We start from the raw sequence: 57671 nt of genomic DNA, 5'->3' as shown, positions 1-57671 counted from the left end.
GAGGTGACAGTTTCTGGTAATCCTGTCATTGACCAGTTTATCAGAACTGATGGGCTGCAAAAATTCACCGCCTATCAAGATTTTCAAGCGGCCATTCACACATATCAACGAGAAAATCAGGTATCTGGTATTGTTTGGCAAAAAATCACAGTCAAAGGTAAAACCTTACACTATCCAGAAGTTGACCCAGAGTTAATTTCCCTCAGCAGCGACTTAGAAATTATTAAAGCAGGGAAAAATTCCATATTAGAATTTTGGCATGAAGTCACTGTAGGGATGGATTTATACTTGAGTTTTAACAACAATAAACAACACCAAAAAATTTACCAGTATGATGTCAAGAGAATTGCTCAAACCACAGAATGGGCAAGTTTATGGAAGTGGGAAAATTCTAACTTTCTAGAAATGATTTTGCAACTAGGATGGGGTAACCCAGAAGCAGCGCGCTACAAACGAGGTAGACCCCAATCCGGTAGTGAACAAATTCACGCTGTCAACCCCGGCAATCATCCCATTGGTTAGGCTTGCCAATCTACCACCAATGTGATATAATCTCAGAAGTTATGGGTGACTAGCTCAACGGTAGAGCATCGGACTCTTAATCCGCTGGTTCTGAGTTCGAATCTCAGGTCACCCATTCTGAAAGAACTTTCATCAGATACCCAGTCAAGGTAAAAGCATCGACACCCATTTCTGTGCGCTCTTGGGCGGCTAAAATCCCCGCTTGAGCGTGCCACCAAACCCCAGTAGCCACAATATCCTCCACGGGAGTTTCCTTACTTCCAGTTTGCGCCCACAGTCCCCCTATCAACCCCGTCAAGACATCCCCACTACCACCCCGAGCTAAAGCCGGGGTACTTTCAGGATTAATCCAAATCCCACCCTGGGGGTTGGATATGGCAGTTCTCGCTCCTTTTAATAAGACTATAGCCCCAGTTTGGGCTGCTGCTGCTTGCACTGCTTTAACTCTATCTCCCTTGGGGTCGGGAAGAAGGGGGAATAAACGCCGAAATTCCCCAGCGTGGGGTGTCAGAACTGTCGCCCCTTGACGTTTTTGTAATGTGGGGATGGTTCCCATCTGTGCTAGAATGTTTAAAGCGTCTGCATCTAAAACTAAGGGGCGATCGCTAGCAATCACCTCCTGGACAATGGGAATCGCATCTAAAGTTAAACCAGGACCACAGGCGATCGCACTAAAGGAACTAAAATCAGTATTTTCCGGTAATTGCAGATAGTCTATGGCTCCGGTTTGTGTCTCTGGACAGCCAATAATTAAAGCCTCCGGTAAATGGGACACCAACAGCGGCTTTAAAGACTCCGGTACAGCCACCGAAAGCATACCCACACCACTAGCACGCCCACCCAGAGCCGTTAAAATTGCTCCCCCCCCATAGCGACGGGAACCACAGATCAGCAGTAAATGACCAGCTTGATACTTGTGGGTAACTGGTGGACGGGGTAAGGGTAAACCTGACAAAGCCTGAGTTGGGGTAATGCGTTTAATTGCGGGTACATTCCCTAAAACAGCTTGCACATCCACCCCAGGGATATGAAAATCAATTAACTCCGCCTTGCCAATATATTCTAAAGCTTGGTCTTGGAAAAAAGCCAACTTCCACAAACCCAGACAAAATGTCTGACTCGCCCGAATAGCAGCGCCTAAAACCTCACCCGTATCAGTATGTATACCCGAAGGAATATCAATACTCAAAATCGGCTGCTCCCATTCATTAAAGCGATTAATCGCCCAGGCCAGGGAATCAGTAATTGGTTTTTCTAACCCAAAGCCAAACAACCCATCAATCAAAAAATCACAATGTGGTAATTCCTCAATTTCTTGATAACAGGGGATACCTAGACTCTGAGCATATTGTAAATGTTGACCAGTTAACTCCTTGAACCGAGAAAAAGGCGAATATATCCACACATCATACCCGCACCAGTGCAACTCCCGCGCCACAACCAAAGCATCACCGCCATTATGACCCGGACCGACTAACACCCCCACACGGGAACCCGCAACTTTCTGCACCCGCGCAGCAATTAACCCCCCTACCTTTTCCATTAAAGCCGCTACCGGCATACCAGCTGCAAATATCCGCCCTTCAATTTCCCGCATTTCCCTAGCAGTGACGACAACCTGTGCAAGTTCTTGTCTATCTTCCATGGCTTTGAAATCCTCAGTGGTGATTACAGCTTTTTATATTCTTTGTCTGGTAACGGTTTCAAGATATGTGCTACAATGATATAATTGCCAAATTCATCTCTGCCAAATCACCCATAATAAACAATATATAAATTTTGCTCACTGTTAGTGAAACCCATGATTAACAACATTTAACTAATATGCAAAAAGTCGTCGTAGGTCTTTCTGGTGGTGTGGACAGTTCCACCGCCGCCGCTATTCTACATCATCAAGGTTATGAAGTCATCGGTTTGACCCTGTGGCTGATGAAGGGTAAGGGTCAATGTTGCTCCGAAGGAATGATCGACGCGGCTGATATATGTGAACAATTGGGGATCCGCCATGAGGTGGTTGATATTCGTGATGTCTTTGAAACTAATATCATTGATTACTTGGTTAATGGTTACAGCGGCGGAATTACACCTCTACCTTGTTCTGAGTGTAATAAAACAGTCAAGTTTGGTCCGATGGTGCAGTATGCACGGGAGAAGTTAGAATGCGATCGCATCGCTACCGGTCACTATGCCCAAATTAACTATGATCCGGATACCCGTCGCTACCAACTATTCAGAGCCGCAGACCGCAACAAAGACCAGTCATACTTCCTCTATGATTTATCTCAAGAGTTACTAGCTGCAGCAGTATTTCCCCTAGGAGAACTACAAAAAACAGATACCCGCCGCATCGCCGCAGAATACGGACTCACCACCGCCCACAAGCCAGAAAGTCAAGATTTATGCTTGGTGGAAAGTAACGGCTCTATGCGGGAATTTCTAGATAAATACCTAGCACCAAAACCAGGGGACATTGTCGATACCAACGGCAAAGTATTAGGACAACATGAAGGTATCCATCATTACACCATCGGACAGCGCAAAGGGCTGGGAATCGCCGCACCAGAACCACTGTATGTGATTTCATTAGATGCCGTCAATAATAAAGTTATCGTAGGCGATCGCACCCAAGTAACGCAACCAGAATGCACAGTCAATCGGGTAAATTGGGTTTCCATTACCGAACCATCCACACCCATTCGCGCCCAGGTACAAATTCGTTATCGTTCTACACCCACCCCCGTCACGGTAATTCCCCTGGAAAACTCCCGTGTGCGTTTAGTCTTTGATGAACCGCAATTCAGTATCACCCCCGGACAAGCCGCAGTGTGGTACGAGGGCGATAAACTCCTAGGTGGAGGAATTATTCACCAATAATTTACTATTCCTCAACTAAGCTGTTGTGCGCGGATGGTCACACAGAAAACTACATCACGCCAAACCATCACGAACTTTTTGTAAACTCAGTACCAGCATTTTGATAAGTTAGTACATAGTTTGAAGCATATGGCTGACGCCACGCTATGCTATCGCAGTTAAAAGAAAAAGGGGATGACGTTGACTCAACAGCCAGATACCATTGCACCCCACGGTGGACAATTGGTTAACCGTATCGCTACACCAGAACAAAAGGCAGAATTTCTCTCGAAAGCCGACTTTTTACCGCGAGTACAACTTGATGCGCGGGCGGTTTCTGACTTAGAGATGATTGCTATCGGCGGGTTTAGTCCCCTCACAGGTTTTATGAACCAAGAAGACTACACCCGCGTCGTCCAAGAAATGCGGCTCGCGAATGGACTGGTATGGTCAATACCCATTACACTATCAGTAACAGCAGAAATTGCTGCCCCATTATCAGAAGGTAGCCTCATCCGTTTGGATAACCCCAACGGTGAATTTATCGGAGTTTTGCAACTGACGCAAAAGTATCTCTATGATAAAACCCAAGAGGCTATTCATGTTTACCGCACCGATGACCCTAAACATCCAGGGGTGCAGGTAGTCTACAACCAAGGTTCTGTAAATCTCGCGGGTGACATTTGGCTATTAGAACGCCATCCCCATAGCCAATTTCCCGCCTACCAAATCGACCCAGCAGCTTCGCGACAGATGTTTAAGGATAAAGGTTGGAAAACTATCGTCGGTTTTCAAACCCGCAACCCCATCCACCGCGCTCACGAATATATCCAAAAGTGTGCTTTAGAAACCGTTGACGGTTTATTTTTGCACCCCTTGGTAGGAGCAACAAAAGAAGATGATATCCCCGCCGATGTGCGGATGCGCTGCTATGAAATCTTGCTAGAACATTATTATCCCCAAGATAGGGTGATTTTAGCAATTAATCCGGCAGCCATGCGTTATGCTGGGCCACGGGAGGCAATTTTCCATGCTTTAGTCCGCAAAAACTACGGTTGTACTCACTTTATTGTCGGACGAGACCACGCTGGTGTGGGTGATTATTACGGCACTTACGATGCTCAGTATATCTTTGATGAGTTTGAGCCGAATGAACTAGGTATAGTACCTATGAAGTTTGAACACGCTTTCTACTGCACACGCACCAAGCAAATGGCTACAACTAAAACTAGTCCCAGTAAACCAGAGGAGCGCGTTCACCTCTCAGGAACTAAAGTTAGAGAAATGCTGCGCCGGGGTGAATTACCACCACCAGAATTTTCTCGTCCTGAAGTTGCAGCAGAGTTGGCGCGGACAATGCAAGCACAAGCATCTTCTTAATATCTGGGTGAATCGCAAAACTGTATAAAGCTTAACTTTACAGTCAACCCCACAGGCCTATAAACTCTTATTTGAGGACTGACGGCTGATTGTAATTTTTCATCTGTGTGTCTTTGTTTTTGTGCCTCAGCGGCACAAAAACACTAAGTCATAGTGAAGTAGTCAGGGTAGCTGGGAGTGTCCTGGGAGGTTTTCATGAAGCGGCGGTTTTTTTTACAACGGATTGGTTCTATACTAGCGGTCTTGGGTATAACTGAAGCTCAGTTGTTGACTTTCAGCGATCGCTACTCCCAAGCTTTGGCACAGTCTGGTAAACGTAAATTAGCATTATTGGTTGGCATTAATCAATACCAAAAGGGTCTGTGTTTAACCGGTTGTCTCACCGATGTGGAACTGCAAAAAGAACTATTAATTCATCGGTTCGGCTTTCAAAGCTCAGACATCCTGACTTTAACTGATGAAGATGCTACCAGGAAATCCATTGAGACGGCTTTTACAGAACACCTCGCCGGGGTCAAAGCCGATGATGTGGCCCTGTTCCACTTTAGTGGCTATGGAACTCGGATTAAATCCGGTAACTTTATAGATACCACCCAAAATGCTCTAGTTCCAGCTTATGATCCTCTCTTACCACAAAAAAACGAAATAGTCAACTATATATTAGCAGAAACAGTAGAATTATTATTGCGATCGCTACCCACAAACAGAGTGGCTGCAGTATTAGATACCAGCTTCCACAGTCCTACCAGCATCCCGCCCATAGGTTGGCGAATTCGCGTCCGTCCCGAATCAACACAAGCACAACTAGCAACCGCAGAACTAGAGTTGTTACGACAACTCAAAACTCAAAACTCTAACCCCAGTTATCCAGTTGTCTTGTCTGCTACTGCTGACCCTCAACAACTAGCCAGGGAAATACTATTTTCCGGGTTCAGCGCCGGGTTATTTACCTACGCACTTACCCAATACCTATGGGAAACTACACCACCACTGACAATTAACTTCACTCTTTCCCATGTGGGTAGCTATATGCATAAACTCGGAAGTAATCAGCAGCCAGGATTATTAAATGATCCCAAAAATCCCCTCAAACCATTAACCGTCGATAATTTACTCCTCCCAGACAGCACAGTGGGCGGCGAGGGAGTAATTAAAGCCCTAGAAGATGATGGGAAAACAGCCCAAATATTTTTAACCGGACTACCGCCACAAGTCTTAGAACACTACGGCGCTAATTCCCGATTCAACCTATTAACAGGAGAACAGTTAATCCTGCGATCGCGCAACGGCTTAACAGCCAAAGCTCAGATATCTAAAATATTACCACAAACTCCCCCACTTGTAGGACAAGTATTTCAAGAAGCTGTGCGGGTGTTACCACGAAATGTTAATTTAATAGTGGGTTTAGATACACGATTAGAAAGAATTGAACGGGTAGATGCCACAAGTGCCTTCGCGGGAAGTGACCATGTTTCTACCGTAGTCGCCGGAGAACAACCCGCAGATTGTGTATTTAGTAAACTCTCAGAAACTCCCAGTCGCTATGGTTTATTTACTACAGGGGGTAAACTCATAGCTAACACATCTGGAGAACCAGGGGAAGCGGTAAAATTAGTGGTGCAAAGGTTAATCCCGAAATTACCAACTCTGCTAGCAACAAAGTTATGGCGACTCACAGAAAATGAAGGTTCTTCGCGCTTACCAGTCAAAGCTACTCTGGAAATTATTCACAACTTATCACCCCGCGTTGTCATGCAACGTCAAACTACACGCTCTCTGACTTCAGCACAAAGCTTACCGCTGACAGCCCTGAGTAATCCCATTGTACCCATTGGCAGCCGCATGCAGTACCGATTACAAAATCAGAGCGAGCAACCCATCTACTTAATGGTGCTGGGATTAAAAAACAACATCAATGCGATCGCCTTTTATCCTTGGCAATCCCCCGAAGAATCTACATACTTAAACTCTAAACCCCTATTCCAACAAGTAGTTATTCCCCCTGGTGAAACCATGTTATTACCCAAAGGTGTCACAGATTCTGAATGGATGATCCCAGCCCCAGCTTACGAATGCGAACACCAAATGATGTTTAGCAGCGCCCCCTTTAGGGAAACACTAGGATATTTAGAAAAAGCCAAGTATCCCATCACAGACCAAAGACCCTTTGGCGCATTATTGAAACCTTTAGAAATTGCTCAACTATTATTGCAGGATTTGCATAACGCCAGTGCAGTCACATCCGAAACTAACATCACATCTACAGACTCCTATGTATTGGATGTGAAAAATTGGGCTAGTTTTAACTTTGATTTTCAAGTCGCGTAAACTACCGATATTCCTTGGGGTTGACTCCCATAACGCGCTTGAAATTCCGGGTTAAGTGACTATGACTATAAAATCCACAGCATACAGCAATCTCAGCTAAAAACATTTGAGATGAGCGCAACAGGCCTGCTGCTCGTTTTACCCGCTGCTGAATAATATATTGATGCAATGGGATTCCCATTGATTCCCTAAACATACTGCATAGATATGACTGACTGTAACCTGCCAGTGCCGCTAGGTCAGCCAACCTGATATTTTGGTCAAGATAGGCCTCAATATAATCAATGAGCAGTTTTAAGGTAGATAAACCTAAACCCCCAGGATGATTTCGCCCTCGAATACCGGCGCTAGAATGGTGCTTTACCAAGCGCATCACTAGGGCGTTGATCAATGTATCTTGATAAACAGACCCCATTTGACAATCTGGTGGCGCTGCTAGTTCAGCCTTTAAAGCCATCCCTAAATGATAAACCCCTCCATCCTGTACACCAGAGCGCGGAATCATTCCCACATCACCATTGGTAATCCTATCCTGCACCAGGTCATTCACCAACTCCGTTTTCAGAAAAAACAAAGTAATCCCCATCATCTCTTGATTCCATGTAGCATAGTGAGAGGCTCCATCAGGAAAAATACCTGTACTCCCATAACCCAGTAGTTGACGGGGGTATAGCTTACCATCTAACCGACATTCTAATTCAGTTTTGCAATTGATATCAGACACGGACAAAGACTGGTATCCATTAACACAGTGTTCTGGGATTTCATGGGGAGGTAGTTGATCATAGTGCAGCATAATCACTTGATCTGGTTCCAGGGAGTGGGAAACAGTGGGCTGATAGGGTAAAACCCTCATCAGGGTATTAAACTCCTGGGGATATACCTTTAACTGGGAATTAACACTGGGATGATGATCTAATTGTGGTTTGTGCAAATCTTGGTTGAGTATATTTACCATTGAGTGAGATTTAAATTGTAATTGCATTAAATGTCAAAAATTGGGCTAGTTTCAACTTTGATTTTCAAGTCGCCTAAACTACCGATATTCCTTGGGGTTGACTCCCATAACGCGCTTGAAATTCCGGGTTAAGTGACTATGACTATAAAATCCACAGCATACAGCAATCTCAGCTAAAAACATTTGAGATGAGCGCAACAGGCTGTGCTGCTCGTTTTACCCGCTGCTGAATAATATATTGATGCAATGGGATTCCCATTGATTCCCTAAACATACTGCATAGATATGACTGACTGTAACCTGCCAGTGCCGCTAGGTCAGCCAACCTGATATTTTGGTCAAGATAGGCCTCAATATAATCAATGAGCAGTTTTAAGGTAGATAAACCTAAACCCCCAGGATGATTTCGCCCTCGAATACCGGCGCTAGAATGGTGCTTTACCAAGCGCATCACTAGGGCGTTGATCAATGTATCTTGATAAACAGACCCCGTTTGACAATCTGGTGGCGCTGCTAGTTCAGCCTTTAAAGCCATCCCTAAATGATAAACCCCTCCATCCTCCACACCAGAGCGCGGAATCATTACCACATCACCATTGGTAATCCTATCCCGGGCCAGGTCATTCACCAACTCCGTTTTCAGAAAAAACAAAGTAATCCCCATCATCTCTTGATTCCATGTAGCCCAGTGAGAGGAACCATCGGGAAAAATACCTATACCCCCATAACCCACTGGTTTACGGGGGTATAGCTTACCATCTAACCGACATTCTAATTCAGTTTTGCAATTGATATCAAATACGGCCAAAAACTGATATCCCTTAACACAGTGTTCTGGGACTTCATGGGGAGGTAGTTGATCATGGTGCAGCATAATCACTTGATCTGGTTCCAGGGAGTGGGAAACAGTGGGCTGATAGGGTAAAACCCTCATCAGGGTATTAAACTCCTGGGGATATACCTTTAACTGGGAATTAACACTGGGATGATATAATTCTGGTTTGTGCAAATCTTGGTTGAGTAGATTTACCATGGGGTGAGATTTAAATTGTAATTGCTAAATTAAAATAATTTATTTCACAATCGTCTCACAGTTTAAAGCTCAATGGTATTAATAATACTTATGTAATAACAATTCCAGCTTTTGTTTAGTTGCCTCCGGTGCTTGATCTAACTGAGTTAAAATCGCATATTTCAACGCCGAATGAGCATCACTCACCGGGGGATTGGCGCTTAAACGCCTGACAGTTTCTTGAATAACCTTTTGTGCATTCACCGCATTACGCTGTAAATTAGCAATTACCATTTCTACCGTCACACTATCATGATCCGGGTGCCAGCAATCGTAATCTGTCACCAGGGCTAAAGTTGCATAGGCAATTTCCGCCTCCCTCGCTAACTTCGCCTCCGGTAAATTAGTCATCCCAATCACTGTTGCGCCCCAACTGCGGTAAAGATGGGATTCCGCCTTCGTGGAAAATGCGGGGCCTTCCATGCAGACATAGGTACCACCGCGATGCAGTGTCACATCTGGTAAATTTAAAGATGCGATCGCCGAGGCTAACACCCCAGCTAAATTGCCACAAATCGGGTCACCAAAGGCAATATGAGCCACAATTCCCTCCCCAAAGAATGTAGAAACCCGATTTTTAGTTCTGTCAATAAACTGATCTGGGATCACCATATCCAGGGGTTTGGCTTCTGCTTTCAAGGAACCCACCGCACTGGCTGAAATTAAATACTCTACCCCCAGCTGCTTCATCCCATAGATATTGGCGCGAAAAGGCAACTCAGAAGGTAGTAAAGTATGATTACGACCATGACGCGCTAAAAATGCAACTCTTTCTGTACCTAGCGTACCCAAAATTATCGCATCAGATGGGGAACCAAAAGGGGTTTTAATCTCTAATTCTTCTACATCCTTTAAGTCTGCCATTTTATACAGACCACTACCGCCAATAATCCCAATCCGAGCTAGTGCCATATTCTCTCATCCTTAATTTAGTATAATTAGTATAACTGGTATTAATCTTGTATTCGTAATCCCACTGAGAATAGATCAAAATGATCAGGAAAATGAGTATTGCGATCGCAATCTGCTTTTGCTAACTTCGTCCCCGTGAGATTAGCTTGACGCAAATCCGCCGCAAACAACAAAGCACCCCGCAGGTCAGCATTTTGCAAATCAGCTTGAGCTAGGTTAGCAAAACTCAGGTCACAACCTCTGAGATTAGCACCATTCAGATTAGCTTCACTCAGGTCAGCATAACTCAAGTCACATCCTTTGAGATCAACACCTGGCAAATCAGCCTTACCTAAGTTAACCCCAGCAAAATCCCGTTTTCCCGCCGCATATCTTTCTAAAACAGTCAAGGTAGTATTAATATTATTCTCTTGAGAATTTGTTTCCGCCATAGAAGCACCTCACAGATCATCTCATAAATTTACCATGTCCCATCTGCTAGCCAATCTCACCCACAAACTCCTGCGGCGGATCACTACGGTGATTCTCTGCACCGTCATGACTGGTATACTCTTTACCGGCAATACCTGGGCTGATACTTCCACCTTAGGAGTTAAAAATGGTCAACTTAGTCCTTGTCCCCCCAGCAATAACTGTGTTGTCAGCCAAAAGGCCGATGCTAAACACGCCATTGACCCCATCACCTATCATGTAGACCGAGACACAGCCAGAAAAACCTTACTTAAAGTCCTCAGTGTTGTTCCCAGGACAGAAGTGATAGAACAGACAGATAATTACATTCATGCTCTTTCCAAAAGCCGGATTTTTAAATTTGTGGATGATGTAGAATTTTATTTACCCAGTGATGAACCAGTGATTCATACCCGTTCCGCATCTCGTGTGGGAGAATCGGATTTAGGTGTCAACCGCAGACGTATAGAGCAAATTCGTTTAGCTTTGCAAGATTTAAACATTTAATCTCAGGTCATCCCACAGCTTAAAGCCGTGGGAGTATCTCAATCAGCCCGAGTCAGAATTTCTACCCCCGTTTCTGTCACCACCAGAGTATGTTCACATTGGGCGGAAAGTTGGCGATCGCGAGTCACAGCAGTCCAACCATCACTAAGCACCTCAACCTCCCAAGTACCGACATTAATCATCGGCTCAATAGTAAACACCATACCTGGTCGCAGACGTTTACCCTTCCCCCTAGTCCCATAGTGGGGAATATCTGGCGCTGTGTGGAAAATATTACTAATCCCGTGTCCCACAAAGTCCCGCACCACAGAAAACCCTTGCGATTCAGCATACTCTTGAATAGCAGCCCCAATATCCCCAATTTTTGCCCCCGGTTTAACCTCAGCAATACCCAGACGGCGACATTCTTCCGTCACCTCCACTAAATGCTGCGCCTTGGGGGAAGGAGTACCCACAAAGAAAGTTTTAGACGTATCACCATGGTAACCATCAACAATCAGTGTGACATCAATATTAATAATGTCCCCGTTTTTCAGGACTTGCTTGGCGTTAGGAATACCATGACAGACCACCTCATTCACACTAGTACAAATTGACTTAGGATAACCTTTATAACCCAGAGGTGCGCTTTTGGCTCCGTGGGCTTGTGTCCAGCGTTCAGCTTCATCATTCAATTGCAGAGTACTTACCCCCGGCTTAACCATGGGTTCCAGGTGCTGTAATAATTGGGCCGCCAAGCGTCCAGCTTGACGCATTTTTTCAATTTCCCGTGTAGATAAAATCACAATTGGTTGAGTTTTCATAAATTTTCGTCGGCTGAATCTTTGATAAAGATAGTTAAACCCGTCTGTGCAGCTCTTTGGATAGCATCAGCCACCTGAAGGACATATAAACTTTCTTCTGGGGTGACGTACAAAGGGGTGCCATAAAAAAGATGATCTAACACCATAGTTGTATCTTTAGCAAATAAACCCCGACGAGTGCCAACTTCTATAGGTGTTTGTCCTCCAGACTTAATCAACACTCCCCCATCACCATCAAAAATTAAACCACCCTTTTCGCCGTGAACTTCTAGTTTCCGTTCTGCTTCCCAAAGGGTTTCACCTTTACCATAAACAACTTGTGCTAACAGTCCATTTTCAAAGCACAGTTGACTGATACAGAAACAAGTTTGATAGTAGTCCGCTTCTGTTTGCCAATATCGCTGATGACAGTTGACTGCCAAGACCTTACCAAATAAATTGGTGAGACGATGTAATCGAGATAAAGCGCCAATTAAAGGAAAACCAAACAATTCATGGTTATAAGTCCATCTGCGGGGTGCAGGATGCTGAGGGTTAATGGTGCTGTAGCGCACATAAAAAATATCGCCGACTTCACCTAAGTTCTGCTGCACAGCTTGATGTAAGCCACCTAAAAGTTCTATGTGTTCAACGTGTAAGAGTCTATTTTGGGACTTGGCTAGGGTGATTAACTCCTGAGCTTCCGTCACATCTACAGACAAAGGATATTCGACAATTACGTGTTTACCTTGTAAAAGTGCCTCACGAGCGATCGCACCATGATCGCGGTTAATTGTCGCAATCACCACCAAATCAATATCTTCACGTTCTACTAATTTTCCCCAGTCACTTAACACTTCTGCCTGATATTTTTGGGCAAAGGCGGCTGTATTTTCTGGCTGATGACCTGCGATCGCTACTAGATTGCTTCGCTGATCACCAATCAATGCTTCAGCCCGTAATTTTGCTGCATATCCCGTACCAACTAAGCCTACACGCACTTTTGCTGTTTCCAAAGCTGCCTTATGAATTATACATGATCCTTACAGTTGTGTTTTTGCTCCTGGGCTGAAGGTACGATATTTGCACCCCAGACCGGGAAATACATAAAATAAACTTATATTTATTTAATAACTAAACTTCATTACTAATCGGGGTTGATTTTGAGTTCAAACCGGCAATTTTTCCCGTAGTATCAGAATTGAAGCAGTGGAGAATCGGCGGCTCATCCCATAAAGATAGCCTTATGGTTTATTTCAGGATAACTTATACTGCCGTTCAAATTAAGAGAGGATAACTCAATGGCTACTTACAAAGTCACATTAATTAATGAAGAAGAAGGCTTAAACCAAACAATTGAGTGTGACGACGATACCTATATTCTCGATGCAGCCGAAGAAGCCGGTATTGACTTGCCCTACTCCTGCCGTGCTGGTGCTTGCTCCACCTGTGGTGGTAAAATTGTCAGCGGTACTGTTTACCAAGCTGACCAATCATTCTTAGACGACGACGTGATTGAAGCCGGATATGTCTTGACCTGTGTTGCTTACCCAACTTCTGACTGCACAATTGAAACTCACAAAGAAGAAGAATTACAATCTGCTATGTCTTGATCTGTGTTGCTGACACAGCCTCAGACTGCACAATTGAAACTCACAAAAAACAAGAATTACAATCTGCTTAGTACGCGCTATCAACAAGAGAGGATAACTCAATGGCTACTTACAAAGTCACATTAATTAATGCAGCCGAAGGCTTAAACCAAACAATTAACTGCGACGACGATACCTTTATTCTTGACGCGGCCGAAGAAGCTGGTCTTGACTTGCCCTTTTCTTGCCGTGCTGGTGCTTGCTCCACCTGTGCTGGTAAAATTGTCAGCGGTACTGTTGACCAATCTGATCAGTCATTCCTAGACGATGAGCAGATTGAAGCCGGATATGTGCTCACCTGCGTTGCTAAACCAAGTTCTGACTGTACCGTCGAAACCCACAGAGAAGAAGACCTATACTAAGGGTTCACCGTGTGACATACTCCTGCAACAGCAGGAGTATGCAGGAGTAAAGCTAAAATTGGATGTTAGTATTAAGAGTTTGAATTTGAGTACCGGGGTAATAAAATTGTAAAATTTGCGAATTTGACCAACCTAATTTAGCTAAATTTTGCGCCCCGGTCTGACTTAAACCAACCCCATGGCCCAGTCCACCACCAATAAAAGCATATCCCCATAAATCTGCTGTACCTTTATTGAGGGGTTGTATATAAAACAGGGTACTTCTGGGAGCAGCAAAAGCGCTACGAATCTCGTCTTTCTCCAGGGTAAAAGTGCCGATATCTGTCTTCACCCTCAGTTCCAGAATCCTCCCACTGCGACTACGCTTGACTATAGACATAGCCTCAACGGTGTTAAATTTGGCATAGGGACTATTTTTGATTTCCAGGAATCTTTGTAAGAGTCGGTTAATATCATCAATGGGAGTCTCTTTGTGCCAACGAAAGGTATTCCAGGTACTTTCGTTAAATCCTTCCCGGCGATTAATAAACTCACGAAAGTTGGTTTCATCAGCTAAACTCTTTAAAGATAAATCCCACAAGTTGGTCGCAGCATCTACTACCGGGCGCAAATAAGGACGATCTTCACCATTCCAAACATCACTAAAGTAGCCAGTAACGCCCCCGGTAGTGGAAGAATACAGGGCATCCACTAGCTGATTATTGTAAGTTAAAACCATCCCCCTGGTGGCGGCGATCGCTTGATCGGTACTGGGGGCGGTTCCACTCCAACCATAATAAACTTGGCAGTGAGTATCCGCACACAATTGATAGTTATCAGTGACAAACCTCCGCAAATTCCTTAAAGCATAAGTGCGGGCGAGAATTGCTTGGGCTTCTACCGCTGCAGTGGGCGCATTTATACCAATTTCGTGAGGTACAACCCCACGCAAATAGCTTTCTAAAGCTACTTCATTCACTAAAGTATATGTACCATAGGCGTTGGGCTGTAAAGTCAGTCTTCCTGGATATAAACGATTATTTTCCAGTTTCTCCCCTCTTCTGACTCGAATTAATTGTTTATTTGTGCTAATTTCTAAATGATTTGGGCTGTAACGCTTGCCGTTGACTTCCCAAGTAACTCTGGGTACTTCTGGTAAAATCTTAGTGTCGATATATGCCATCTCCTTTCCAGCAGTCCGCACACTCTGGAATAGTAAACGTCGCAGTAAGGGAGTATTATAAACATCCCGTTTCGCCCAAACTTGCCACCTTTCCGGTTGGGCTATTTCCACCTCTATTCCCCGGGAACGCCAACTTTTGGCACTGTCTTCTGCAGTTTCAAAGGTGCGGTACGTGCCTAAAACTACTACCTCCTCCACCTCAAGCTTCGGTAAGGACTCCATGACTGTTTCTAGCTTGACTGGGTTTTGGGTAACTAGGGTTTTTTCCTGATTACCTGCTGTAAATCTTAGCTGTAAGCGATCGCCAGGTGTTGGTTCCAGTTGCAACTTAACTTGAGGATCCTCCCCAAATCGTTGCACAATGCCAATTCTCAGTTCTAAATCCTGATTTTTGCTCTCAACAGCTGAAGCACCAGTCAAGAAAACCAAGGAAACTGTTGTCAATGCAGTGCCGGAAAAACGCCATAACCTAGACTTCATAGTAGTCATCTGATTCTTACCAATGCCAAAATACTAACCATTACTCAGATTTTCGTCATGTTTCCACCTTAATCAAGTCAAAAAACACCTTCATGCCCAGAAAAGTGTGAGGTCAAAATAATTAAGGTATTTGTCCCACCATTTAAACTAGCTGAAATCTTTATGAATGTTCGCGAAAGTGATGCCAAACCAGCTACTACCTCATCAAAAGGATGGAGCAGTTGGCAAGAAAATTTAACTCTCATAGCCATCGCCCTATGTTTAGCAGTGATCATTAGAATATTTATCGCCGAACCCCGCTATATACCATCAGACTCCATGGTACCTACCTTACATACAGGCGATCGCTTAGTGGTAGAAAAACTCTCATACCGTTTTCACCCTCCCACCAGGGGAGATATTATCGTTTTTCAGCCCCCAGCAGAACTACAACGCCGGGGATATCCCCAAGACCAAGCCTTTATTAAGCGCATCATTGGTATCCCTGGTAAAATCCTCAAAGTCAGTAACGGTCAAGTTTACCTCGACAGTCAACCCTTAAAAGAAGACTACATTGCCGAACCCGCAAATCAACCATTTCCCCCCGTACAAATTCCACAAGATCAATATTTTGTCATGGGAGATAACCGTAACGATAGTAACGACTCTCGCTACTGGGGTTTTTTACCCAGACAAAATATCATCGGTCGCGCAGCATTTCGCTTTTGGCCCCTTGATCGCATAGGCTTAATTTGACTCAAAACCTGAGAAAATACATCAGCTTGGCGATGTCCTCACCCGGTAGCTCCAAGCGCCGCTGAAAATCCGCCAAGTTCGGGTAACTCCCAGCTGATAGACGATTTTGGACTATCGCCTCCGCCAGAGACACATCCATCCAGGGAATTTGCAATAATTGCTCAACGGTGGCAGTATTCAGATTAACTAACTGGTGAGGATAATCTAGAGATTCATTATCATAGTAAATAAAACTCAGTAGCGGCGCTAATGGTTCTAATCGCTGTATTGGCATAGCTAAAGCCGCCGCCACATCTTCAATACAATAAAATTTAACACCAGAGCGCGAAAGTTCCACAAGCGATCGCGCTTGGTGAATGGACAGACCAGGTAAGCGTAACCAATCGTCTACAGTTGCTTGATTAGCATCAATGCGAATTCCCAATTTTACCGCCAGACCAATTTCCTCCCCGGACTGTAATCGATAATAAGGGTCATTGAGGAGTTTAGCGCGGAGTTTTTGTAACTTAGGGTTTAAAGGTAGCCAGTTCATATTTGTTGCTGACATCAAGAAATTTGTTCTAGCAGCTGGCGGCGCTTTTGCTCAAATTCGTACTCAGAAATCAATCCATCTTGGCGCAGAGTATCCAACTCCCGCATAGCCTTAGCCATATCTTGTACCTGATTACCTGTAGAAATGGGATTATTCACTGCTGACCTACCCAAATTAAAATGACGATCAAAAGCCCCTTCATCCTGTGCCAAATACCACACCGCCTCAATAGCACTTGCTATCTTAGGGATAGGTGTCCAGGAAAGCAAAACATACAACACACCCCAAAAAGGTTGTCCCAAATAAAACTTATGTAACCCTGAAATAGTCAGCGTACCGGATAAAGCCAAAATAGCGGCAATGCTGCGACTTTTGCGTTTAGTTAACATATCTCCCATCCACCTAGCACTAGCACTTTCTACAGTCAAGTTTAAACCCAAATAAGTGGTTTCCAGAGAACTTTACCAGCTATATCTCAAAATTACGTCTGATAAATCATGGGTTTTACCCGGACAAATATCAACAGCCTCACCTAAGCGCAAAAAACCATAATTTTCGTAAAACGAGATAGCTGCAAAATTATCATAATTGGTAAAAACCCACAGTTCTTGAAATTTAAAACTCCCTGCATACTCGATTAACCTATCCATCATCATTGTTCCCCGTCCTTGTCTGCAAAACTGTGGACGCAAGCCAAACCATCCCATCCACACAACATGAGAGGGGCTATCACTTAATTGATAAAGACCCATAACACCGATTGATTCAGCCGCCAACTTAGCAATATATACCTCCCAGAAACTAATAGTGGCATCATGCTGGCCAATACCACACCACCTCAACATAGCTAAACTAAATTGATCCCCAAACTCCAACTCTTTTAAAAGCGGAATAAAATCTACAATATCTGTCGTTTGAATAATATTCAGACATTGATTATTAGACATACAAATTATCAGGTACAGTCATATTAATCACAATTCATGGAGAAAATACCACGCGAAAACCGCAGATCCTCAAACCACCATCAGACTCATTCCAGCTACGACTAGCGCTGCGACAAAGTTCGGCTGCAAAATTCCAAGAACCCCCACGCAATAGGCGACGATGAAAGTCACCACCAGCCTCCCACACACTACCATCCCCAGGCGCGCCACAATAGTTATTATGCCAAGTATCACCACACCACTCCCACACCTGCCCATGCATATCATACAATCCGAAGGCGTTGGCGATGCCAAAACTGCCCACATCGGTTGTTTCCTTGCGGTATTTGCTTTTTACATCCATACCATAACTATCCCCACTACAATTAACTAAATCAGTGGTAATCATTTCGCCAAAGTGGTAAGATGTAGTAGTTCCAGCGCGACAAGCGTATTCCCATTCAGATTCACTAGGTAACCGATATTTACGTCCGGTTTTTTCTGAGAGTCTAGCGCAGAATTCTACAGCCTCGTACCAAGATACGTTTTCTACAGGCCGATTAGCTCCTTTAAATTTCGAGGGATGTGGGTTTAAGCTTTGTTTGACTTCAGGTAAACCCGTTACAGCTTTCCATTGACCTTGAGTTATGGGAAATTTCCCCATAAAGAATGGTTTGAGAGTAACTTTGTGTTGAGGGCGTTCGTCAGCATCTCCTTCAAATTCAGGGGAACCCATCATAAAACTACCACCGGGAATTAAAACCATTTCCAGTGTGACTATTTCGTTTAATTTTTCGGTAAAAAATTTAGCCGTGGGTAAATCGCGGTTGACTTCTCTACCTGCTGTATCTACCGTCACTACTTCAAATTTAAAAGTTTGCAAAGGCGGTAATGAGGGTTTTATTTGTTTTGCTAGGGATGGTAATCGAATTAATTGAGGTAAAATAATTTCGCTAATTTTTGGTTCAACAACAGATTTTTTACTATCCTGTAAATCTTTTAGCACTTCCGAAGCCGATTGATATCTTTCACTAGCTAGATGTTTCAACAATTTATTTAAAATACGGCTTAAGTCATCGTTGATATACATCCCTTTTTTCTGTAATTCTTTTTGCCATAACCAATTACCATTCATGGCATCATAAAGAGGATCATGGATCTGTCCATAGGTATTTTGTATTGGTAAACATTGGGTTAACAGACGCACGCAAGTTACACCCAAAGCATATAAATCACTCCCATGACAAGGAAATCCAGCCATTTGTTCAGAAGGAGCATAACCAATGGTATAAATAACCGTCGCCTGTCGAGCTAAGGTTGTTTGTGTTACCTGCTTCGCACCACCAAAATCAATTAATACGGGTTTACCGTCACTTTCGCGGCGGATAATGTTGTCTGGTTTGATATCTCTATGAATAACGTTAGCACCATGAATAAATTGGATAACTGGTAATAAATCAGTTAAGAGTTGGTAAATTTGCTGTTCACTAAAAGGTTTTTGCTGAACCTCTTCTAACAGAGTCTTACCTTGTATAAATTCTTGCACAAGGTACAAACTAGAACCTTGTTCAAAATAAGCTAATAATCTCGGTATTTGAGTATGATTTTCTCCGAGTTCATACAACCGAAATGCCTCTTCTTTGAAGAATTGTGCTGCTTTATTACGTTGGATTGTTCCTTGAAATTGAGGAAAAAATTGTTTGATGACGCAAGGAGCATTTAGTCTATCTACGTCTTCAGTTTCATAAGTTCTGCTAAATCCACCTTCTCCTAAAAGCCTCAATACGCGATAGCGATTCCTCAGAAGTTTGCCAAAGTTACTGTGTCCGCAACTCATGCAAAATCTATTGTCTTCAGGGTTGAATGGATTAGAGCAATTGGGATTTTGGCAAATTTGCATAATGAGGAGGGAATAGCATCTTATCCAAACTTAGCCCCAATAATATCAAATTCAGAATACGTATTTAGAACAGTAACCTTGAATAAAATTGCCTATGCATATATACTTTTATGGCAAGATAGAAATGCATAAATTTTATAATTTTATTCTGTTTTCTGTTATAGTTCCTATTTAAATAGGCTTAGTCTTGAGATGAGATATTTTGATCACAACAGCAATGATATTGTAAAGGGCTTGAATTTGTCAAGGGTGCTTTATTTTGTTAATTCTGTACATAATGCCGGTTATTTTTTGTTATCAAAAGCAGAATACTCACACCATTGATATCAGCCTGCAATTATTTTCTGCAGCGACAAAAAATTCTCTAAGTAGGTTGTTATAATCGCTACAAATACTCTTGATAACCGAGCGGTTCCAGTCTAACTGTTTTTTTTGCGCTCAATATAGTCATCCTATTTGACTTGAAAAATTATCAGTGAGGAAAGGGAACACACCGAACAGGGAACAGGGAACAGAAATTGTTCATGAATCATTTAGGATTGCTATATCCACAATGTGTTTTTAATACCATTAAACCTTAACATTGTCAATGGCATAATTTCATACTTTTGGGGGATGACAACTGGAATTGTACCCCTACCTATGGGAGAAGGATAGATAAACTCTCTATTACTATAGGCTGGTGTGAAGAAAAATAACAGCATAAAAAAAATATCAATAAGTTATCTAAATAAATTGAATTTTGCCGAAAAAATCTCTGTTTTGAGCAACATTTTCCAGAAAATTATCAAAATTTGATTCCTGATATTTTAATCATCTATAACTTAGTTCCTCTTCTGAATAAAGCAATATTTCCCTACTAAGGTAGAAAGCAAATATAGGATATGAAACATACAATCTAAATTAATGTGCTTATTAAAAAGTACTAATGAAAGCCTTTATAGGCACTTATGAAACAGCACACAGATATGTCATTTTCATCTGATTTTGCAGGAGTTATGTAATGCGAATTGCTCAAGTTGCGCCATTAGTCGAGAGAGTACCACCTCTAGCATATGGGGGTATAGAGTTAGTCGTAGGACTACTAACCGATGAATTAGTTAGACGGGGACATGAAGTGACGCTATTTGCTTCGGGAGATTCTATTACCTTGGCGAAACTAGTATCAGTTCATCCCCGTGCTTTACGTCTCGACCCGGAGGTCAAGGAACCTAATATATACCAAATGTTACAACTAGGCTTTGTCTATGAGCGAGCTAAGGAGTTTGATATTATTCATTCCCATGTGTGCTGTTCAGCATTACCCTATGCCAATCTGATTAAAACACCCACGGTTCACACCTTGCACGGGATTTTTACCCCTGATAATCAAAAAATGTTTCAATATGGTAAACATCAACCTTTTGTGAGTATTTCCCATTCCCAGAGGGAACTCAGATTAGGGTTAAATTATGTAGCAACGGTTTACAATGGGATTGATGTTAATAGTTATAAGTTTCATCCCCAACCGGATAATCCGCCATACTTGGCGTTTCTAGGTCGGATATCTCCAGAAAAGGGTACACACCTAGCGATCGCCATTGCTCAAAAAACCGGTTGGCATTTGAAAATTGCTGGTAAAATAGATGCAGTTGATCGAGAATACTTTGAGCAAGAAGTCAAGCCACACATAGATGGTCAACAAATTGAGTATCTCGGTGAAGCGAACCATATCCAGAAAAATGCTCTCATGGGGGGTGCGGTAGCAACTCTTTTCCCCATCACTTGGCGAGAACCTTTTGGGTTAGTTATGGTAGAGTCAATGGCAGCAGGTACACCGGTGATTGCCATGAAACTAGGGTCAACTGTGGAGATCATTAAACACGGAAAAACAGGTTTCCTTTGCAATAACGTTGCAGATTTTCTTGAGGCCATTGATCAGGTAAAGCAGTTAGACCGCTATGTTTGCCGAGAGTATGTTAATCAGCACTTTAGCCTACAACATATGACCGATGGTTATGAAGCAGTTTATCAGCAAATTCTGGCAGGACAATCTGCTAAACATGGTCAAATCCCAGATGTAGTTAGTCTGGGTATGAGCAGTAATTGCTAGGATGGTTAATTTTTAGGTAGTTGAGCATGGGTATGTATTTGAACTCATGACCAATTACCTACCATTAAAGAAGAATCTTACGGACCAGAAAACACAGCTTGTTCTATATCTTCGCGGCTGAGAGAATATTTAAACGAGCGTTGGATATCTTGCTCATTTTCGCCAGATTTGATATACCTGACTGTAATTTGCTCAATATCAAGCCAGAGTTCAGCTTGCCAACCAGGGCGTTGTACACGCCAACAATGTAACTGGCTTTCATCCTGTTGACAGCCTTGGTTTTTGAGCCACTCTTCAATTTGTGGTAGCGGATGACTATATAAAGGTGTATCGGCACTAAGCATAGGAAAATTAGAAAAACAACTAAAAATTTACAAGTTTATATTCATCCTCATTTCTGCGGGAGTCGGGAGTTGAGAAATGTGGGTAATCTGTGGTTGGCTAAGTTGGGTAGGTATGCTGGTTTCACCACGAATAACAGCAACAGCGATCGCGACTAACACACAACCCACAAGGGTTAAGACCAAGAAAAATAATACAAAAATTTCTCCTGCTGATAGGGGGCGATCGCTAGCATCGAGATACATGGACTTTGAGAAATCATAGGGTTTACGCACCGGATGGTTTAAATCCGTTGGTGCTTGAATTACCCCAAACCGGGAATAGCCGATTTTCACATCATAACTTAAACGCCGTTCAGGATTACTGAGAGTAGCGTAAGCTTCGTTAATTTGCTGAAATTTAGCAGTAGCAACTGTAGCAGGTAATACTGTAGTATCTGGATGATACTGTTTACTCAGTTGCAAATAAGCCCGCCGAATATCAATGACCGATGCCGAGGGATGCAATCCTAACAGGGCATAATAGGTTATATTCTTGCTGATTTGTCGGTGTTTCCCGTTTTGACTCACGGCTGTGATTCACTCTGGTCAAATTCAGTTTTTTATATTCTAAAACTTTTCTGGGCTTTGCTGAATCCGCATAGTTCATCCATATAGCCAAAAACAAGGTTAATTCTTGGCATATGGCTATATTTGAACCCCTCCTGAGTCAGGAGGGAATAAATTACAGAGCATCCAGACACTGCTGGATCTTTTTCAACAGTGGCTCAGAGGCGATCGCATGGGCTAAATCCTGAGCATTGTGATAGTAACTGAGGGCTAACTTTTTGCGTTTAGTCCTAGCGTAAAATTGACCCATACTCAGCAGCGCGGAAATTTCTCCGAGAGAATCGCCAACTTCTTGATAAATGCCGATCGCCTGCTGATAGTATTTCATAGCTTGACGGTGATTCCGCAAGATACCGTAGGTAAAACCAATATTATGTAGGGTTGTCCCCTCCCCTGCGCGGTCATTCATAACCCGACGAGCCAACAAAACCTGATAGTAGAGTAACAGAGCCTTTTTAGGTTCTCCCAAATCACCATAGACAGAAGCAATATTATTTAAAGTAGTAGCTTCGGCCACCACATTTTTCACAGCGCGTTGAATCGGGAGTGCTGCTTGGAGAAATTCTAAAGCTTGCTCATACCGTCCTAATGTGCTGTAAGCATAACCAATACCATTGAGGGTAGTTGCTTCCCCAGAAAAATCTCCCAGTGAGCGACGCATAGCCAAAATTTGGTACTGTAGTAACAGGGAGCGCTTAGGTTCTCCCAACTTAGTGTAAATCAGTGCCACATCATTGAGAGTAGAAACCTCGGCGGGAATATCTTGTAAATCTCGAAAGATGTCTAACCCCTGGTGAAAATACTCTAGCGCTCGTGACAATCGCCCCAGACGGCTGTAAGTAGAACCCAGATTACTCAGTGCGATCGCTTCAGATCGCCTGTTCCCGATTTCCTCAGCCACTAAACGCGCTTGCTCAAAACACTCTAAAGCTTGTAGAGGTTGACAACAACTCAGATAAGCCAAACCGACATCATTCAACGTATGGCCTTCCCTAGCTCTGTCTGGGATAGATCGAGCTAACTGTAAATTCTCCGTGGCAAAATTGAGATATTCTTGAAACTGGCCTTGCTGGTAGTAGCGGTTAGCTTGGTTACGGCGTTGTTCCCATTCTTGGACTCGATTAAAAGCTTGCGTCATCTGACCCCGGTTACACTCTGCGATGAATTGGCAAGGGTTGGGAATGCACCCTCAAGAGGTTTCCCAATATTGAGTTAGTGGTTATTTTCTCCCTTTAGAGATAAAAAGTAAATAGAATTGCAATAAAAAAATATATCCTGAGAGGATGTTTTAAAAGGTATGATTAGTGTATCAAATATTGTTTTACCCCCACCCTCCCCATTCCCTTCACAAGGGAATGGGACTTGATTTTGTTTCTTCCGGTGTGTTCTCTGTTCCCTGTTCTCTAATCCCTGTTCCCTGTTCCCTGTTCCCTGTTCTCTAATCCCTGTTCCGGTGTTCCCTGTTCCGGTGTTCCCTGTTCCCTGTTCCCTAATCCCTGTTCCGGTGTTCCCTGTTCCCTGTTCCCTAAGATAAAAATTACCTGTTGAAAACTTATAAAACATCCTCTGAGAAATAACACTGATGACTGGGGAATCAGGTGACAAAAAAGAGTATAAAGAATACAAGTATGGGTTTACCCGTGGTTATCTGTCGTTAATTACTGCTGACGAATCCACAGAGCCAACCCACCCCCACGACCGCGAGCTGCAATCAAATCAGGTGTAACCAAAAAGAAAGCAAAAAAAGGCTAGCCAATAGCTAGTTATTTGCTAATAATAGATTATATATGCTGATAAATGCTAAGATAGTGGTATGGCTTATGTACCACTACGAGAAGCAGTCAAACAACTGGGACTGCACCCACACACTTTAAGGAAGTACGCAGACAATGGCAAGATTGAAAGCATCAAAAACGAAGCAGGACAAAGACTTTTTAACGTTGAATCCTACCTCCGTGGTGCCACTAGAACTTCCATTGTCTGCTACTGCCGAGTTAGTTCAACCAAGCAACGAGACGACCTTGGTAGACAAATCGCCTATATGCAATCACTCTACCCAGATGCCGAAATCATCAAAGATATCGGCAGTGGAATCAACTTTAAAAGAAAAGGACTGCAAGCCCTACTGGACAGACTTATGCGGGGAGATCAGCTCACGCTTGTTGTTACCTGTCGTGACCGACTCGCGAGGTTTGGATTCGAGCTTATTGAGTACATGGTCGAGCAAAACGGTGGACGAATCGTGGTTCTCGACAACACTGTACATTGCCCAGAGTCAGAACTTACCTCGGATCTTCTCTCCATCCTCCACCTCTTCTCTCGTCGGATGCACGGACTCAGGAAGTACAGTAAAAAAATCAAGGAAGATCCGGATCTTCCTCACAACCGAGCAGAAGCAGATCGTTAAACAGTGGTTTGGTGTGTCCAGGTTTGTTTACAACACCACCGTCAAACTGCTGCAAGACTCTAGCATTAAGGCTAACTGGAAAGCGATTAAGACTGACATATTGAACGGACTACCAGAATGGAGTAAATCAGTCCCTTATCTTAAATCAATCGCCATCAAAGATGCTTGTAAGTCTGTCAGCAATGCCAAGAAAAAGTTTAAAACCGGTGGTGGTATTAGCAAGATTAAATTTAGGTCAAGAAAAGACGCTGTACAATCTTGCTACATTCCCAAATCCGCAGTAAAAGATGTGGGAATTTACCACACTATATTAGGTAAGGCAACCTTGAAAGAAGCCTTACCACAAAGCTTTGGCGACTGTCGTTTAGTATTTGCATACGGTGATTACTATTTGACAGTTCCAGAGGATGTGCTGCAACAGAAGTCTGATAACCAAGGACGTGTTGTAGCACTTGACCCCGGTATCAGAACGTTTATCACCTTCTTTTCTGAATGTAGTTTTGGGGAAATTGGCACATCTGCTAATTTACAAATCCAGAAGCTGTGTTTTCGCTTGGATAAGTTAATTTCTAAATTCACTCAAGCCAAGTGCAAACAAAGAAGAAGAATGAAACTTGCTGCTAGTAGACTGCGAGGTAAAATCAAAAACCTTGTAGACGAATTGCACAAGAAAACTACTCGATTTTTGGTTGATAACTTTGACATGATTTTACTGCCCACCTTTGAAACATCCCAAATGTCTCAGAAGGCGAAACGACGAATTAGGTCAAAGTCAGTGCGCCAAATGTTGACACTCTCTCACTACCGATTTAAGTGTTTTCTCAAGCATAAGGCTTTTGAGACTAATAAAGTAGTGATGGATGTGAACGAAGCGTACACATCAAAAACAGTCAGTTGGACTGGTGAAATCATCCCCAACCTTAGTGGTGCTAAATTCGTTAAGTCTCCATCTGATGGGCGGGTAATGAGCCGGGACATAAATGGTGCGCGAGGGATTTTCCTCCGTGCATTGGTTGATACGCCCTCTCTTAAAGAGTGTATTTGTTAGTGAATGTTAGCAAAAAAGTATCGGTAACTTAGCGATAGGCTGATCATAGAAATCCTGAGCTTCACCCCGACCAGAGCTAAACCGCCCACTGTAGACCTTACCACCAAACAGGTAAAAAAGCAGACAATTAAAGTCAAAGGCTAGCAAATTTTGCTTACCAAAATAACGTGCTAGTCCGGTCAGTTGTAATAAAACTGGGCCTAACTGTACCTGATTACCAATTTCACCCTTACCGGAATCTGGCTCTACAGTCGCACTAAAAGAAATCTGAATAGTCACAAACTTCGGCACATACAAACCCTTCCCTAAGACAATTCCACCTCGTTTTTGAGCCTTCTTGGTTCCAGTAGCAAAACAAAGTTGCCATTTACCTAGTAGAGATGTAAAAGGATAACTCAGCCGTTGCTGTTTAGCAGACTTTTCAGCTTGTAACAACGCATTGACAACGGTTTCAGCAGTGGGACGCACCCCGCCGCCGCCATATGCAGCCACACATTGACATAGCGTAGATGTAAAATCAGCCATGGAGTTTAGTATATTTCTGTTAAGGAATTGGTAAAACAGCCTGCGATTATAGCATAATAGGAGGACAAGTTTACCTAAAACTCGCGGTTGCTGTTAGTGTGGTTTGAGTAGAGTGTCAAGAATAACTCAACTGACCTGTAGAGCTTGCGAGGTGAGAAAATGGACGCTAAAAGAATCCGAAACCTTTATGCAGCAGGAGAGCGCACATTTAATAGAGCCAGTTTACATCAAATAAATCTTAGTGCTGCTAACTTGAGTGGTGCTAATTTTATGGAAGCTGACTTGAGTGGAGCTAACCTGACACAGGCGAATTTGACTGAATGTGACTTTACTCGAGCAAATCTCACAGATGCTGATTTAAGTGGAGCCGAATTGAACGGTGCAAACTTGACTGAAGTCAACTTAATTGGCGCTGAACTAATTAGGGTTAACCTGCAACATTCTAACTTAACTCGTGCAGATTTGCGCAGTGCAAATTTAGAAATTGCCAACTTAGGATATGCTGACCTGAGTGAAGCCCAAATGAGTGGAGCCAACTTAAGAAACGCTAATCTGAGGAAAGCCAACTTAAGCGGGTGTAATATCAATGAAGCAGAACTAAACGGTGCAGACTTAACAGGGACACAACTAAGTCAGCAAGAGAAAGCTGAAGAAATAGCCCATATAGGAATATCTCATAAATGGGTGACTTGGGCTGGTAGTTATTGCTATTCTTAGAACTCTCAAGAGTTTTCCTCATCCTCAATTACCCAACCCCTCTCCTTAGCAAGGAAAGGGGAGAGTTTTTCAACAGATGTCTAATAAACTAAGGGTGACATACCGCGCATTTGACGCAAAGCATTAATACACTGTGGACAGTCACAGTTAAATAAGTCAACCGCCATATCACTTTCTTCAATATTAAACCCTAGCAAGGGAACTTCATTTTCATCGCTAGAAAACTCTAATCCGGGTTGATATTCAGGGATTTTAGCCAATACAGAAGCTCTCACACACACAGGACGCCATATATGGTCATTTTGTATGCAGCTGAGTTTGTCTGTGTTGTCTGGTTCTGTTTCTGCGGCCTGGGCTTGATTTGCCATTGCTCCCATAGCGAGAATTGAGCTAACTAGCATGGGAGTAGAAAGTAAACTCAGTATAGTCTTTTTATTCATCGGGGTTCCTTGTAAAACAATCTAAAACGATCCTGACTGCTGAGATTATCCGATTAAATCTTACGATTTAAGTAAATCTTAATCAGGAATGCCAACGAGTCGTACCATCTGGTTGATCGATTAATGTAACGCCGAGTTCCTGTAATTTTTGACGAATGCGATCGCCCTCCGCAAAATTCTTAGATTTACGGGCTGTTTGTCGCTGTTGGATTAAAACTTCAATTTCCCCATCAGTTAACCTGCTAGGGGCGACAGTGGGGGCTTCTGGTGCTGCTTCCAGTCCTAATACCCCAGCTAAGGTGACTAAAGTTTGCCATTGCTGCTGAATTTCTCCTGGGGTCAGGTCTGTTTTTCCTTGGTGAGTTAACAGATTGCTTTGACGGCGTAACTCCTTAGCCAGTTCAAATAAAACCGCCAATCCTCCCGGTGTATTAAAGTCATCATCCATAGACCCTTGAAAACTCTCGATATAGGGATTAGGGATTAACTCTTTCCCGGTTTCCAGTCCCAGCTTGTCACCGTACTGATAGCCAAATAGTAACCCTTCCTTGAGGGTTTTCCAGGCATTTTCCGCCGAGGCGATCGCCTCTTTAGTAAAATCCAAAGGGCGGCGATAGTGTCCCTGTAGGATAAACAATCTTACCACCATCGGGTCAACACCTTGATCCAGCAACTCTCGAATTGTGGTAAAATTCCCCAAAGACTTAGACATTTTCTCACCATTCACCGTTACCATACCATTGTGTATCCAGTAACGCGCCAACGGTTTACCAGTCACCACTTCCGATTGGGCGATTTCATTTTCATGGTGGGGGAATACTAAATCACCACCACCGCCGTGAATATCAATAGTATCCCCTAGTAATGACCTGACCATAGCCGAACATTCAATGTGCCATCCTGGACGACCTGAACCCCAAGGTGAACTCCATGCTGGCTCCCCCGGTTTAGCCCCTTTCCACAGAGCAAAATCCGCCGAGTTTTGTTTTTTCTGTCCTGATGGGTCTTCTACATCTACCCGCCCACTAGCCCCGGCTTGCATATCTGACACATCCCGCCCTGACAGTTTACCATATTCACAGAATTTATGCACATTGTAATAAACATCACCATTGGTGGCGTAGGCATAACCTTTTTTTTCTAATTCCTGAATTAATTGGTGAATACTGCTGATATTTTCCGTTACACGGGGATATGCTGAAGCATCCATCACATTTAACCGTCTGATATCCTCAAAGTAAGCATCTATGTAGCGTTGGGAAACTTCCTCCATGGAAGTTCCCTCTAAATTAGCGCGGTTAAGAATTTTATCATCAATGTCGGTAAAGTTTTGCACATATTCAACCTCGTAACCGCGCCATTGAAAATACCGGCGTACTACGTCCCAACCTATATAAGAGCGTGCATGACCCAGATGACAGTAATCGTATACCGTGACACCACAGCAATACATTTTCACCTTACCAGGTTCTTGGGGTTGGAATGGTTCTTTTTTATGGGTGAGGGTATTGTAGATGGTCAGGGTCATAATTAATTAGTAATTAGTCATTTGTACAGAATTAAAGAAACAGCTTCTCGCCCCTGTGTGACAAGCAATGTCACCGATTTGCTCAACTTTGATCAAGATAGTGTGCCGTCACAGTCATACAAAAATTCTTTGACTTTTTGAATGTGCCCAGATGTAGCCCCTTTGTGCCACAATTGGGAACGCGAGCGACTCCAGTAATGTGCTTCACCTGTGGCGAGGGTTTTTTCTAGGGATTCCTGATTCATCCACGCCATCATTAACACCGTACCATCTTTATAGTCTTGGGCGATCGCCGGAATTAATCCTTGACTATTAAATTGTAATTCTGAAATTACCATAGTTTCTCTCCTCACTGAATTTTCACATTAGAGTATTTAATCAATTTATTTAATACTTAAGCAAAAATAGTTTTTATGGTATATTCAGTTACATTGTATTTTGATCATGTAGAGACAAGAATTCTCCCATCTCTACACTTACTACCGCAGCTATATAGATACAGCCCTATGATAACTATTTAATGAAAGTTAGCACTATGGCGGATTAAATTCATAAATTCTTCGCGAGTCCGACCATCTTCAGCGAAAATTCCCCGCATAGCACTGCTAACAGTCCAAGAACCGGGTTTTTGCACCCCGCGCATCACCATACACATATGGGTTGCTTCCACTACTACCGCCACACCTTGGGGTTTGAGTAGTCTTTGCAATGCGTCAGCAATTTGGGTAGTCAGACGTTCCTGTACTTGTAAACGTCGGGCGTACATTTCGCAAATGCGGGCTATTTTAGATAAACCGATGACTTTACCATTAGGTATATAAGCCACGTGAGCGCGGCCAATGATCGGTAGGATATGATGCTCACAGGAACTGAAAATATCGATGTCCCGAACCAACACCATTTCATTGGCGTCTTCTGTAAATACTGCACCATTGAGCAGTTCATCCAAAGATTCAGTGTATCCCTTTGTAAGAAATTTCAAGGCTTTCATCACTCTTTTGGGAGTGTCTTTGAGTCCTTCGCGGTCTGGATCTTCACCTAATCCAATCAACAAAGTCCGTACAGCCTGCATCATTTCTGCTTCTGTTACTTTTGGTTGCTTTTGAGCAACTAAAGACGATAGTACCTGATCGGCAGAAGTTAGATCGGGACGAATCGATAAAGTCATTTTTTGAGTTTTATAAGGAATGTTTTACTGAAGTGGTCAGTTGTTCAGATGTCGGTTGTGATTTACCGCTGACTTACCCTGACTCATGAATGAGTGTAACATAACTTTACACCCTCTCATCATATCAAACATTTATGCAAATGAGAGTTAATTTCACTAGGGTTCAAATTTCTCCCAATAAAAACGAGTTGATTTTTACGTGGACTACACCAGTTGTCAGCGTGTAAATTATAACGTGGTCCGCTGAGTTGAAAAATATGGCGTAAATCACTATCATCAAACCACAGTATACCTTTAGCACGAAATACACCCGGTGGCATTTCCTCAGTCAGAAAAGCTTCAAACCTGTGAACATCAAAGGGGCGATCGCTCTGGAAGGAAATAGAAACAAACCCATCATTATCTAAATGATCTGAGTGATGATGGTGATGTTCATGGTGATGATGGTGATGATGGTGATCATGCCCCTTGTGTTCATCTTCTTCTACAATTGAGAGATAATCTTGTTTAGGTGTTAAATCTGTATCTAAAAGTAATGGTAACGGCACCTCTCCATATTGAGTGTGCAAAATTTTTGCCCCAGCTTTGACCTCATAGATGTAGTCTTCCACTTCTTGAAGTTTAGCAGGAGTTGCCAAGTCAACCTTATTGAGAAGAATAATATCACCATACGTGATTTGCTTCAAAGCCGATTCACTTTGAAAATGTTCAGCGTCAAAAGCTTCTGCATCCACCAAAGTAATAATAGAATCGAGGTTAGTTAAATCTCTGAGTTCCGTACCTAAAAACGTGAGGATAATCGGTAGCGGGTCAGCTACCCCAGTAGTTTCAATCACCAAATAGTCAATACGGTCTTCTCTTTCTAATACCCGATAAACAGCATCAACCAAACCATCATTAATGGTACAACAAATACAACCATTACTGAGTTCCATCATGTCTTCATCTATAGAAACCAGCAATTGGCTATCAATATTAATATCCCCAAATTCATTCACCAAGACAGCAACTTTTAAATCTTGTTTATTTTTGAGGATTTGATTCAGGAGTGTAGTTTTACCACTTCCTAAAAATCCAGTAATCAGAGTTACCGGCATTCCCCGCTTAGGAATCTCCGGTATAATATTTGTTTGAGATGGTGTGAGAGTAGTCATATGATCTTTGTTGGTGATCAAGTAAGTTTTGTCATTCCTGGGGGGTAGAATACCAACCCCATAAGATTTATAATTTTCAGGATTGAAAGGATTATCCGCACAAAGAGTGAAAAATCTAGATTAAGCCCTTAGAAGCGATCGCTTCCTGTAGCCGTGGTAAAATTTCATCGATGGTCAATACACCTAAATCGCCATTTTGTCTAGTGCGGATACTCAAAGTCTGATTTTCCACTTCCTTTTTACCGATAACCGCCACTACGGGGATTTTTTCTAATTCAGCTGTGCGGATTTGCTTACCCAGTCGTTCACCACTATAATCTACTTCTACCCGCATCCCGGACTGTTTGAAAGTAGTAGCGACAGATTGCGCATATTCGCGGACATCATCACTAACGGGTAAAAGTCTGATTTGTACTGGTGCTAACCATAGAGGAAAATCCCCAGCATAGTTTTCGATTAATATCCCAAAAAATCGCTCTAAAGAACCAAAGATAGCCCGATGAATCATAATTGGTCTTTGGCGATCGCCTTCTGGGGTAACATATTCCATATTAAAGCGTTCCGGTAAGTTAAAATCAACTTGAATAGTGGAACATTGCCAACTACGACCAATGGCATCTTTAATTTTAATGTCGATTTTAGGGCCATAAAACGCCCCACCACCTTCATCAATAAGATAGTCCCAACCCTTAGTATCTAATGCTTGTTTAAGTGCAGCAGTAGCTAACTCCCAAACATGATCATTTCCCACTGATTTCTCAGGACGGGTAGATAAATTAACTTCGTAATTAGTAAAGCCAAAGTCTGACAAAATCTGTTCTGTGAGATTTAAAACTCCCAGAATTTCCGGTGCTATTTGTGCAGGTAAACAGAAAATATGACCATCATCTTGAGTAAATCCCCTTACCCGCATCAAACCGTGTAAAGCACCAGAACGTTCATAACGATAAACAGTACCCAGTTCACACATCCGAATGGGTAGCTCTCGGTAGGAGTGGAGTTGATGCTTATAGGTGAGGACGTGGAAAGGACAATTCATCGGTTTGAGTTGATATGCTTGTTGTTCCACATCAATGGAATCAAACATATTTTCTCTATAGAAATCAAAGTGACCCGATGTTTTCCACAGTTCCAAATTAGCTACATGGGGGGTATATAGTAGTTGATAGTCGGCTTCTAAGTGCGATCGCTTCCAGTAATCTTCAATGATATGGCGGATTTGCGCCCCTTTAGGATGCCAAAAAACTAACCCACCACCAGCATCTTCTTGAATACTAAATAAATTCAAATCTTGACCGAGTTTTCTGTGGTCACGCCGTAATGCTTCCTCTCGTTGTTTTAAATAAGCTTGTAAATCTTCTGGAGTTTCCCAAGCTGTACCATAAATGCGTTGTAGCATCGGCTCAGTTTCATCACCTTGCCAATATGCACCCGCCACATTTAATAATTTAAAAGCATCGGGGTGAATTTCCCCGGTAAAGTTGATATGGGGTCCAGCGCACAAGTCCCACCAAGAGTTATGATTAACCATCCCCCCTGATGCAACTGTAAATAATGACGGTTCAGGCTGCACAGGAACATCAGGACTACCGATAAAATAACGGGTAATAATTTCATCTGGGGGGATGCGTGCTAAAATATCCCCTTTGTAAGTTTCCCCCAAGTTAGTAATTTCTGTTTGAATTTCCCCACGTTGTACCTCTTCGCGGATGATGGGTAAATTAGCCTGAATAACCCGCCGCATTTCCAAGGTAATTTTTTCCAAGTCCTCCGGGGTAAAACTCACAGGAGCATCAAAATCATAATAAAAGCCTGTTTCTGTCACCGGTCCAGTTGCTACCTTAGTCCCTGAAAATAGCTTCTGCACAACCATAGCCAAAATGTGGGCGCAGGTGTGACGAATCCTGATGAGCTGTTCATGGTCTTGCTGGTGCAGTTTCTCCTCAGACGGGATGATTGAACTAACCATAGCCGTAAAATAATGATAACCGTTATCATTATATCCCACAATTAACCAGATGAGATTAATCTTTCCTGAAAATCATCCCCAAATCAGGATGGGGGAGCGATCACCCACCAGAGTATAAATTATAACGGCAAAATCAGGCATTTCTAGATCATTAACTCAGAAGTAGTTTTATACAGTTTCATCCTGCAAATTCCAGAGCTTTGCAATGGCTTCAAGTTCCTTAATAATCAATTCCGTTTGATGCAAAATATTTTGGGCATTTTTAGGATTTTTCCGAAATCCTGCGTGTAACACATCATTACGCAGATTAGCCAAGTTTAATTCACCACCCCAAAGTCTGTTTAATTGTTTCTTTTTTTCCTTGGGAATATTAGACCATTCTACCAGATATTGAGATTCCTTAATAAGGATACCATCTTTATCCTTAATTTTACCTCCAGTTAATAATAGTTCCATTTCCTCCCTATATCCTTTATCTAATGGATCTAACTGAAAGTGATAACATAACAAAGAAGGTAGCCATTCCCGCGCCATAGATAAGGCTTGAACAATTTGTCCTTTCGCCGCGTACCACTCGACAATTTTCAGTTGTCGTAATAAAGATGATTGTGGGTAATAGCGATAATCTGTTGAGTTAAACAAGCCAAAACTACCATAATCTTTTTCTACACGCTGCAACAAAGCTGCAAATGGTGGTACAGTTTGAGAAACCATTGGTGCTGCTGCTAGAATACGTTCAGGTAATATTGCTGATTCTTGAATAACATCCATGGGACGTAAAAGCTGTAAACCTTGTGCAATTCCTTCGATACTGACTGCTAAATCCTTAGCTGTAGAGTCACCTTGATCAAGTAAGCTTGCTAATGCTTGTCCATTTCCTGTTTTAATGAACTGGTCAGTAGCAGTCGTCCACTCCAATAAGCTAACTATGGGTAAAAGGTCAAATATAGGGGTTTTATTATTAGTTTTGGCATCAAATGCACCATATATTAGGCCTTGAATCTCGACTTGACGGACAACACGTAAATAACTAACAGCAATTAATGCTAAAACAGGTAGAGAACGAAAGCCATTTGTAATGTCAAATACTACTCTATCACCCTCTTCTAAACAGTCCGTTAACATTTCAAATAGTTTCCAGATATCTGAGGTACTGTGTCCTTCAGGTACATTATTTATTGGTTGTAAATTAACTTTATCGCCAAGTTTCTTCTTGAGTGTTTCCCAACTAGATTCTGTCTCATTATCTGGAATACCTGTAGCTGCTGTATTCGTCAATAAAACATAAAGAGTATCAGGTTGGTAAAATTCTACTAAAGCTTCTTGAATAAATTTAGTTTTATATTCCCCAGGAGCAATGGGATTGAGGTAAGTAGTTTCTTGATAACCTCTTTTGTTAAAGCCGAGAAATGAAATCGCCTTCATAATATTTAATCCTTGATTCTTATTTTTTTTACAGAAGTTTGTCCCATATCCAAATAAGTTGGAGTAGTAAGCTTGCTAACTTACTCTCTTCTACACAACCCCACCAAAACCTGCGCCAAAGCCTGTACCATGGGACGAAAAGAAACATCTTCTCCCCGTTCCAGGTGATGAATACTACCAGTTAGCAAAGGAGATTTTGTAAAAATTTTATCTTCCTTACCATCGTAGTCACTATAAAGATTAGCAACAATATGTATATTTAAATCATGACAAAACTCTTCCCAAAGGGGAACTTCCTCCTTACCCTTATCCCCAGATAAAATCACCGCATGAGTAGCTTCACGCATAATCAGCCGATTTTCTGGTGTAATTTTACCACCCACATCAATGATATTTAGTGGTGTATTGGCACTTTTTACCCAGCCCGCCGCTTTAATGGCAAACTCTGGGGTAAACTTAGCCTTGTAGTCTTGTTTTAGTTTTCTGGCTAAATCAATATCTCGCCGCGCAGCATCGGAAAACCAAGCACCTTCCCCATCTGGACAAGCAGTAATCACATAAGGATAAGGTGCGCCGGGAATATTGCCAATTGCCTGTTTCAAACCTTTACGCAGACAAGATTTACCAGACTGGGGCGGACCACACAATACAACTTTGAGATTTTGTTTACTTTTGTGGGTTTCACTGGTTTCAATCACTTCACCCAACCGATAAGCTGGAGTATGGGTAGCAACAACAATGTAAGTTTTATATCCTGGCTTACCAATTTTGGGGTCAAAAATGGCGATCGCACCATACAATTGAGATATCTTATGAGAGATGAGATAACTCACCGCCACAGAAGCAGGTCCAATCAATCTTAAGTAATTTTCCCCCCGTAATTTCCCCCGATGCAAGCATTTGATCTAAACGCGCTCCCGCATCCCTAACAATTTGGTCACCGTGAGCAGGTTTACCAAACCTCACCTTTAACACATCCTCATCCAGACTAATGTGATAGCTACTCATAACTTTAATCTCTCACTTAATCAAATCGCCCAATTTATACTCAGGATTATGTGTGATACAAACCACATATTTACCTAACTTGGGGTCAAAACAAGCGATCGCACCATAAAGATGAGCCAGTTTATGAGCTAAAACAAACGCCACCGGTACAGAAATAGGTCCGATTAATCCTCAACAGTGGACCTCCTCCTAGTTCCTCTGAATCTTGCATTTCCTGCAGTCGCGCCGCCGCATCCTGAATAATTTGGTCATTTTGAGCAGTTTCCCCAAAACTCACCCGCAAAATATTCTCTTTCAAAGCAATTCTATAACTAGTCATCTGTGCACACTGTTGGGTCAATAGGTATATCATACATCCCAGTGGAAGCAGCCAATTCCAATATGTTGTATGCTGGTCTTAGCAATGAATCTACTTAATCAGTGTTTAAGCCAACTTTTGTAGACACTCCCCAAATAGAACTGCTGCAATGGTTAGCACGCGGTTCTCTCAAGCAAAACCTCCCCAGAGCAATTCGTTTATGGGTGTGGTTACGTTATTTGTATGGACAAGACCCCTTAGCGCTGAGTAATTCCTTTACCTTTGCTCAGTGGCGGGATGCTTTTTTTACTTCCACCCACCCCAAAGGGGAAGCAATTCCTCAGTTACATGATGTAAATTGTCCTTGTACTAAAACCACTGCTACATGGTTATTACAAGCGGGAATTGTCAAATCACAATGGCAAAAGTCCCTGTTAACTCACACTGGTATTTCTGAACCTAAATTAAATGAAATATTACAACAAAGACTATTTGGCGTTACACGTCGTTCCTTACAAGCAGACCTAGAAATTCTCGCCGAAATAGGATGGTTAGAATATCGACAACAGAAATATCATCGGGTCAAAAAATTCCCCTCTCGTCCCATGATCACCACATCTGGGACTAGCGACGAATTGAACTTTCTCAATCAAGAAGATTTAGCCGCGATCGCTCAAAATCATGCCCAGATGATCTGTGGTGTACAGCGATTTTGCTTTCAACTTGACTATGTAATCCCCCGTAAGACTATAGACTTAGTTGATGATTGGCAACATCAATTACGGGAAATCTGGGAACAAGAGCCAGTACCACCTCTAGAATTAACTTACAACAGCGCCAGACTTAAACACACTGTGCAATCTATAGTTTACCCAGTATGTATCTATTATGTCCAACGAGCAGTTTACCTTTGCGCCTTAGGCGAAAGTCCTGACCGCAAAACTGATTGGTATAACTATCGACTAGACCGGATTCACCATATTACACCCATAGACTGGGCAAATCCATCTATTCCCCAGGTTTTACAACAACGCTACTACAACGGTAATTTACCCAGTCCCGATGAAATTGAACGGGAAATGTCTCAAGCTTGGGGATTTGATTTTTATTTACCCTCCCGACTGATGCTGTTGCGATTTGACCGAGACCACCATGACCGCTACATTCGGGATACTGTTCGCCATCGGACCTTTGAGGCCGTTACCTATCAGGAAGCAAAATATTTAATTCAACAACATACATCAGTACTCGAACAACAAGCATTACTGCAAGTTCTCAATCAGCGCTCCTCACAAGATGCTTACTACCGTGTGCAATATCGCCATCTAGATTACAACGTCAGTATGCGTATACGCGCCTGGCGACCAAAAGCTGAAGTTATTATGCCTCTAGATTTACGCCAAAGTATAGGGGCTGATGTCGCCGCTGAATATTTGCTCTATCTGGGTCAAGAAAATGATCAACACCCCAAAATTAACGGTAAAATTTGAGTCAGCATTAGTTTACGCCACATCTGTGCACGCTAAACAAACCCGTAAAATTAACGGTACCCCTTATGTTGCTCATTTATTGAGTGTGGCGGCCTTAGTATTGGAAGCTGGGGGAACAGAAGAAGAGGCGATCGCAGCTTTACTACATGATAGTATTGAAGAGTTTGTGAAATTATAGACAAATCTACAAAGTCACTTTACCAGGGGTAAACCTGATTGGAGTTACTCCTAACCCCTCTATCCCGTCTGCAAAAGCGTTCAGGACTGCTTTTCTTAATATGTTGTACGCCCCATTTAAATCAGCGTTTATTAACCTTCCATTAGAAGCTTTATACAACCCACGAGCTACTCTTCTACCACTAAATACAAGTTCTGCCCCTTTTTGGTACTCCGGGATATTATCAAGGTCAAGAAAACTAGCCTTAGAGGTATAACTTTCTTCGTTGATAATAACTTTAACGCCAGCTAAGTTAGCTTTATAAACCAACTGCTCGATAAATTTATAGTGCGGTATCTGAACAAAATTTTGATTGTTACGCTTACCAATATTAATATCTTGCTTCCACTGTTTGTTGTTACCAATCACCAAAGTATCAATCTGATTTTGTCGAAGGTAATTAATAATGGTTCTACTAGCTTGGTGTAGATAGGTATCAACTTTACTATCTCTTTTGGTGAGAAGATTGGATATTTTGTTGGAGGTGTATCTATTCGGGTCTTGAGTTTGAAGCTTCGATTGGAGTTGGGCTTTTTGTTTATTAAAGAATTGATTGGTTGACTTTAATGGGCGACCATTAATAATCAACGGCTGAAAGCCTTTTTTGTTTGAAGCTATGGTGGCCAGGTTATTAAGCCCCAAATCGATAGCTGCAATATATTGATTCCTAACTGTGACTACTTCATTCTTTTCATAAACAGCCTCTACTACATGGAATCCACTTCTAGGTACTAATCTAAGTTCTTTAACTTTATTTTGAATAGCAGTTGAAATAGATATATTTGTACCTGAAGGTTGTAATAACCCTTTTTTTAAGCCTTTTTTGCTAATACCCTGTGCCGGGTAAATGACCACACAACGACCTTTTGTTTTATGTTTATATCCAGGTAGTCTAGGCCGACCTTTGAACTTATCAGGGTTGGTCGTAAAAGAACTAATAGCTGCAAAATATGAAAGCCAGCATCTATCAACTAATTTAATGATTTGACAACTTACCTTTGCTGGCAAAGCTTTATAATCAACAGATTCTTTGATTAGGTGATAGGCTCCCGCATAATTAATATGCTTGTTGTTATGGATGTATTCCTGTCTAACTATGAAGTTAACAGCATTGTATAGGTTCTTCGATTTAAAGCAAAGTTCATCTATTTCTTTGTATGCTGGGTGACTTGGTTTAATAACATGACGCTCAATCAGCTTCATTTTGTAACTCCTGAGTGATACGTTCTGTCTTTCTCTTTGCTCTTCTTAACCCATACATCCTTGCACTAAAGCATATTGGGTTAACCTTTCAGCTTGTTTTTCTAAGTTGTCTTTTGAACCATTATCAGAAACACGGCAGTAGATAGTTACAACTTTGTTAGGGTTTTGGTTGGTTTCAGGTAGATTAATAATTATGGTTCCTGTAGGTTATTGATAACCTGTGATTACGCCGGATTTGTACCAACGCCACGCAGTTCTATAACTTATCCCTACCTTTTTTGCATAATCAGATAGTTTCATTCATTTAATGATCGTACACTCATAATATTATACTACAAATGTACATAAACGACTATAAATTCATTAAATTATTGTAGACCAGGGAGGAAAAGCCACTCGTGAAGAAATATATCAGCTATTTGGTGAAGCCGTTGTCACCATTATTGATGGTTGTACAGAGTGGGACACACCACCCAAACCCCCTTGGAAGCAACGTAAGCAGCGATATTTACAAAAGTTGCGTCATGCTTCACCCTCTGTGCGCCTGGTATCTTTAGCAGATAAGTTACATAATGCCAGATCATTACTTGCAGATTCTCGCCAATATGGTAGTAAGATATGGCAGGAGTTCCAATTTGGTAAAGAGGGTACTCTCTGGTTTTACCAAGAGTTATTACAGATTTACATCACCACCGGCTCAGATTTTTTAACTGAGGAATTTTCACGAGTAGTTAATTATTTATCTCAGGAAGGTTAGTTTTCAGTTTAAAGCCTGTTGCATTTGCTGTAAAACTCATTTCCCCAAGCCAAACACCAAGCGATCGCCATTGTCATAAAACCAGTATCTTGCATTTGACACTCCCCTAGGTTAGATTAAGGTGAATTTATTTATTTAAAAGTATTAATCTTCTCAACCGTTTTAAAAAAGCTTGGGGAACAGCAGCAGGTTCTCCCGGTATCCACGGACCAGCAGTCATTTCTAAATAGGGTTTCTGCTGATGAATGATTTCCATGGGAGTCAGCACACTATTAATCACACCGATGGGTTTTAAATTACCACGCTCGCCACAAAATTCATGCCAAGCATCAATAGCTTGACTATGGCAACTGATAATCAGATAATGGCTACAAGCCTCTAAAATCGGTAACTTTTGCGGTTGTTCCACCCCCCCCACATCCACAATTACCAAAGACTTCTCCCGTCGTAACTGAAGGATAACCTGAGAATGGTAGGGGAAAAACTCATCTGTCAAAGAACCGCGATCGCCCCTATTAACAGCCTCCGTACCCAAATCTAACAGGTAATTACCCTCACCATCCCAACGGGCGCGTTGCAGATATATATCAGGAGTTTCACAAGACAAAGCTGTAAACAAAGCATGAGAAAACACACTTTTACCACTATTTGGTGGTCCGACAATCATTAACGCTGGACATAATTGCTGGTGGTAACAATAAGGGGGATGTATATCAATTACTTCCCCAATGTCAACCACATCACAGTTAGTTGCTACCACCACCGCACCTAAATGCGGTTCATAACAAGCTACCCAAGCCGTAAACTGTAGTTTGTCAGTTAGGTAAGCATACAACCAAATGGGGGCGCGTCCAGAAATTACCACACCAGCAGTAGTATCAATACCAGATGGTAACTCTAAATTTATTAAATCTCCTGGTTCAATCAGGCGATCGCTTTTGGTTGAGGAAATTAACAAAAATTGGTATTTCTTACCTTGGTCAATCACTGGTTCACTTAACTGTAATCGACCCCCGTCCTGAGTCATCAGCCTTTTTCCTTTTTTGCAGTCTGGGTAAAACTACATCAGCATCATCAATATTTTCGGAATCTCAACGCGGTACACTACCAGTTTTTTCGCCACAAATAAACCCATAAACAAAATATCCTCTCTTGAAATAAGTTCATTATTACACAGCCATGGAAGAGGACTATTCCAATATTTTGAACTTTGTATAAATTAATATCATAAAAGTATTATTTGCGTAATAATCACCACATTCCCCCAAGGGGACGGAAATCACAAACCCCACTGTTACTAATGAAAAATGCCCACAGGCGCGGGCATTAAGTAGGCTTTCTGTCACTTTTATTGGCTACAATCATGTTGGATCATGATGCTTTTATTCTTCTAGATTTTCCCAAATAAATCAAGTACTTAAAACTGTAATTTTAGACATAAATAGCGAAATTATATCTTTTTATTTATTCATTCTCCAGATGACAATAGAGCCAAACTTAGAAGATGTTTTAAAAGTTATGATTAGTGTATCGAATATTATTTGACCCCACCCTAACCCTCCCCTTGTAAGGGGAGGGGACTGGATTTGATTTTTTTTTGTGTGTTCGCCAATCCTTCCCAATCCTTCCCAATCCTTCTTAATCCTTCGGTGTGTTCCCTGTTCCCTGTTCCCTGATCCGGTGTTCCCTAAGATAAAAATTACCTGTTTAATACTTTCCAAACATCCTCTTAGAATTTATGTGACAACTCTAGTATCTGCTGATTGTCTTTTAAAATTTCCGGTAATTATCTGGCGATAATTGTAATTATATCACAAAGATGAATTGGTATTTACTACTACCATAAACATCCTGTTGACGAGCAAACATTTCACGACAAAACTGAGATATTTATGTCAATTAACCTTGAGAATTGCCGGGAATTTTATATTAAAACTATAAGTATGGTCAGGTTGAAAACCCCAGGTATTCCCAGTCTTGGGGTTTTACTTTTTTCCCCATTCCCCATTCCCAATTACCCCCAATGTCCGAAGATTAGCCGAAAGATAGATGAAATTAGATCACCAATTGCCTTATATTATGGCTCAAACAAAGAGCGTCAGGTTTGAGGGTGTATCTGCTAGCCAGAGTAATCTGAATCCGCTCGGTTAAGATAGAGTTTAACCAAGCTATCAATGTTTTCAGAAAATGCGATTGATTTTATACAGCAAGCCCGGATGTCATTTGTGTGAGGGTTTACAAGAAAAGTTAGAACAACTCGAAAACCTCAATTGTGAGTTAGAAGTTCGGGATATTACCACTCGTGAAGACTGGTTCTTGGCTTATCAGTATGAAATACCGGTTCTTTGTTTATGTAACCACACAGGAGCAGAAGAAACCGAGGGAGGGGTAATTGAGGAGCGTTTACCACGTCCTTCTCCCCGTGCTAGTGTGCAGCAGTTAGCCCAAATGTTGGGTAAGTATTTATCCATTTAGAAAAAAATAATGCAGAATAAGCGCAAGAGATTTGTGTGACGAGGTGCACTAAAATGAAATTGCGTGAACTACTGGCGGTTGTGGATGGTGTTAATTACTCTTTTGTCCCTGATGTAGAAGTCAAGGGCTTAAAGACTAATTCTCATGCTTGTAGTATGGGTGATTTATTCATTGGAATGCCGGGAACCCGGGTAGATGGTGGGGATTTTGGCCCAGCGCCATCGCCTCCGGTGCTGTAGCGGCCATTGTTTCACCCCAAGCATTACAAAACAATCCTCCCACAGAAGGGGCTATTGTTGTCAGTGCTGCGGATATGACTAAAGCCTGCGCCCAATTAGCGGCAGCTTTTTACGGTCATCCAGGCAAAAAACTCCAGCTGGTGGGTGTAACTGGCACTAATGGTAAAACTACTACTAGTCATTTAGTGGAATTTTTCCTCAGTCAAGCTCATCTACCTGTGGCCTTGATGGGAACTCTTTACACTCGTTGGCCTGGTTTTGAACAAACTGCCCTCCACACCACACCCTTTGCAGTGGAATTACAAGAACAGCTAGCAGCAGCCGTGAATGCGGGTTGTGAGTTTGGTAGCATGGAAGTTAGTTCCCATGCTTTAGCCCAAGGTCGAGTTTTAGGGTGTGAGTTTGAGGTGGGGGTGTTTACTAATCTCACTCAAGACCATTTGGACTATCACAGGGATATGGAGGATTATTTTGCTGCCAAGGCTTTATTATTTACTCCCGAATATCTCAAGGGACGCGCAATAATTAATGCTGATGATGCCTACGGTCAGCGTTTAATTGCATCTCTAAGTATATCAGGACGGGTGTGGAGTTACAGTGTTAATAATCACAGCGCCGATTTGTACATGAGTAATTTAATGTACGAACCTAATGGTGTCAGCGGTATCTTACATACCCCAACGGGTAATGTGGCTTTTCGTTCTCCTTTGGTGGGACAGTATAATTTAGAGAATCTTTTGGCGGCTGTGGGTGCGGTTTTACATTTAGGACTAGATTTACACTTGCTGGCTGCGGCTATACCACAGTTTCCTGGGGTTCCCGGACGCATGGAACGCGTACTTAGTCCTGAGGAAGAAATCACCGTAATTGTGGATTATGCCCACACCCCTGATAGTTTGGAAAATTTGCTCAAAGCAGCACGGCCGTTTATTCCCGGGAAGATGATTTGCGTGTTTGGCTGTGGAGGCGATCGCGATCGCACTAAGCGCCCTAAAATGGGTAAAATTGCCGCCGAATTAGCAGATATAGCCGTTGTCACCTCAGATAATCCCCGGACAGAAGACCCAGAACGGATTTTACAAGATGTTTTAGCAGGAATTCCTGATACGGCTCAACCAATAGTAATATGCGATCGCGCTACAGCTATTCGCACTGCCATTTTACAAGCCCAACCCGGCGATGGAGTCTTATTAGCTGGTAAAGGTCACGAAGACTACCAAATTCTCGGCACTGAAAAAATCCACTTTGACGACCGAGAACACGCACGGGAAGCTTTACAAGAAAGACTCAAGACCCGTTAATCTCAAAATCAAACACCTAGCTTTTTCTTACTGCTGACTTCCAAAGGTAAGAAAATAGTTAAAACTTCTCCGTAGTGTTGGCGTTGGCGGACAATCAGTTTACCGCCAATAGCCTGAAATAGATGCTTTGTGGCAGCAATATTTAAAGTAATCGTACCGGTTTCGGGTTGAAACATCAGTAATTGCCCCAAGGCTTTGCGAATTGGTGGTGTAACATTCCCCGTGGCCACGCTAGTACCTTGACAATGTAATTGGGGTGATAATTGTAACTTCAGTTGATCCCCCGCTGGAATCACCTGCACTTGAATATGACTTCCTGGGGGTAAACTGCGGGTGAAATTCTCCATCAACCCGGTGAGTACCTGATCGAGCATATTGGGATTACTCACCACTGTTGGTAATTGCTGCGGTAAAACTACATCTAAAGTCAAATTTCGCCGATGTGCCGCTTGTTGCCAACGAGGGACACTCTGCCGCAGTACCTGATCTAAGGACATGGGTGTGAGTTGACTACTTGCAGATTTCACCGCCGGAGAAGTTTCTAATTCTGCGGCTTTAAACAATAACTCCATGCGGTCAATTTGCTCGGTACACTCGTGATCAATAATTTCTAAGCGATTAGTGACTTTAGCTGGTAAATCTTGCCGTTTGAGTAGTAAGCGAGTCAGGGTGCGAATAGTCGTTAAAGGTGTCCGCACTTCGTGAGCAAAAGCTTGGAGTAATTCTACATCGGGTACTGGGGATGGCTTGGGGGCTACCCTTTCCTTTTCAGTATCTGCAGTGTCTTCTAATACTTCTTTATTGGCGGGGACTGCTGTTAATTCCTCCAGCAACAATCTGCTAAACTCCATGATCATCCGGTAATCTGGTGTGATTGCAGCATAGTTTTGAACTAATGTCTCCAGTTCGGCGCTAAATTCTGGATTAGTCAGCATTACCCTGGCACTCAGCGATCGCCAAGCTTGCTCTACCACTTCCGGCTCAAAGGAAAATGAAAATGTTTTATTACCTCTGTGATCTTCTGCCAAAACCAACACTAATCTCAATTTTTCTGTAAAAACTAAGCAAAATCTCTCTCTTACCAGTGGATCTGCTGGTAGTAAAGGTAGTACTGTTTTCTGGGGAGCCATTTCTTGACCTCCTGTAGCAATCACACCAGGCCTCTGAAATGGCATCAATGCCAAGGGGTTAAATGGCTGGGCTGTAAATGTGACAGTTTGCAAGCTCTGATTTAATTTTGGCTGAGTAAATAAAGGTGCTGGTGCTGCTAATACTAAGCCTTTAGTCCCATCAAGTGAAGCAGTTTCTAAACTGTTGATCAGTAGTTGTTCCGTTGCAGCCACACTCACCCGCCACTGTCGCTCTGCTTTGGTTGGTGAGCATTCAGCCACAGTTGCCTGACTGGCAGCTACAATTTCACTCAGGCTTGGCAAGATCCATTGATACACAGGTATTCACCCCTTAATTGAAGAGCGACGGCAGCGTTTAAATTAGACATTTGACTACTACCTATGAGGTTATATTCTTTTGTGTACTCGCAACAGTAGTATAACCGAACATTATAGGGGCAATTTCCCCTGTTATCAGTTCAATTCCGAGATTGTCAATTCACCCTTGAGTAACTCAGTCCCACACCGTTTACAAAACTTAGCATCTACATCATGGAATGCTAAACCGCAACCAGAACAAACTATTTCTAGCTGATTAGCACTTTTCACCAATCGCTTAATTAAGTCCCCTACTTGCCAAGGAATTAAAGAAATACCTGTCAAAATCATTAATACTGTCAGCAAGCGACCTAATTCTGAAATCGGGGTCAAATCCCCAAATCCCACTGTTGTCATCGTCACCACCGAAAAATAAAACGCATCCAAAAATGTGCCAAAAACATCAGGGTTGACTGGATGTTCTACCTGATAAATTAAGCCAGAGTAAATAAATATAATGGCAAATAAAGTAAATAAAATTCTGGCTAATATTTCCCCATCTTCCGTAGTGATAGTACCAAATAAAAATGGTCTATCTATCAATTTAATTAAGCTTAAAATTCTAAAACAGCGCAAGAGGCGAATAAACCTCAAATCAACTCCCCCTATAAAAAATGTTAAAATTGCTATTAAGTCAATAGTTGCGTAAAAACTAAAAATATAGTTAAATTTATTTTCAGCACTCCACAGGCGCACTGCATATTCTCCAGCAAAAAATATCAGGATTACAATGTCAAGAACATTTAAATCCATGAGAATATCCTCAGGAATATTATAAGTCTCAGCGACAAACATACCTGATGAGAGTACCACCAAAACCATAAGTGTTAAATTAATCGCTTTACCTGTTGGTGTTTCTAGGTCTTTCAAGTAAAATTCTGTTTGTTTTTTGGTTAGGAACATATTCAACACCTTTGACAAAAGACAAATAAAAGTTAAATAGGATATGATGATAATTTATCATTAATAAATGACTAATTCCGATGCAACCAGAAGATTTTATGCGCCTAGCACTCCAAGAAGCTCAAAAAGGAGATGCTCCTTATGGTGCTGTAATTGTTAAAAACCAAGAAGTTGTCGCTGTCGCTCATAATACCGTGAATCGAGATAGCGACCCATCAGCCCATGCAGAAATTAACGTGATTCGCCGCTTAACAGCTAAACTTAAAAGCCCTTCCTTAGCAGGTTATACAATATATACCACTGGTGAACCTTGTCCTATGTGTGCTACGGCCTGTGTGTGGGCGGGGATATCTGAAATTGTCTATGGTGCTTCCATTCAAGATTTAGTCTCGGTGAATCAATCACAAATTCTTATATCCTGTGAACAGGTAATTACTCAATCATTCAGAAATATTAAAATCACAGGCGGGATTTTAAAGCATGAATGTTTGGCATTATTTAATTAAGCAAAATATCTTTTGAGAATTGTTAATATTTTTAACAAGGCTCTAAATAAGCTAAAAATCTGTTAGCCACAATAGCCGCTTGAGTGCGATCGCGTAAGCTTAAGCGGTTAAACAAACTGGCGGACAACTGCGATCGCCAGTAATACCCACTCCAAATACAGCAAAAACCGAAAAGGATGATTATTAATTGTAATAGGGCGATTCATACAGATACTTTATAGGCTTACCGTAGTGTATAGGGAATTACCCATGATATTTTGCATTACTCGTAGTGACTTTATGCTCATCTCACTTTCATAGGGGATTTATTATCATGGTGACATCAAGCCAAGATACTACAAGAGATATTATGAAACTTAAACCATTATCCCTACTAGCTGCAGCAATTGCCTTAACTGTAACTACAATACCTGTTGCTGTTCAAGCGCAAACCAGAACCGCCTCACCCACAGAAGTAGCACAAACACCTAGAACACAAAGAGGTCAAAAAGGTGATTGGGGTTGGCGGCGCTTGAATTTGACAGATACCCAAAAAGCTCAAATGCAAGCCATTAAAAGCAACACCCACGCTCAAATCGAAGCAATTCTTACCCCAGAACAAAAAGCAACATTGACCGATAATCGAGGAAAATGGGGTTGGGCTAAGTTAAATCTAACTGAACAACAGAAAACCCAAATGCGCCAAATCCGGGAATCTTCTCAACAACAGATGTTAGCACTTCTGACCCCAGAGCAACGGCAACAAATGCAGGAAATGCGCCAAAATATGCGATCGCGCCGTCAGCAAGGCAATTTCCCAAATAGAGAATAAAAAATTAACTCAATACCTAGTAAAAGTTAGGAGTTATGAGTTATGAGTTAGTCAAGACTCCTAGCTTGATAAACATGACTCCAGAATTCGCCATTGGTAGTAAGGTCAGAGTTGTAGCACTACCGCCCTACGTCAAAACCGCAGATCCCATGCCCACGCTGCGCCCCCCTGATGTGATTTCTTTAGGGGAAGAAGGTACATTAATTGACCGAAAACCCGGAGGATATTGGGTTATACACTTTACTAAGGGCAATTTTTTGTTGGATAGCCAATATATTGAAAGCACAGATATCCCACCCGCAGCTCACCAGGGTAACCAAGAATTGTAAACTTGTGTAAAGTTGTCATTTTGGTCAGCACCATGATTTCTCGGCGCAATTTTTTCAATCTATTACTTGTCAGCTGTTTTGCCCTCATCAGTTGGCTGCATCTTACCCCAGCGGCCCATGCAATGGGTGGTAAACTTCCGTCCATCAATCAGCCCGCACCAGAGTTTACTTTGCCCACCAATACAGGTGATGGTACAGTTTCTCTTTCCGATTGGCGGGGTAAGTGGGTAGTCCTGTATTTTTATCCCCAGGATTTTACCTCCGGTTGCACTATTGAAGCTCGTCGTTTTCAGCAAGACCTACCCAAATACATAAATAAAAACGTTCAGATTATTGGCGTGAGTGCCGATGATGTTGATTCCCACGCCGAATTTTGTGATTCCCAGGGGCTGAAATTTCCCCTATTAGCTGATACCACTGGGGCTGTGAGTAAGGCTTATGGTTCTTGGCTCGGTGTTGTATCCATGCGCCATAGTTTCATCATTGATCCCGAAGGAATTTTGCGTGAGATTTTCCTGAAGGTCAACCCATCAATTCACAGTACAGAAGTTCTGGCCCAACTGGAAAAGTTGCAATCTCAGACTATCCCAGTCCAGCTATCAGCTTCTTAGTCCTGAAGAATCCATCCCTCAACCTAACTTTTGACTGGATTTTGACGGTTAACTGTCAAATTGTAACCGTCAATTTTCTTCACCTTTTTCCTGCAGGAGCGATCGCCACTTCGACAGGGCTTCTTTTGACCACAACCAATTCTGACTCAATTCATTACTCTGGAAATTCACTGGTTGATTGGCGATTACCATATCTCTCAACTTCACAGCCTCATTAACATATTGTCTTTGTTTATTAATAGAAGGTTGATTATATGCAGATGTATACATCCCCAGCGCTAATCCAGCATAGGAAGTTAAAGCTTCTTCGGTGAGTTCCGTACTCATAGTTACAGGTCCAGTAGAGGCAATCCTTTGCTGATTAAGAGCTAAATTCAAGGCTTGGAACCAAGAAGAATTAGCTTCATTGAGATTACCGTCTGCATAGTGGGCAAATCCCAAAGCATTATTATATAAAGGTGAATTTGCTTCAGATTCTAACGCACCTTCCCAATAACGACGGACATCATTAATACTGTATTTCTGGTTTCCAGTCTGAAGAAACTGCCATGCTAATCGCCCTTTTAAAAACTTCACAGATGAATCATCTAGTTGGTTTTGCGGAACTAAATCCAGTAAGGCTTCAGCAGCAGTCAGTTCACCACGATTGAGTAGTTCTGTGATCCATCGTAGTCCTTCGTCTAAGTCACCCTCGCCTAATTTTTCCTTAGCCTTAGTAGTTATGATTCCAGTGGGGGCATTTTTAATGTTGATTTCAGGCTGAATGTCTCTAGGTACAGACTCCGGAACAATTGACGGTGTAACCGATATAGGTGTTTCTTGTGGTTTTTCTCCTACAACAATTAAGCTAATAATTATACATACAACACTTACACCCACTATACCAATAACAGGCCACGGCCGGGGTGATGATTTTCTTGGGGTGAGAGTCTTCCGGTTTTGTCCCACATATTTAGCCGCTGGGGGTGGGGATTCTAGTGTTTCTTCACTTAATTTCAGTTCCTCATTCTCAGAAGCAGTATCTTGGGGCGGATGATATTTCCGAACTTGGTTATCTGTCATCCCTTGTACAGGTTCCTGATAGGGAATTTCCTGATGTAGCTGACGAAACAAATCTGAAACTAAAGCCGAATCTTCCGCATAGTCCGGCTCATCATCAGACTCAATTTCATCTACTAGGTCGCCCCATGTTTCTTCACCTAGCCAGTCTATATCTGATAGGTTGGGTGGTGTTGGTATAGAATCATCAGCTAAACCACAATAAATCATCTCATCAATGGGTAAAACTATGTCTGTCTCATTTGCCATGGCAACATACATAGCAGTAGGATTTTCCCTCAAAGGCGGCTGATGAATATACTCTTTGAGTGATTTCGCACTTAAATATTCTGGACTTAAAGATATTTCTGGACAGAACGAACCATCAAAATCCTGTTGGAGATATAAAATTGGTAAAGCCCAGTAGTTCTGGTGAGAACCATAGGTAGAAATTAATCCCTGGCGTACTAGATTGACACACAAATCTACAGGGCATCCCTGACTGAGCTTGTGGTAAAACAATTGTGTCAGCGTTAGTGCTACTTCATCGGGAATGCGTTCTGACATAGCCAACACGCTGCCAATTCCTCGCCTCACCAGGCTTTGCGTCAAGTTACGTTGAGCCGTCATGTCCCCACCCGGGTCGGATGTAGCTGTGTATGCTCCCCAACAGGAATTAAACACAACCATTTTAATATTATTGTTAACTAGCAACCCTGCTAAATCATCACCACTCAGAGTTTCCGTTAACCCAGTTCTTCTACTGACAAGGTAAATTTGTCCACCTTGGGGACTTCGGCTACTATGACCAGAGTAGTGTAGAATTTGGTATCCCCCTTGTTCTAACGCTTGGGTTAATTCTTCGCGCCCTGGTTGATCTAGTATGGTCAGCGAAATCTCTGGTAAATGATGGCCACTTCTGTCATTTCGTCTTTTCTGACGCTGAAGTTCCTCCTGGAGGTTGATAGCTTCTTGTTTGAGTAAATCAAGACGGACTTGATCCGGAGGAGAAGCTAGTACCATTAAGACTTTGACTTTTCCAATTTCTGGGAGTTTTGATTTGCTTCTCAATGGCAAACCAGATCCAGCCATTGTTCCGGTTTGGTAGCGAGAAAAAGCAATATAAGGGCCAGTAGCCAGAGGGCGATCGCCTGCGTGCATCACTTCCCAGGGTAGACGTGCTAACCTGACATCTTTTAGCCCCAATCGTAAGTGCAGCAATTTTTGGTGGTTTTGGGCAATCCCTTGGGCGGTAATCCAACTGTCTCTGATAGTGCCTTGAAATAGTGCATTGTACAATTGCTGTCCCAATGTCACCAGATTAAAAGAGTTTTTAGCGATCGCGTTTCCCTGGAACACCGATTTGAGCGGGTCATTCATCAGATGTCCAGCAGATACTAACCACTCAGTTACAGGCCAGGTTACCAGTTCTTCTGCTAATGGCACCCCAGTCGCGACTTGTTCCGTCCGCACCAAGTAGTCATTTTGCCCTACTGGGGTTACGGAAATATGAAATTCCTGGGTCACAACTTTTCCTGTTCGCCTCCTTAATCGAATTGAAACTTTGAGTTTCAGATCTAGACTTTCGCTCCTTCTCACACTTTAGATGCTTTCTGCGACTGAATGTTTCTCAGCCGGGTTATTTTTGCGGTTCCTTGGTTATAAGTTTATCCCCATTAGTTACCCACTGGCTAGCTAAATTTAATTCATTGAACTGCGATTAGCTCTATTTTGTGCTTTCCTCCGGAAAGACGTAAATGTGTCGCGGACGTTAAATTAGTAGATGCACCCTGATAACTAACTCCCCTGATTGGCTAACACCGGTTAGGGGATTTTTTTATGCTTTCCTCCGGAAAAAGGCAGATGTGTCACGGATATTAAATTAGTAGATGCACCCTGATAACTAACTCCCCTGATTGGCTAACACCGGTTAGGGGATTTTTTTATGCTTCTCTCCGGAAAGAGGCAGATGTGTCACGGATATTAAATTAGTAGATGCACCCTGATAACTAACTCCCCTGATTGGCTAACACCGGTTAGGGGATTTTTTTATGCTTCTCTCCGGAAAGAGGCAGATGTGTCACGGATATTAAATTGGTAGATGCACCCTGATAACTAACTCCCCTGATTGGCTAACACCGGTTAGGGGATTTTTTTATGCTTTCCTCCGGAAAGAGGCAGATGTGTCACGGATATTAAATTGGTAGATGCACCCTGATAACTAACTCCCCTGATTGGCTAACACCGGTTAGGGGATTTTTTTATGCTTTCCTCCGGAAAGAGGTAGATGTGTCACGGATATTAAATTGGTAGATGCACCCTGATAACTAACTCCCCTGATTGGCTAACACCGGTTAGGGGATTTTTTTATGCTTTCCTCCGGAAAAAGGTAAATGTGTCGCGGACGTTACAGCAGTTTTCAAGTAAATCAAATACACACCTTAACATCATAAATCTTGTGGGGTGGGCATCCTGCCCGCCCCTCAATACCTCACTCAGATAAAATGCGCAGATTAAATTAGTAGATGCACCCTGATAACTAACTCCCCTGATTGGCTAACACCAGTTAGGGGATTTTTTTTGTGCTTTTCTCCGGAAAAAGGTAAATGTGTCGCGGACGTTACAGCAGTTTTCAAGTAAATCAAATACACACCTTAACATCATAAATCTTGTGGGGTGGGCATCCTGCCCGCCCCTCAATACCTCACTCAGATAAAATGCGCAGATTAAATTGGTAGATGCACCCTGATAACTAACTCCCCTGATTGGCTAACACCGGTTAGGGGATTTTTTTATGCTTCTCTCCGGAAAAAGGCAGATGTGTCACGGATATTAAATTGGTAGATGCACCCTGATAACTAACTCCCCTGATTGGCTAACACCGGTTAGGGGATTTTTTTATGCTTTCCTCCGGAAAAAGGTAGATGTGTCGCGGACGTTACAGCAGTTTTCAAGTAAATCAAATACACACCTTAACATCATAAATCTTGTGGGGTGGGCATCCTGCCCGCCCCTCAATACCTCACTCAGATAAAATGCGCAGATTAAATTGGTAGATGCACCCTGATAACTAACTCCCCTGATTGGCTAACACCGGTTAGGGGATTTTTTTATGCTTTCCTCCGGAAAAAGGTAGATGTGTCACGGATATTAAATTAGTAGATGCACCCTGATAACTAACTCCCCTGATTGGTTAACACCGGTTAGGGGATTTTTTTATGCTTCTCTCCGGAAAAAGGCAGATGTGTCACGGATATTAAATTGGTAGATGCACCCTGATAACTAACTCCCCTGATTGGCTAACACCGGTTAGGGGATTTTTTTATGCTTTCCTCCGGAAAAAGGTAGATGTGTCGCGGACGTTACAGCAGTTTTCAAGTAAATCAAATACACACCTTAACATCATAAATCTTGTGGGGTGGGCATCCTGCCCGCCCCTCAATACCTCACTCAGATAAAATGCGCAGATTAAATTGGTAGATGCACCCTGATAACTAACTCCCCTGATTGGCTAACACCGGTTAGGGGATTTTTTTATGCTTTCCTCCGGAAAAAGGTAGATGTGTCACGGATATTAAATTAGTAGATGCACCCTGATAACTAACTCCCCTGATTGGCTAACACCGGTTAGGGGATTTTTTTTTGGGCTTCCCTCCGGAAAGAGGTAGATGTGTCACGGATATTAAATTGGTAGATGCACCCTGATAACTAACTCCCCTGATTGGCTAACACCGGTTAGGGGATTTTTTTTGGGCTTCCCTCCGGAAAGAGGTAGATGTGTCGCGGATATTAAATTAGTAGATGCACCCTGATAACTAACTGCCCTGATTGGCTAACACCGGTTAGGGGATTTTTTTGTACAGTTGACAGAAATTTTTCCGGATAAATGGTAGATGTGCGACGAAGACTAAATTAGTAGATACACCGTGATAATTAATTCCCCTGGGTGAGTAACACTCACTGGGGGATTTTTTTATTCTGCGGACAGCAACCATCATATCATTAATGATAATTTTGTCGAGAACAAACTCAACTCTTTAGTCTCAAAACAGATTACTGATCAATGCGTGCTGATAATTAACTCCCCTAGACTGCCACCACTGGGGGATTTTTTTGTTGGGTATGACCAACATTCCCATTTGTGACAATTTTACCTGGAACATACATTTATTCCTAGACAAGTTTATTGATAGATACACACTGACAGCTCACTCCCCTGTCTGGCTGCCACCAATAGGGTATTCTGTTATCGGAACAGAATAATAACAAATCTCAGGCAAGATTTATCCGGAGGGCTGAACCTAAACTAAGAACATTTAATTAGTAGATACACCCTGATAACTAACTCCGGTGGGAGGTAAAGACTTGATTTAATTCTTGATGAAAAAACTTTTCTTCTGACAGCTTAACTCATTTGTAGTTGCTTAGGAAAGTATTATAACGCAACATTTCTAAAAATGTTCTACTATGGATAGTTTTTTATTCTTATAAGTATTATAGTTTCTTAACTGATTAACAGAGTAGTTAAGTTATTACTTAATCATCGACTATATACGCTGCTAAAAGCTGGTATATTCACAATAATCTAAGTCATGCTTTAACCGTAGTCTTACTGTGTGATTTCCTAGTAAGTTCCTAATAACTCACCCAGTTACCCTGATTGGGTTAATTTATATTTTTTTTAATCTAGTCACTTCGAGTATTGGGTTTAGACTTTCCCAGAGTCTCCCGGTCGGTTTTAACCTTAACTTACCCAATATGCTCATCATATCACGTTCGTGGTGATTTGAAGCAGCCTTGAAGCTAAATATCTCAGTTCAAAATCTAGAGTTTTGCCCCTGTTCTGTGAGATGATCTAAGTGCATCTGGTAGATGTATTTATTCTATTCTTTCCTAACATATCATAACCGCTGCTGAATATCTAGATTTTTTTAGCTAGATTTAAAATATGGTAATCTCCGTGAGATACTCCCACAGTAGTCCAAGCATACAGTGTGGGCTGCAGGGTAACTACAGGTATCGGGTATGACATTAACTGAATCTCTGTTTACAGTTAACCGAATGTCCCGCCGCCAATAACAATACAAAGATGTTGAGCATTTTTGTATTGCCGGAATTTTACATACCACAGAAAGTGACACACAGACTCATGAATTTAGCTGTTATTAAATTTTCTTCAGAAGATTGTGGCATCTGCCACAAAATGTCTTTTTATGACCAAAAGGTAGCTGAAGAGCTAGGTTTACAATTTATCGATGTGAAAATGCAAGATACGGCTAGTTACCGTAAGTATAGAAAAGTCTTGTTGTCTCAGTATCCAGATAAATCACAAATGGGATGGCCAAGTTATATTATCTGTGATTCTCCAGAGGCAGAATTTCAGATTATAGGTGAAGTTAAAGGGGGTCATCCCAAAGGTGAGTTTAGAAGTCGTCTACAAGAGGTTCTCAATTCCATAGACGTGTAACTAATTGCCATTTTTCTGCTTAAACCGAGTATATCTTAATAACTCACGCTACAATAAAAGCAGTTGATTTAATTAGGTCTTGATGCAACACATCACTCCCAAGGAACTTCAAATGATTTAACTTCCAGGACAGGACCGATCATGGCTATGGTCATGATGTCTTCGCGCACCTGTCCTGTAACTGTTACTGTTTGTCCGGGTTGGAGCAAGTTTTTGTCGGCACTTTTGAGGATTTCGTAAGTCGTACCATCATCTGTGACTAACGCCCAAGCGCCAGTACCAATATCTCGGCGTTGAATAGTACCTTTAACTGTAATGCTCATGTTTCAGAAATTGGAGAGGGGTGGGGAGTGGGGTTTTGTTCGGGGGTAAAAATACCCCATTGTCCTATTATGCTGTTTGAGTGGCGCTTTTCAATGCTAAATGAGCTAGTCCATAACAAAGTAAAGCGTTGGTAACCAGGAAAGTCCGCGCTAGATAGCTACTTCCTAAGCCCCAAACTCCTGGGTCGTAAATGGCGCTAACTGTTAAAAAGGCGGCGTAGCCAAGACTCGAACCAATGGCGAACCATTTCCAGCTAGGATGTCCCAAGAATAAGGCTATTAAAACTATGGGGATGAGGACGCTAGCAAAGATGGGATTTAAGGGGTTAGTTCCTTGTAGGGTGTTACCTAGTTCGGGAATGGAACTACCTAAGAGCCGGAAAGGCCATTGGGGGAGGTCAAAGATATATATTCCTTTGAGGAAGAATAAACCAGAACTACCAGCAATTAAGCCACCGGATAAAGACCAACTCCAGGCGAAGGGGAAGTAAACTCGCAAAAACCAAGCCAGGAGATAGGAACCCAAGACCATCAGCAGCTTTGGTATTAGGGCTACTGCACCGCCATCAATCCAAAAACCGGGATTGAGATAGCCGTTGTCTCGTAACCACCTAAAGAAGTCTGGGAAGCTAAGTCCCTGGGAGGCTAGTTTAACTGCGGCTTCGGCATTCAGTTGTCCAGCGCCATAATAGTTGAAGCTATCATCCTCGATCGCCCTTGCTGATTGTTTGAGGACTTTTAACACCTCCTCTGGTGCTGTGACTCCAGAAGCTTTAATTAATGCGGCGACACCTGCAACGTGGGGGGAAGCCATGCTTGTTCCCTGGAGTCCTAAAAATACTCCTTGGTTGTTGTGTTCGGGGTCAATGGTTTCTTGGAGAATTGTCCCGGTCTCACTCCCACCGGGGGCAGAAATATCTACCCCAGCGCCAAAGTTAGAATAGGGGGCTTTTTCTCCGTCTGGACCAAATGCGGCTACGCCAATGACGTGGGGGTAACGTGCGGGATAACTTGCCCCATTCTGGTTTTCGTTGCCGGCTGCGGCTACAATGGTTACACCTTTTTTATGGGCGTACTCAATGGCTTGTTTCATCAGTTGGCTTTCACCACCACCGCCTAAACTCATATTAATGACATCCGCACCGTTATCAGCTGCGAATTTAATTGCTTCGGCAATATCGGCCACTGTGCCGCCACCATAGGCACTAAGTACTTTTAATGGCATCAGATTGGCTTCGTAGGCAATGCCGGCTACACCATATTTATTGTTGGTGGTTTGGGCAATAGTACCGGCAACGTGAGTACCGTGTCCATTGTCATCCGTGGCCTCTTCGCGATCGCTCACAAAATCATAACCCTTAACAAATTTCGTATCTACCAGGTCACGCACAGGAGTTATACCAGTGTCAATTACAGCTACTGTGACGCCGCTCCCCTTGGTTTGACTCCATGCCCCTTCTATGCCGATCTTGTGTAGATTCCACTGTTTGCTGTAATATTGGTCATTCGGACCTGTTAATGTAGGATTTACCTCGTCTACAGATGGTAAAATCCCGTCAAACTTTGCCGACTGTGGTAAGGGAATCGTTCTATAGATGTAATTTGGCTCGATTAATTGTGTAAATTGGGCGAAGGGAGATTTTTTCAGCTTTCTTAGTCGCTGGCGATCGCCTTCAATAATATACACATTATCCGACCCTGAGAATTGATTGTCCAATCGGGGCGTGACATTGTACTCTTGAGCGATCGCCTGTAAGTTCTGCTCTAATACTTCCGAGGGGATATCTTGGCGAAAATCTAACACAATAGTCTCAAATTCGCCTTTAGCTGCTAAACCCTGAAAATTCAGGAACCCGAAAACAGCCCCCCCCAGCCCGATGACAAACAAGCATAATAATATAAGTCTTTTCATATTAACTGATCACCGCTTTTTGCCAGTTTGCTCACTACCATAACTTATCTGCATAGCTGGTTGGTACACTTTGAACAATTTTTACGATTGAGGACTGTTTAAACAATGGAACGTGGTCTGTTATGGTTACCCTTGCTAGTTGTGTTTTTCTGGTTAGCTTGGCAAGGCTCAAAGGAATACCAGAAGGTGGAATCATATCGCCTTTGGTCCGAGCAATTTGAGAAATCCAAATATGATATCTACGCAGTTATCGGTCTCAAGCAGAACAATATCACCTGGGGTAAACCCAGTCCCCAAGGTCCCCTTAACTTAGAAACTTTTTCTTTGCTGGATGTTAAAGATATACGTCTTTTAGTAGAT

General features: G+C 42.3%; 54 protein-coding genes, 1 tRNA gene and 4 pseudogenes (2 of these 59 only partly in view). 24 read left to right on the top strand and 35 right to left on the bottom strand.

Features of this window, described 5'->3' with window-relative positions; genetic code table 11:
- Positions 1-522, top strand: the 3' portion of a protein-coding gene (locus AC6IZ0_RS18695) for a hypothetical protein (RefSeq protein ID WP_497724351.1). The gene continues 87 nt to the left of window position 1, outside the view; 522 of the gene's 609 nt are visible here — the last part of the coding sequence; its start codon lies off the left edge, out of view; its stop codon occupies positions 520-522.
- A 43-nt stretch (positions 523-565) separates the two neighbouring features.
- A tRNA-Lys gene (locus AC6IZ0_RS18690) sits at positions 566-637 on the top strand.
- Here AC6IZ0_RS18690 and AC6IZ0_RS18685 read toward each other — a convergent pair.
- Positions 626-2167 carry an NAD(P)H-hydrate dehydratase gene (locus AC6IZ0_RS18685; RefSeq protein WP_497724350.1) on the bottom strand — a complete coding sequence of 514 codons (1542 nt, stop codon included), beginning with the start codon at positions 2165-2167 and terminating at the stop codon, positions 626-628. The two genes, AC6IZ0_RS18690 and AC6IZ0_RS18685, sit on opposite strands and share 12 nt — an antisense overlap.
- 179 nt (positions 2168-2346) lie before the next feature.
- Between AC6IZ0_RS18685 and mnmA the strand changes: the two genes are divergently transcribed.
- The 3 genes from mnmA to AC6IZ0_RS18670 all read left to right on the top strand — a co-directional run bounded on the left by mnmA (position 2347) and on the right by AC6IZ0_RS18670 (position 7083).
- Entirely contained in the window at positions 2347-3396 is a 1050-nt protein-coding gene (gene mnmA / locus AC6IZ0_RS18680; RefSeq protein ID WP_497724349.1) for a tRNA 2-thiouridine(34) synthase MnmA, read from the top strand.
- Positions 3397-3570: 174 nt separating this feature from the next.
- A complete protein-coding gene (gene sat / locus AC6IZ0_RS18675; RefSeq protein WP_417006606.1) occupies positions 3571-4755 on the top strand; it encodes a sulfate adenylyltransferase in 1185 nt (394 codons plus the stop codon).
- Positions 4756-4950: 195 nt separating this feature from the next.
- Positions 4951-7083: a caspase family protein gene (locus AC6IZ0_RS18670; protein WP_497724347.1), complete on the top strand. Its 2133-nt coding sequence runs from the start codon at positions 4951-4953 to the stop codon at positions 7081-7083.
- A gap of 1 nt (position 7084) precedes the next feature.
- Here the strand turns inward: AC6IZ0_RS18670 and AC6IZ0_RS18665 are convergent, their stop codons facing one another.
- The 5 genes from AC6IZ0_RS18665 to AC6IZ0_RS18645 all read right to left on the bottom strand — a co-directional run bounded on the left by AC6IZ0_RS18665 (position 7085) and on the right by AC6IZ0_RS18645 (position 10456).
- Complete coding sequence (locus AC6IZ0_RS18665; protein WP_497724345.1) at positions 7085-8041, bottom strand: AraC family transcriptional regulator; 957 nt, start codon at positions 8039-8041, stop codon at positions 7085-7087.
- Between the two features lie 78 nt (positions 8042-8119).
- Complete coding sequence (locus tag AC6IZ0_RS18660; RefSeq protein WP_497724343.1) at positions 8120-8224, bottom strand: AraC family transcriptional regulator; 105 nt, start codon at positions 8222-8224, stop codon at positions 8120-8122.
- Positions 8211-9074, bottom strand: coding sequence for an AraC family transcriptional regulator (locus AC6IZ0_RS18655; protein ID WP_497724342.1), 864 nt, complete (start codon positions 9072-9074; stop codon positions 8211-8213). The genes AC6IZ0_RS18660 and AC6IZ0_RS18655 overlap by 14 nt, the downstream gene beginning before the upstream one ends.
- Before the next feature lie 78 nt (positions 9075-9152).
- Positions 9153-10025, bottom strand: a complete 873-nt coding sequence (locus AC6IZ0_RS18650) for an S-methyl-5'-thioadenosine phosphorylase (protein ID WP_497724341.1) — start codon at positions 10023-10025, stop codon at positions 9153-9155.
- Positions 10026-10066: 41 nt separating this feature from the next.
- Complete coding sequence (locus tag AC6IZ0_RS18645) at positions 10067-10456, bottom strand: Alr5209 family pentapeptide repeat protein (protein ID WP_497724339.1); 390 nt, start codon at positions 10454-10456, stop codon at positions 10067-10069.
- Positions 10457-10490: 34 nt separating this feature from the next.
- Here AC6IZ0_RS18645 and AC6IZ0_RS18640 point away from each other — a divergent pair, with 34 nt between their 5' ends.
- Entirely contained in the window at positions 10491-10982 is a 492-nt protein-coding gene (locus AC6IZ0_RS18640; protein WP_497724338.1) for a DUF1499 domain-containing protein, read from the top strand.
- 38 nt (positions 10983-11020) lie between these two features.
- Here AC6IZ0_RS18640 and map read toward each other — a convergent pair whose 3' ends face one another.
- A complete protein-coding gene (map, locus tag AC6IZ0_RS18635; protein ID WP_271731550.1) occupies positions 11021-11785 on the bottom strand; it encodes a type I methionyl aminopeptidase in 765 nt (254 codons plus the stop codon).
- Entirely contained in the window at positions 11782-12780 is a 999-nt protein-coding gene (locus AC6IZ0_RS18630; protein WP_497724337.1) for a Gfo/Idh/MocA family protein, read from the bottom strand. Before AC6IZ0_RS18630 ends, map begins: the two co-directional genes overlap by 4 nt.
- 285 nt (positions 12781-13065) lie before the next feature.
- On the opposite strand from AC6IZ0_RS18630, the gene AC6IZ0_RS18625 reads away from it, so the two are divergent.
- Positions 13066-13377, top strand: a complete 312-nt coding sequence (locus AC6IZ0_RS18625) for a ferredoxin (protein ID WP_497724335.1) — start codon at positions 13066-13068, stop codon at positions 13375-13377.
- 101 nt (positions 13378-13478) lie between these two features.
- A complete protein-coding gene (locus AC6IZ0_RS18620) occupies positions 13479-13778 on the top strand; it encodes a ferredoxin (RefSeq protein ID WP_497724334.1) in 300 nt (99 codons plus the stop codon).
- 52 nt (positions 13779-13830) lie between these two features.
- Here AC6IZ0_RS18620 and AC6IZ0_RS18615 read toward each other — a convergent pair whose 3' ends face one another.
- On the bottom strand, positions 13831-15429 hold the full coding sequence (locus AC6IZ0_RS18615; protein WP_497724332.1) for a SpoIID/LytB domain-containing protein: 1599 nt from the start codon (positions 15427-15429) through the stop codon (positions 13831-13833).
- Positions 15430-15582: 153 nt separating this feature from the next.
- Between AC6IZ0_RS18615 and lepB the strand changes: the two genes are divergently transcribed.
- Complete coding sequence (gene lepB / locus AC6IZ0_RS18610) at positions 15583-16155, top strand: signal peptidase I (protein WP_497724331.1); 573 nt, start codon at positions 15583-15585, stop codon at positions 16153-16155.
- 1 nt (position 16156) lies between these two features.
- On the opposite strand, the gene AC6IZ0_RS18605 is transcribed toward lepB, so the two are convergent.
- The 4 genes from AC6IZ0_RS18605 to AC6IZ0_RS18590 all read right to left on the bottom strand — a co-directional run bounded on the left by AC6IZ0_RS18605 (position 16157) and on the right by AC6IZ0_RS18590 (position 19513).
- Positions 16157-16687: a ComEA family DNA-binding protein gene (locus AC6IZ0_RS18605; protein ID WP_271731558.1), complete on the bottom strand. Its 531-nt coding sequence runs from the start codon at positions 16685-16687 to the stop codon at positions 16157-16159.
- A gap of 14 nt (positions 16688-16701) precedes the next feature.
- On the bottom strand, positions 16702-17076 hold the full coding sequence (locus AC6IZ0_RS18600; RefSeq protein WP_271731571.1) for an NINE protein: 375 nt from the start codon (positions 17074-17076) through the stop codon (positions 16702-16704).
- A 72-nt stretch (positions 17077-17148) separates the two neighbouring features.
- Complete coding sequence (locus AC6IZ0_RS18595; protein WP_271731559.1) at positions 17149-17634, bottom strand: GNAT family N-acetyltransferase; 486 nt, start codon at positions 17632-17634, stop codon at positions 17149-17151.
- A gap of 34 nt (positions 17635-17668) precedes the next feature.
- Positions 17669-19513, bottom strand: coding sequence for a bifunctional serine/threonine-protein kinase/formylglycine-generating enzyme family protein (locus AC6IZ0_RS18590; protein WP_497724330.1), 1845 nt, complete (start codon positions 19511-19513; stop codon positions 17669-17671).
- 1003 nt (positions 19514-20516) lie between these two features.
- Here AC6IZ0_RS18590 and AC6IZ0_RS18585 point away from each other — a divergent pair.
- Positions 20517-21605 (top strand): glycosyltransferase family 4 protein, encoded by a 1089-nt coding sequence (locus AC6IZ0_RS18585; protein WP_497724328.1) that lies wholly within the window; start codon positions 20517-20519, stop codon positions 21603-21605.
- Between the two features lie 77 nt (positions 21606-21682).
- On the opposite strand, the gene AC6IZ0_RS18580 is transcribed toward AC6IZ0_RS18585, so the two are convergent.
- The 3 genes from AC6IZ0_RS18580 to AC6IZ0_RS18570 form a co-directional block, all read right to left on the bottom strand.
- Complete coding sequence (locus tag AC6IZ0_RS18580; protein WP_271762949.1) at positions 21683-21949, bottom strand: DUF3143 domain-containing protein; 267 nt, start codon at positions 21947-21949, stop codon at positions 21683-21685.
- Between the two features lie 27 nt (positions 21950-21976).
- A complete protein-coding gene (locus AC6IZ0_RS18575; RefSeq protein ID WP_497724326.1) occupies positions 21977-22516 on the bottom strand; it encodes a J domain-containing protein in 540 nt (179 codons plus the stop codon).
- A gap of 154 nt (positions 22517-22670) precedes the next feature.
- The gene (locus tag AC6IZ0_RS18570) at positions 22671-23693 is read right to left on the bottom strand and encodes a tetratricopeptide repeat protein (protein WP_497724325.1); all 1023 of its coding nucleotides are present in this window, start codon (positions 23691-23693) and stop codon (positions 22671-22673) included.
- 675 nt (positions 23694-24368) lie between these two features.
- On the opposite strand from AC6IZ0_RS18570, the gene AC6IZ0_RS18565 reads away from it, so the two are divergent.
- Positions 24369-24962 carry an IS607 family transposase gene (locus AC6IZ0_RS18565; protein WP_497724324.1) on the top strand — a complete coding sequence of 198 codons (594 nt, stop codon included), beginning with the start codon at positions 24369-24371 and terminating at the stop codon, positions 24960-24962.
- Positions 24847-26010 (top strand): RNA-guided endonuclease InsQ/TnpB family protein, encoded by a 1164-nt coding sequence (locus AC6IZ0_RS18560; RefSeq protein ID WP_497726105.1) that lies wholly within the window; start codon positions 24847-24849, stop codon positions 26008-26010. Before AC6IZ0_RS18565 ends, AC6IZ0_RS18560 begins: the two co-directional genes overlap by 116 nt.
- A 6-nt stretch (positions 26011-26016) precedes the next feature.
- On the opposite strand, the gene AC6IZ0_RS18555 is transcribed toward AC6IZ0_RS18560, so the two are convergent.
- Entirely contained in the window at positions 26017-26535 is a 519-nt protein-coding gene (locus AC6IZ0_RS18555) for a hypothetical protein (protein WP_497724323.1), read from the bottom strand.
- Between the two features lie 159 nt (positions 26536-26694).
- Here AC6IZ0_RS18555 and AC6IZ0_RS18550 point away from each other — a divergent pair, with 159 nt between their 5' ends.
- A complete protein-coding gene (locus tag AC6IZ0_RS18550) occupies positions 26695-27252 on the top strand; it encodes a pentapeptide repeat-containing protein (RefSeq protein WP_497724322.1) in 558 nt (185 codons plus the stop codon).
- An 80-nt stretch (positions 27253-27332) separates the two neighbouring features.
- Here AC6IZ0_RS18550 and AC6IZ0_RS18545 read toward each other — a convergent pair whose 3' ends face one another.
- The 11 genes and pseudogenes from AC6IZ0_RS18545 to AC6IZ0_RS18495 all read right to left on the bottom strand — a co-directional run bounded on the left by AC6IZ0_RS18545 (position 27333) and on the right by AC6IZ0_RS18495 (position 36263).
- A complete protein-coding gene (locus AC6IZ0_RS18545; protein WP_497724320.1) occupies positions 27333-27692 on the bottom strand; it encodes a hypothetical protein in 360 nt (119 codons plus the stop codon).
- 82 nt (positions 27693-27774) lie between these two features.
- Complete coding sequence (gene cysS, locus AC6IZ0_RS18540) at positions 27775-29220, bottom strand: cysteine--tRNA ligase (RefSeq protein WP_271731322.1); 1446 nt, start codon at positions 29218-29220, stop codon at positions 27775-27777.
- Between the two features lie 36 nt (positions 29221-29256).
- Positions 29257-29558, bottom strand: a pseudogene (gene hisI, locus AC6IZ0_RS18535) (phosphoribosyl-AMP cyclohydrolase); the annotation flags it as partial.
- 179 nt (positions 29559-29737) lie between these two features.
- Entirely contained in the window at positions 29738-30388 is a 651-nt protein-coding gene (folE, locus tag AC6IZ0_RS18530; protein ID WP_271731320.1) for a GTP cyclohydrolase I FolE, read from the bottom strand.
- Positions 30389-30507: 119 nt separating this feature from the next.
- Positions 30508-31542 (bottom strand): CobW family GTP-binding protein, encoded by a 1035-nt coding sequence (locus AC6IZ0_RS18525; RefSeq protein WP_497724318.1) that lies wholly within the window; start codon positions 31540-31542, stop codon positions 30508-30510.
- 115 nt (positions 31543-31657) lie between these two features.
- The gene (gene thrS / locus AC6IZ0_RS18520) at positions 31658-33511 is read right to left on the bottom strand and encodes a threonine--tRNA ligase (RefSeq protein ID WP_497726104.1); all 1854 of its coding nucleotides are present in this window, start codon (positions 33509-33511) and stop codon (positions 31658-31660) included.
- A gap of 168 nt (positions 33512-33679) precedes the next feature.
- Positions 33680-34936 (bottom strand): TIGR02221 family CRISPR-associated protein, encoded by a 1257-nt coding sequence (csx2, locus tag AC6IZ0_RS18515; protein ID WP_497724316.1) that lies wholly within the window; start codon positions 34934-34936, stop codon positions 33680-33682.
- Between the two features lie 80 nt (positions 34937-35016).
- Positions 35017-35793 carry a CRISPR-associated protein Csx3 gene (locus AC6IZ0_RS18510; RefSeq protein ID WP_497724315.1) on the bottom strand — a complete coding sequence of 259 codons (777 nt, stop codon included), beginning with the start codon at positions 35791-35793 and terminating at the stop codon, positions 35017-35019.
- Positions 35747-35944, bottom strand: coding sequence for a hypothetical protein (locus tag AC6IZ0_RS18505; protein WP_497724314.1), 198 nt, complete (start codon positions 35942-35944; stop codon positions 35747-35749). The genes AC6IZ0_RS18510 and AC6IZ0_RS18505 overlap by 47 nt, the downstream gene beginning before the upstream one ends.
- A 12-nt stretch (positions 35945-35956) precedes the next feature.
- Complete coding sequence (locus AC6IZ0_RS18500; protein ID WP_497724312.1) at positions 35957-36088, bottom strand: CRISPR-associated protein Csx3; 132 nt, start codon at positions 36086-36088, stop codon at positions 35957-35959.
- A complete protein-coding gene (locus tag AC6IZ0_RS18495) occupies positions 36066-36263 on the bottom strand; it encodes a hypothetical protein (protein WP_497724311.1) in 198 nt (65 codons plus the stop codon). Before AC6IZ0_RS18495 ends, AC6IZ0_RS18500 begins: the two co-directional genes overlap by 23 nt.
- Positions 36264-36364: 101 nt before the next feature.
- On the opposite strand from AC6IZ0_RS18495, the gene AC6IZ0_RS18490 reads away from it, so the two are divergent.
- Together AC6IZ0_RS18490 and AC6IZ0_RS18485 are read left to right on the top strand one after the other, a co-directional pair.
- Positions 36365-37732 (top strand): TIGR03985 family CRISPR-associated protein, encoded by a 1368-nt coding sequence (locus tag AC6IZ0_RS18490; RefSeq protein ID WP_497724310.1) that lies wholly within the window; start codon positions 36365-36367, stop codon positions 37730-37732.
- Positions 37701-37895: pseudogene (locus AC6IZ0_RS18485) on the top strand (HD domain-containing protein); the annotation flags it as partial. The gene AC6IZ0_RS18490 and the pseudogene AC6IZ0_RS18485, both read left to right, overlap by 32 nt.
- 21 nt (positions 37896-37916) lie before the next feature.
- On the opposite strand, the gene AC6IZ0_RS18480 reads toward AC6IZ0_RS18485, so the two are convergent.
- Positions 37917-39152: an RNA-guided endonuclease InsQ/TnpB family protein gene (locus AC6IZ0_RS18480; protein ID WP_497724309.1), complete on the bottom strand. Its 1236-nt coding sequence runs from the start codon at positions 39150-39152 to the stop codon at positions 37917-37919.
- 367 nt (positions 39153-39519) lie between these two features.
- On the opposite strand from AC6IZ0_RS18480, the gene AC6IZ0_RS18475 reads away from it, so the two are divergent.
- Positions 39520-39909, top strand: coding sequence for an HD domain-containing protein (locus AC6IZ0_RS18475; RefSeq protein WP_497726103.1), 390 nt, complete (start codon positions 39520-39522; stop codon positions 39907-39909).
- A 127-nt stretch (positions 39910-40036) separates the two neighbouring features.
- Here the strand turns inward: AC6IZ0_RS18475 and crn3 are convergent, their stop codons facing one another.
- Entirely contained in the window at positions 40037-40936 is a 900-nt protein-coding gene (gene crn3 / locus AC6IZ0_RS18470; RefSeq protein ID WP_497724307.1) for a CRISPR-associated ring nuclease Crn3/Csx3, read from the bottom strand.
- A 1160-nt stretch (positions 40937-42096) separates the two neighbouring features.
- Between crn3 and AC6IZ0_RS18465 the strand changes: the two are divergent.
- Positions 42097-42404 (top strand): annotated as a pseudogene (locus AC6IZ0_RS18465) (glutaredoxin family protein).
- Between the two features lie 33 nt (positions 42405-42437).
- Positions 42438-43924: pseudogene (locus tag AC6IZ0_RS18460) on the top strand (UDP-N-acetylmuramoyl-L-alanyl-D-glutamate--2,6-diaminopimelate ligase).
- 8 nt (positions 43925-43932) lie between these two features.
- Here the strand turns inward: AC6IZ0_RS18460 and AC6IZ0_RS18455 are convergent.
- Positions 43933-45372: a sensor histidine kinase gene (locus AC6IZ0_RS18455; protein ID WP_497724305.1), complete on the bottom strand. Its 1440-nt coding sequence runs from the start codon at positions 45370-45372 to the stop codon at positions 43933-43935.
- Positions 45373-45507: 135 nt separating this feature from the next.
- Positions 45508-46314, bottom strand: a complete 807-nt coding sequence (locus AC6IZ0_RS18450; RefSeq protein WP_497724303.1) for an ion transporter — start codon at positions 46312-46314, stop codon at positions 45508-45510.
- Positions 46315-46394: 80 nt separating this feature from the next.
- On the opposite strand from AC6IZ0_RS18450, the gene AC6IZ0_RS18445 reads away from it, so the two are divergent.
- The 4 genes from AC6IZ0_RS18445 to AC6IZ0_RS18430 all read left to right on the top strand — a co-directional run bounded on the left by AC6IZ0_RS18445 (position 46395) and on the right by AC6IZ0_RS18430 (position 48571).
- A complete protein-coding gene (locus tag AC6IZ0_RS18445; protein ID WP_271731307.1) occupies positions 46395-46820 on the top strand; it encodes a nucleoside deaminase in 426 nt (141 codons plus the stop codon).
- Positions 46821-47169: 349 nt separating this feature from the next.
- Complete coding sequence (locus AC6IZ0_RS18440) at positions 47170-47631, top strand: P pilus assembly/Cpx signaling pathway, periplasmic inhibitor/zinc-resistance associated protein (protein ID WP_497726102.1); 462 nt, start codon at positions 47170-47172, stop codon at positions 47629-47631.
- Between the two features lie 74 nt (positions 47632-47705).
- Complete coding sequence (sipA, locus tag AC6IZ0_RS18435) at positions 47706-47960, top strand: regulatory protein SipA (protein WP_271731306.1); 255 nt, start codon at positions 47706-47708, stop codon at positions 47958-47960.
- Positions 47961-47992: 32 nt separating this feature from the next.
- Complete coding sequence (locus AC6IZ0_RS18430; RefSeq protein WP_497724302.1) at positions 47993-48571, top strand: peroxiredoxin; 579 nt, start codon at positions 47993-47995, stop codon at positions 48569-48571.
- Between the two features lie 69 nt (positions 48572-48640).
- Here AC6IZ0_RS18430 and hetF read toward each other — a convergent pair whose 3' ends face one another.
- Positions 48641-51136, bottom strand: coding sequence for a cell division protein HetF (hetF, locus tag AC6IZ0_RS18425; protein WP_497724300.1), 2496 nt, complete (start codon positions 51134-51136; stop codon positions 48641-48643).
- 3622 nt (positions 51137-54758) lie between these two features.
- Here hetF and AC6IZ0_RS18420 point away from each other — a divergent pair.
- Positions 54759-55076 carry a thioredoxin family protein gene (locus AC6IZ0_RS18420; RefSeq protein ID WP_497724299.1) on the top strand — a complete coding sequence of 106 codons (318 nt, stop codon included), beginning with the start codon at positions 54759-54761 and terminating at the stop codon, positions 55074-55076.
- A gap of 92 nt (positions 55077-55168) precedes the next feature.
- Here the strand turns inward: AC6IZ0_RS18420 and AC6IZ0_RS18415 are convergent, their stop codons facing one another.
- On the bottom strand, positions 55169-55399 hold the full coding sequence (locus tag AC6IZ0_RS18415; RefSeq protein ID WP_497724298.1) for a DUF5818 domain-containing protein: 231 nt from the start codon (positions 55397-55399) through the stop codon (positions 55169-55171).
- 67 nt (positions 55400-55466) lie between these two features.
- Complete coding sequence (locus AC6IZ0_RS18410) at positions 55467-57311, bottom strand: S8 family peptidase (protein WP_497724297.1); 1845 nt, start codon at positions 57309-57311, stop codon at positions 55467-55469.
- 105 nt (positions 57312-57416) lie between these two features.
- Here AC6IZ0_RS18410 and AC6IZ0_RS18405 point away from each other — a divergent pair, with 105 nt between their 5' ends.
- Positions 57417-57671: the 5' portion of a hypothetical protein gene (locus tag AC6IZ0_RS18405; RefSeq protein ID WP_497724296.1), read on the top strand. Its footprint extends 177 nt past the window's final position; 255 of the gene's 432 nt are visible here — the first part of the coding sequence; the start codon lies at positions 57417-57419; the stop codon falls past the right edge of the window.

The organism is Anabaenopsis sp. NIES-4685 (assembly GCF_059725405.1).
The sequence above is the reverse complement of the archived record's forward strand: the minus strand, read 5'-3'. Positions and strand labels throughout refer to the sequence as shown.

What these genes read in the sequence shown, in the direction of transcription:
- AC6IZ0_RS18420 (WP_497724299.1), top strand. Translation starts at nt 54,759, where the DNA reads ATGAATTTAGCTGTTATTAAATTTTCTTCAGAAGATTGTGGCATCTGC.
- AC6IZ0_RS18600 (WP_271731571.1), bottom strand. Translation starts at nt 17,076, where the DNA reads ATGTTAACTAAACGCAAAAGTCGCAGCATTGCCGCTATTTTGGCTTTA.
- AC6IZ0_RS18570 (WP_497724325.1), bottom strand. Translation starts at nt 23,693, where the DNA reads ATGACGCAAGCTTTTAATCGAGTCCAAGAATGGGAACAACGCCGTAAC.
- folE (WP_271731320.1), bottom strand. Translation starts at nt 30,388, where the DNA reads ATGACTTTATCGATTCGTCCCGATCTAACTTCTGCCGATCAGGTACTA.
- sipA (WP_271731306.1), top strand. Translation starts at nt 47,706, where the DNA reads ATGACTCCAGAATTCGCCATTGGTAGTAAGGTCAGAGTTGTAGCACTA.
- AC6IZ0_RS18480 (WP_497724309.1), bottom strand. Translation starts at nt 39,152, where the DNA reads ATGAAGCTGATTGAGCGTCATGTTATTAAACCAAGTCACCCAGCATAC.
- AC6IZ0_RS18525 (WP_497724318.1), bottom strand. Translation starts at nt 31,542, where the DNA reads ATGACTACTCTCACACCATCTCAAACAAATATTATACCGGAGATTCCT.
- AC6IZ0_RS18415 (WP_497724298.1), bottom strand. Translation starts at nt 55,399, where the DNA reads ATGAGCATTACAGTTAAAGGTACTATTCAACGCCGAGATATTGGTACT.
- crn3 (WP_497724307.1), bottom strand. Translation starts at nt 40,936, where the DNA reads ATGACTCAGGACGGGGGTCGATTACAGTTAAGTGAACCAGTGATTGAC.
- AC6IZ0_RS18585 (WP_497724328.1), top strand. Translation starts at nt 20,517, where the DNA reads ATGCGAATTGCTCAAGTTGCGCCATTAGTCGAGAGAGTACCACCTCTA.
- map (WP_271731550.1), bottom strand. Translation starts at nt 11,785, where the DNA reads ATGAAAACTCAACCAATTGTGATTTTATCTACACGGGAAATTGAAAAA.
- AC6IZ0_RS18620 (WP_497724334.1), top strand. Translation starts at nt 13,479, where the DNA reads ATGGCTACTTACAAAGTCACATTAATTAATGCAGCCGAAGGCTTAAAC.
- AC6IZ0_RS18595 (WP_271731559.1), bottom strand. Translation starts at nt 17,634, where the DNA reads ATGTCTAATAATCAATGTCTGAATATTATTCAAACGACAGATATTGTA.
- sat (WP_417006606.1), top strand. Translation starts at nt 3,571, where the DNA reads ATGACGTTGACTCAACAGCCAGATACCATTGCACCCCACGGTGGACAA.
- cysS (WP_271731322.1), bottom strand. Translation starts at nt 29,220, where the DNA reads ATGACCCTGACCATCTACAATACCCTCACCCATAAAAAAGAACCATTC.
- AC6IZ0_RS18545 (WP_497724320.1), bottom strand. Translation starts at nt 27,692, where the DNA reads ATGAATAAAAAGACTATACTGAGTTTACTTTCTACTCCCATGCTAGTT.
- AC6IZ0_RS18650 (WP_497724341.1), bottom strand. Translation starts at nt 10,025, where the DNA reads ATGGCACTAGCTCGGATTGGGATTATTGGCGGTAGTGGTCTGTATAAA.
- AC6IZ0_RS18440 (WP_497726102.1), top strand. Translation starts at nt 47,170, where the DNA reads ATGAAACTTAAACCATTATCCCTACTAGCTGCAGCAATTGCCTTAACT.
- AC6IZ0_RS18660 (WP_497724343.1), bottom strand. Translation starts at nt 8,224, where the DNA reads ATGTTTTTAGCTGAGATTGCTGTATGCTGTGGATTTTATAGTCATAGT.
- AC6IZ0_RS18495 (WP_497724311.1), bottom strand. Translation starts at nt 36,263, where the DNA reads ATGACTAGTTATAGAATTGCTTTGAAAGAGAATATTTTGCGGGTGAGT.
- AC6IZ0_RS18665 (WP_497724345.1), bottom strand. Translation starts at nt 8,041, where the DNA reads ATGGTAAATATACTCAACCAAGATTTGCACAAACCACAATTAGATCAT.
- csx2 (WP_497724316.1), bottom strand. Translation starts at nt 34,936, where the DNA reads ATGAAGGCGATTTCATTTCTCGGCTTTAACAAAAGAGGTTATCAAGAA.
- AC6IZ0_RS18655 (WP_497724342.1), bottom strand. Translation starts at nt 9,074, where the DNA reads ATGGTAAATCTACTCAACCAAGATTTGCACAAACCAGAATTATATCAT.
- AC6IZ0_RS18445 (WP_271731307.1), top strand. Translation starts at nt 46,395, where the DNA reads ATGCAACCAGAAGATTTTATGCGCCTAGCACTCCAAGAAGCTCAAAAA.
- AC6IZ0_RS18580 (WP_271762949.1), bottom strand. Translation starts at nt 21,949, where the DNA reads ATGCTTAGTGCCGATACACCTTTATATAGTCATCCGCTACCACAAATT.
- AC6IZ0_RS18685 (WP_497724350.1), bottom strand. Translation starts at nt 2,167, where the DNA reads ATGGAAGATAGACAAGAACTTGCACAGGTTGTCGTCACTGCTAGGGAA.
- AC6IZ0_RS18670 (WP_497724347.1), top strand. Translation starts at nt 4,951, where the DNA reads ATGAAGCGGCGGTTTTTTTTACAACGGATTGGTTCTATACTAGCGGTC.
- AC6IZ0_RS18505 (WP_497724314.1), bottom strand. Translation starts at nt 35,944, where the DNA reads ATGAGTAGCTATCACATTAGTCTGGATGAGGATGTGTTAAAGGTGAGG.
- thrS (WP_497726104.1), bottom strand. Translation starts at nt 33,511, where the DNA reads ATGGTTAGTTCAATCATCCCGTCTGAGGAGAAACTGCACCAGCAAGAC.
- AC6IZ0_RS18565 (WP_497724324.1), top strand. Translation starts at nt 24,369, where the DNA reads ATGGCTTATGTACCACTACGAGAAGCAGTCAAACAACTGGGACTGCAC.
- AC6IZ0_RS18430 (WP_497724302.1), top strand. Translation starts at nt 47,993, where the DNA reads ATGATTTCTCGGCGCAATTTTTTCAATCTATTACTTGTCAGCTGTTTT.
- AC6IZ0_RS18450 (WP_497724303.1), bottom strand. Translation starts at nt 46,314, where the DNA reads ATGTTCCTAACCAAAAAACAAACAGAATTTTACTTGAAAGACCTAGAA.
- AC6IZ0_RS18555 (WP_497724323.1), bottom strand. Translation starts at nt 26,535, where the DNA reads ATGGCTGATTTTACATCTACGCTATGTCAATGTGTGGCTGCATATGGC.
- lepB (WP_497724331.1), top strand. Translation starts at nt 15,583, where the DNA reads ATGAATGTTCGCGAAAGTGATGCCAAACCAGCTACTACCTCATCAAAA.
- AC6IZ0_RS18645 (WP_497724339.1), bottom strand. Translation starts at nt 10,456, where the DNA reads ATGGCGGAAACAAATTCTCAAGAGAATAATATTAATACTACCTTGACT.
- AC6IZ0_RS18615 (WP_497724332.1), bottom strand. Translation starts at nt 15,429, where the DNA reads ATGACTACTATGAAGTCTAGGTTATGGCGTTTTTCCGGCACTGCATTG.
- AC6IZ0_RS18640 (WP_497724338.1), top strand. Translation starts at nt 10,491, where the DNA reads ATGTCCCATCTGCTAGCCAATCTCACCCACAAACTCCTGCGGCGGATC.
- AC6IZ0_RS18590 (WP_497724330.1), bottom strand. Translation starts at nt 19,513, where the DNA reads ATGCAAATTTGCCAAAATCCCAATTGCTCTAATCCATTCAACCCTGAA.
- AC6IZ0_RS18410 (WP_497724297.1), bottom strand. Translation starts at nt 57,311, where the DNA reads ATGAAAAGACTTATATTATTATGCTTGTTTGTCATCGGGCTGGGGGGG.
- AC6IZ0_RS18605 (WP_271731558.1), bottom strand. Translation starts at nt 16,687, where the DNA reads ATGAACTGGCTACCTTTAAACCCTAAGTTACAAAAACTCCGCGCTAAA.
- AC6IZ0_RS18625 (WP_497724335.1), top strand. Translation starts at nt 13,066, where the DNA reads ATGGCTACTTACAAAGTCACATTAATTAATGAAGAAGAAGGCTTAAAC.
- AC6IZ0_RS18550 (WP_497724322.1), top strand. Translation starts at nt 26,695, where the DNA reads ATGGACGCTAAAAGAATCCGAAACCTTTATGCAGCAGGAGAGCGCACA.
- mnmA (WP_497724349.1), top strand. Translation starts at nt 2,347, where the DNA reads ATGCAAAAAGTCGTCGTAGGTCTTTCTGGTGGTGTGGACAGTTCCACC.